This window comes from Aquirufa lenticrescens, assembly GCF_019916085.1.
Lineage (GTDB): Bacteria > Bacteroidota > Bacteroidia > Cytophagales > Spirosomataceae > Aquirufa > Aquirufa lenticrescens.
On the sequence record NZ_CP049834.1, the window covers coordinates 1,426,733 to 1,484,403 of the forward strand.

Sequence of the window (57,671 nt, forward strand, 5' to 3'; positions counted from 1 at the left end):
CGAATTAATGAAAATCGCACGTGAATATAACCTGATTGTGCTAGAAGATGCAGCACAAGGATTAGGGGCCAAATTTAAAGGCAATGGTGTTGGAACGTTTGATAAAGGTGGAACAATTAGTTTTTACCCTGCTAAGAATTTAGGTAGCTTTGGAGATGCAGGAGGTTTTGTGACTAACGATAAAGATATGTATGAAAAAGTCATGTTATATAGGGACCACGGAAGAAATGATGATGGTGTTTTTGTAATGTGGGGATTTAATTCAAGGTTAGATAATTTGCAAGCGGCAATACTTGATTTTAAGCTTACATTTTATTCAAAGGAGATTGAAAGAAGAAGGGAAATAGCACAAATGTATCAAGATAGATTAGGGCATTTACCACAACTCCAACTTCCGCCGGCTCCAAATTCAAGTTCGGATTATTATGATGTTTATCAAAACTATGAAATAGAAGCCCTAAAAAGGGATGAACTTAAGCAACATCTTAAAGATAATGGTATTGGTACTTTAATTCAATGGAGCGGACAGCCAGTACATTCAATAACGAGTTTAGGGTTCACTGGTGTTGGACTTCCATACACTGAAGAAATGTTTACTAAATGTTTGATGATCCCAATGAATACAGCATTGACAAATGATGACATAGAATATGTTTGTGAACAAATTGTAAAATTTTATAATTAATGAAACAAGAAGTAAATGAATTAATTGATCCATTAAAGTTTAGGGACAGGATTGACATTAAGGGTATCGAAAAGTCCATGCTTGTTGATATGCTCAGAAAAATGGTGCTAATTAGAAAAGCAGAAGAAAAACTTTCAGAGCATGTTGAATCTGGTAAAATAAAATGTCCCTGTCATTTAGGCATAGGTCAAGAAGCTATAGGGGTGGCAGTTTCATTAGTAATGAGAAAGTCTGACCGTGCTTTTGGAGCTCATAGATCTCATTCTCATTTTTTAGCGTTAAATGAAAATACATATTCTTTGTTTGCAGAAGTACTTGGCAAATATGATGGTTGTTCTCATGGTATGGGTGGATCTATGCACATTGTCGATAATGATAATGGATTTAAAGGGTCAGTTCCAATTGTTGGAGCAACAATTCCAATTGCAACGGGGGCTGCATTAGCTGCCAAAATGGATAAGGCTGGGGATATATCAATTAGCTATTTTGGAGATGGTGCTTGTGAAGAGGGTGTGTTGCACGAGTCTTTAAACATGGCATCAATAATGAATCTTCCAGTTCTATATGTTTGTGAAAACAATCTTTTTGCAAGCCATTTACACATTGATTTAAGACAGCCGTCTAACTCCACTTCTAGATTTGCGAGAGCTCATCATATTAATTACAGCACCGTGGATGGAAATGATGTTGTAGGTATGTATAAGTTGTTAAAATCTGAAATTGAATCAATGAGGAGTTCAAATACTCCATATTATCTTGAGGCTTATACATACAGATGGAAAGGCCATGTAGGGCATAGAGATGATATAGATGTAGGTGTTAAACGCGGCGCTCAATTAGACGCTTGGAAAAAAAGGGATCCTATAAAAAGATTAGCAGATTCTCTTATTCACGAAGGTATTTTAACTGAAAGTGAATGTCAGAATCTGAATAATGAAATTCAAAATAAAATTAATTCCGATTGGGAAAAGGCTGAACTTGCATCATTCCCCCAAAATGAATTTTTAATAACACAAGTTTATTCTTAGACGATGAAAACAACAACATATGCAGCGGGCATATTAGAGGCGTACGAGTACTTATTAACAAATCATCAAGACTTTTTTATAATTGGTCAAGGTTTGTGGAGTCCTTGGTATGTAGGTGCTACAATGACTGATCTAGATAAGAAATTTGGTAAAGATAGAGTTATTGATTGTCCTGTTTCAGAATTGGCAACAACCGGAGCAACTGTGGGAGCATCAATTTGTGGCTACAGACCAATGATTGTACATCCAAGAGTTGACTTTATGTTACTTGCGGTAGATCAAATTGTTACACAAGCGGCAAAATGGCGTCACATGTTTGGAGGGAATTCTACTGCACCTGCAACATTCAGAGCCATTATCAATAGAGGCGGAGAACAAGGTGCTCAACATTCACAATCTTTACATAGTTGGTTCGCTCATATACCAGGGCTAAAAGTAGTAATGCCATATACTGCTAAAGACGCAAGAAATCTAATGATATCAAGTGTGTTATCAAATGATCCAGTTGTATTCTTAGATGATCGTTGGCTATATGAAAAAGAAGAAGAATACACAGAAATTGAAATTATTGATCTGAACGATGTATTACCTCAAAAACTTAGAGAAGGAGATAATATAACTGTTGTTGGGGTCAGCTATACCTCACTGCTATGTGAAAAAGCTTGTGAATATCTCGAAAACACACAAGGGATAAAATCTGATTTTTTTGATTTAAGAGTTTTGAATCCTCTCAAGTTGGAAGAAATTATTAAATCAGTAAATAAAACGGGCAGACTTTTGGTTGTTGATGGAGATTGGAGTTCTTGTGGAATAGCCTCTGAAATAATTGCTTCAATTATGGAGAAAGTAAATTTGGATTCCTTGAAAAGCTCGCCAAAGAGAATCACTTTACCCGATGCTCCTGCTCCAACAAGTAAGGCATTAGAGCAATTATATTATATCAAAGAAGAACAAATTGTTGAAACAATTATTGAATTAGTTAAATAAAAATGAAAAGAATATTTGATTTTACATGCGCATTCTTAGGACTAGTATTGGCGTCGCCAATATTAATACCTGTTATGTTTTTAGTTTGGATTCAAGATTGGCATTCTCCATTTTATATTGCTCCTAGGGTAGGTAAGAAAGAAAGACTTTTTAAGATGTTCAAGCTTAGATCCATGATAGTTAATGCAGATAAATCAGGTGTAGATTCTACTTCTTCTAATGACAAACGTATTACAGGAGTAGGAAGATTTATAAGAAAATATAAACTTGATGAATTGACGCAACTTTGGAATGTTTTGTTAGGTGATATGAGTTTAGTGGGTCCAAGGCCTAATGTCAAAAGAGAAACAGATCTTTACACTCTAGAAGAAAAAAAATTATTATCTGTCAAGCCTGGAATAACTGATTTCTCTTCTATCGTTTTCTCAGATGAAGGTGATATATTAAAGGATCAAATTGATCCTGATATCGCATACAATCAATTAATACGCCCTGGTAAAAGTATGTTAGGGATATTTTATATCGAAAATAGAAGTTTTCTTTTAGATGTAAAATTGATTTTTTTAACGATCGTCGCAATTGTGTCTAAAGAAAAAGCATTAGTAAATCTTGTTGAAATATTAAGAAATTGTAAGGCTAATTCATTGATTTTACAAATTGCTTCTAGAAAGGAAAATTTAGTACCAATGCCTCCTCCCGGCGCAAATAATATTGTTACGAATAGGGAAGGTCGTGTCGAATAAAGGAAATTACATTTTCATAAATCAGTTATAAAATGCCTTGACACATTTATTAGAAAATCCCGCATCCTACTTTATTGCGAGTAAGTAGGGGCATTTCGGAAATTGAGTTTGGACGAATTACCAAACCTCATCAATATCATCAAAGTAGAAATGGCATTCGTGGGGCCCAGACCGGCCTTGTATAACCAAGACGATTTAATGGCCTTACGAGTCGCAGCAGGGGTAGACAAACTGAAGCTAGGGATCACGCTAGGCACAGATTAACGGGCGGACGAGATCTCTATTGGGGCTAAGGTGGCGTTGAAGAAAGAGTATTTGGAACGCATCAGATGGGTTTGATTTAATGATTATGTTTAAGACTTTTACTTCAGTGCTTTTTAGTAAGGGAATGGCTCATTGATCTGGAATTAGTTTTTCAAGAGAAGCTCGCTGATTGGCGGGCTTTTTTGTTTTAAATGCACTTACAGATTACCATTAAATAAAAATCGGTTGATCTTAGGGGCTAAATCATCTCTTCTCCTAAATTTTAGTTAAATTTGCTTAACTATACACGTATCATAATAATTTAGTATGAAATTATTCAGTCGAATTCTTTTGACCCTTTCTTTCCTAGTCCTGGTTCACGCTGCCTATTCACAGGTAAAACGTAAAGTCGAAGACCTGAGTGACGAAGAGATCTCTACTTTCTTCGAGCGTGCCCAATCTAGCGGTATGACCGAAGCACAACTAGAAAAAGCAGCCAAAGCGCAAGGATATACCTCAGCAGATATAGCAAAAATGCGTAGCCGTTTGACGCAGATAGGAGATACGAAAACAAAGGAGAAAACGTCCACATCGAAATCAAAAACTTCTTCAAAAAGAACGGTTTCGGGTAAATTGAGCACGAAAAAAGGGACTAAAAATGCCGATGCAGAAGACATAGAAGATGTTTCGATGGAGGAAGAGGAAATGATTGATTCTACCCTGTTGCCTAAGAAAAAGATCTACGGTGCTAACCTTTTCAATAACAAAAAATTAAACTTCGAACCCGATTTACGTATCGCGACTCCTTTGAACTATACGCTGGGACCAGATGATGAGTTGAATATCGACATCTTTGGCGAAGTAATGGATAACTACACCGTTACGGTGAGTCCAGAAGGGACAGTTAAGATTCTAAACTTGAGTCCTATTTATGTAAATGGATTAAACGTCGAGGCTGCATCTGCTCGTATCGTGAGTCGCTTGAGACAATTATACCAAGGATTGAATCGCCCTGGTAGCGGATCGTCGGCTATTATCACCTTAGGAAATGTACGCAGTATCAAAGTGACTCTAGTAGGGGAAGTGGAGAACCCGGGTTCATATACCATCTCTTCTTTGGCAACCGTATTCAACGCTTTATACCTAGCAGGAGGACCTAATGAAAATGGTTCATACAGAAGCATTCGTGTAATTAGAAACAACAAAGTTGTTCGCACGCTAGACTTATACGATTTCTTATTAAAAGCAGATCAAAAAGACAACATCCAATTAAAGGACCAAGATATCATCCGCGTAGGGGATTTTGACTCTCACGTCGAATTAGCCGGCGAAGTAAGACGCCCTATGGTTTTCGAGGCCGTAAAAGGAGAGACATTAAAAGACATCCTTCGCTATGCGGGAGGATTCACAGATAAAGCCTATACGTACTCTCTAAACGTACGCAGAAATACTTCGCGTGAGTTGAAATTATTAAACATTACACAAGATGAAGTGGTGACTTTCCAGCCTCAAAATGGAGATTCGATTTCGGTAGGAAAAATCATCGAACGCTACGAAAACCGCGTAACAGTGAGTGGCGCCGTATTTAGACCAGGTGTTTTCGCCATCGAAAACGGCTTAACAACGGTAAAAGAGTTAATTAAACGCGCTGAAGGTCCTCGCGAAAACGCCTTCTTAAATCGCGCAACCATTTCTCGTAGAAAAGAAAACTACGATCCGGAAATGATCTCCTTTGACTTAGGAAAAGTATTAAGAGGCGAGTTAGCTGATATCGCGCTGCACCGGGAGGATTCATTAAAGGTCTACTCACTCGATTCTTTACGTGAATACCAGAGGGTCAGCATTTTTGGTGAAGTGAATAAACCAGGTATTTTCGAATTCCGTACCGGAATGAAGGTGGCAGATATCATTCTGATGGCGAAAGGCTTTAAAGAAGCAGCTAGTTACTCTAAAATTGAATTATCTCGTCGTGTGATTACGCACGGAAATGACGATGCAACGAAGGAGAAAATCCAAGTGAAGACGTTCGATATCGATGGTAGCTTAAATATCAGCAACGAAGGAAGTCAATATGAACTGAAACCATTTGACATAATCTCCATACGTCGATCTCCTAATTATGAAGTGCAAAGAGGGGTTACCATCGAAGGTATGGTCAATTTCCCAGGTCGTTATGCGATTCCTAAGGATGATCAAAAAATAGCAGATTTGATTTTTGAGGCGGGAGGTCTAAAACCGGAAGGTTATTTAGATGGGGCCATTCTGTACCGCGATTCTACCGTAGTGGGGGTAAAACTTTCTGAAATTTTGAAGAACCCAGCTTCTAAAAACAACCTATTACTCATGGAAAATGACCGTTTAGTCATTCCTCGTGTGTTAGAAACAGTTAAACTATCCGGAGGTGTTCAAAATCCGATTGCGATTGCTTTCGTAGAAGGATATAGTCTGCAAGACTATTTAGATGGAGCGGGTGGATATACAGAATATGCGGATAAGAGAAACGTATATGTGAAAGCACCAAATGGTATTTCAACGAAAAGAAGACGATTCTTATTCTTTAGAATTAATCCGAAGGTTCTTCCAGGGTCGCAGATTGTAGTGCCTGAATTCCCCTCGACTAAAAAGGGGTTAACTACTGCTGAGGCCGTTGGCTTATCATCTGCCTTAGTTTCTGTTGCGCTTACTTTGACGACACTCATCAACAATTTGACTAAATAAGCGCCATGTCTACGATAGAAAATAATCAATTAGAAGATAACGGGGAAATTTCAATCAATTTTGGTGAGATTTTCCGTACGTTGAAGTCGTATCGGATTTTAATAGCTACTTGTGCTGTACTTTTTGCGGCATTAGGGGCAATTTATTCCCTAACGCAACCGAACGAGTATAGCTCTAACGCGAAACTATTACCGGAATTGGATTCTAAATCCGGTGGTGCGGGTGGAATGGGCGGTTTAAAATCTTTAGCAGGTTTAGCCGGTGTAGATTTAGGCGGAAGTTCAACGGGAGCCGAAGCTATCCGTCCGGATTTATACCCTAACATCGTTCAGAGTGCTCCTTTGTTGCAAGAAGTATTGAAAGCAAAAATCTACAGTACGAAGCACAAGAAATGGCAAACGGTTTTGGACTTTTTATCTGAGAAGCAGGATTCTGCTCCTTTAGATTTATTTGGCGATCCTGATGAAAATGAAATTGTTTATGATGTAAAACTAGACAAAGTCCCATCTAGCGCCCTTTCTGCGGATTTAATCAAATTAAATAAAAAGGAACAACTAGCTATTATGAGATTAAGAGCTTCAATTGTACTCGAAATTGATAAAAAATCTGGGGTCATTTCACTTACGACTAAATTAACGGATCCGGTTGCAGCAGCGAATATCACATCGCTAATACAACACTACTTAACGAAATATGTAACGGATTACCGCACACAGAAGGCGAGACAAGAATTGACCTTCTTAGAAAAGCGCTTGTCAGAATCCCGTGCGCGCTATGATCAAGCTCTTTTTACATTAAGTGCATACCGCGACCAAAACATGAACTTGTTTATGAATGTGGCGAAAGACCGCGAGAAGAAATTGCAATATGAGGTCGATATGGCCTATAATTTGTATACGACCATCAGCGGGCAATACGAAGAGTCTAAAGTAAAATTACACCGCGAGACACCTGTTTTCAAGGTCTTAGAACCGGCGCAGGTTGCGATTCAGAAGGATGGTCCAAAGCGTAGCTTGATTACGATCGGGTTTATGTTTGTGGGTATTTTCTTTTCGTTGATTTATGTGTTTTTTAAGACGATGAATTTGAAAGAATTACTAGGGTAATTCAGAGTAGAGATAAAATTCTATTCTTTTAGATTATTAATTAAAGAAGCTCGCTGGAAGGCGGGCTTTTTGTTTTTATCCTCCACTCAATAAATTAGTAAACATCTTATAAAATAAAATAGTAATTTTGTAGACTGGTTTTCTGTCTTCGGACTAGACCTAAATAAATTTGAGATGAAAGCATTCCGCATACTTATATTATTGATCTTGGCGATTCCCGTTTTTGCCCAGGAGATTCCGGTAGACATTAACAACATCAGCGATCAGCAATTAGCGCAGATTATGGTGCGCTACCAATTGCAGGGAAGAGCGCCGGAGGAGATTGAGCAGATTATGAAGGCCAAAGGTCTTCCAGCAGATCAAATCATCATTTTAAATCGCCGTATCGCGGAGATGGATCCCTTAACGGCGACCTCCATTAATGCCTATAAGACGAAGACAAAGGATGAAGTAACGGTCCCTCGCAAGAAGATTGAAATGTCAGGACCTTCTGCAGCACCTTCAGGCCTGCGGGTGTTTGGATCCGAAATTTTTGAAAACCAAAACCTAAGCTTTGAGCCTAATTTAACCATTTCGACACCGCGTAATTATTCGATTGGTGTGGGAGATGAGCTGATTGTGGATATTTATGGCTTAAGTGAAAGCACGAAAAAGCTTAAGGTTAGCACGGAGGGATACATTCGTTTCCCTAATCTAGGGCCTATTAAAGTAAGCGGCTTATCCATCGAAGAGGCGCAAGTTCGCATCCGTGAGTCCGCTTCTAAAATCTATACGACCATCGCTGGAGGTAGTACCAAGGTGATGGTTTCTTTAGGCCAATTACGTTCTATTCGAGTGACATTGGTGGGCGAAGTGAAAAAGCCAGGAAACTATTCTGTTTCTTCCCTTTCTACCTTGATGAATGCGCTTTATGCGTCAGGCGGGCCATCTGATCTAGGTTCTTTCCGCAAGATCGAATTAGTACGTAATGGCAAAACGATAACGACTTTAGACTTATATGACTTCTTGTTAAAGGGCGATTTATCTAAAAATAGAATCTTACAAGACGACGATGTGATCCGCGTAGGAACTTACGAGTCACGCGTGGCGGTGAGTGGAGCGGTGAAGAAGAAAGCATTATTCGACGTAAAGAAAGGCGAAAATGCAGCAGATATCTTACGTTATGCAGGAGGTTTCGCAGATGATGCATTCAAGGAGCGTATTCGCGTGAAGCGAATGGGAGCGACTGGTTTCGAGGTTTTCTCCGTGAAGTCTGATGGTCTTTTAGCGTTTCAATTACATTCTGGAGACACCTTGGTGGTGGATGCTTTGGCAAACACCTTCACGAATCGTGCCTTTATCGATGGAGCGGTGTATTATCCAGGGGAATATGGCTTGAACGAGTTCTCTAATTTGAAAGACTTATTAACGGCGGTTCGTGTGAAAGAAAATGCGTTTACAGATCGTGCGCTTTTGAGTCGTTTGAATCCAGATTTAACGCCAGCGGTATTGCCGTTCAATGTGAAAGACGTGCTTTCTGGAAAGACAGATATTCGCTTACAGCGCGAAGATAAAATACACATTTATCCGATTACAAGTTTACGTGAGGCTTATTCTGTAACGATTAATGGCGAGGTGAATCGTCCAGCAACGTTCACTTTTGCTGATAACATGCGCGTGCAAGATTTGATTCTGTTAGCGGATGGTTTTAAAGAAGGGGCATCGCGTTCTCGTATTGAGGTTTCGCGCCGCTTGCTATCTAATTCTGTATCTGATACGACAGCTTATTCAATCATTCATTCGATTGATTTAGGATCAGCTAAGGCGGAGGATTTGAACTTCGTGTTACAGCCTTTTGATATCGTATCCGTGCGTAAATCACCTTCTTATCGTTCGCAAATCACGGTTTCGGTAGAAGGAGAAGTATTGTATCCAGGTAATTATACCTTATCAGGAAATAAAGAGCGCCTTTCGGATATCATCGCTCGCTCAGGTGGTTTGAAGCAAACGGGATATGCTACGGGTGCCATTTTATTGCGGAAGACTCGAGTGAACCAAACGTCTGCGGATGAGGCGTTGTTCTCTTCAAAAATCAATACGATTTCAAATCAATCGAAGCGTAGTTCGGGCAATTCATTTGCGGCTACTGATACGGCGAAAATCGCATCGAATGTGAATGGTTTGTTGGTGGATCAAAAACCGGTAGGCATTCGTCTAGCCGAGGCAATGGAGAAGCCAGGGTCATTGTATGATATTATTTTAGAGGAAGGAGACGTAATCAAAGTGCCTAAGCTAACGCAGACGGTACAGACTTTTGGGGCAGTGAATGTTCCACGCCAAATCGCCTACCACAGTGGTTTAGGATTCCGTCGTTTAATCTCAGAGTCTGGTTGGTTCGCTCCTAATGCAGCCCGCCGTTACGCCTACATGGTGCGTCCTAATGGTGAGATTAAAACAACGAAACGTTTCCTATTATTCCGCTTTTATCCAAGCTTAGAGCCAGGCGCGGAGGTATATGTACCAGCGAAGAAGGATAAGCGTCCTATTTCTACGCCAGAATATATCGCGATGGGAACGGGTCTAGCTTCACTAGGAGGCTTAATTATCGCATTAATTAACACGGTGAAATAATGGCAGACAAGAAAACTATCGTGCTGGGAGATGTGATCGAATCAATCAAACGATTCTTTAGCTATTTGCGTTCACAATTTATGTTGATCGCTTTGTGCGCTGTTGTAGGTCTTGTTTTACCACTGATCTACCGTGCCATGCAAAAACCGGCTTACGCGGCGTCTACAACGTTTATCCTAGAAGAGAAATCTGCCGGTGGCGGAGGCCTTGCGGGGATTGCTTCGCAAGTGGGTTTGGATTTAGGGAGCCTAGGAAGTGGTTCAAGCTTGTTTACGGGCGATAATATTTTAGAGATCATCAAGTCCCGCGTCATTATTGAGAAGGTATTGTTGACGCCTATATCGGGTTCCGCAGGTAAGACCTTAGCGGATTTGTATTTGGAGTTTTCGGGTTTAGGTGAGCGTTTGCCGGCTCCGGTTTCGTTTACTATTCTATCTGATTCTGCTGCGGCACCTGCTCATTCCGTTTATCAGGATTCGGTACTGTATGTGATGTACGAACAAATCGCGAAGAAAAACGTGTCTGTAGATCGCTTGAACAAGAAGGGTTCCATCTTCAAAATCGTAACGGTTTCTCAAAATCAAGTCTTCTCGAAGAATTTCGCTGAGCGTTTATTGAAAGAGACTACTACCTATTACGTGAATGTGAAGACAAGCACTGCAGCGGCGAATGTGAAGCGTTTGCAGGCGCGAGGAGATTCTTTATTGCGCGTTTTAAATGCTAAGTCATACAATGCGGCTTCTTTCCAGATTCTAGATCCTAATGTGGCCTTTAAATCGATGTCAGTTCCAGCGGAAGTGAGTTCTCGTGATAAATCTATCGTTTTCAGTATCTATGCCGAAGTAACGAAAAACTTAGAGATGAGTCGCATCGCCTTGGTTTCTCAGACGCCAGTGATTCAATTATTGGATGTGCCTAAATTCCCTTTAATGGATGATCGCAAGTCTTATGTATTCTTAGGATTCGCTGGATTGTTTGCTGGATTATTGGTCGGATTCTTCCTTTGCCTCTACCTTTATACGGATAAATAATGCGTCGGGTGTTTCTATTGCGCGCTTACGGAGATTTTGCGATAGCGGTGCAAGCCCTTGCTGCGACCGATGTGATCATAGCTTCTCTGCATTTGAAACCCTTGTATGACGCGCTGATATCTCGTGGCTGCATTTCGCCTCTTTCGATTGGCTTCGTGGATTTTGGGATCACAGGATCGCAATTAAATCTGTTTACGAATAAGACTTTTTTCAGTAGTGACACATTTCGTCAATTATCGAAAATCAAGCAATATGTGCGCGCGAATCCAGGTTCAAGCGATTTTGTCGAACAAAGCGCTCGACTGGGTCTTTTGAATTTCTTTACGGGGCACTCGTTTAAGGCGATTTTCGAAACAGGGCAACCGGTGTATGCGGCCTATGGTTTGCCTGCGCAGGGATTGGTCAGGAATGGCGACAAGGTGTTGATCTTGCCAGATGCGCGGTTGCCTAAACGTGTCATTCCTTCCTCGATTTTGGCGCGAATCGATGGTCAAGTAGCGCAGTTCGGGTCTGATTATACTACGTTCGAGCAATTAATCGACTTGATTCAAGCGTCTGATTATGTGGTGACTTCAGATTCATTGCCCTTGCATTTGGCCTATCTATGCCGCAAGCCCCATTTCATTCTATACCCTGATGGGGGCAAGCAGGATTTCTTTACGCCGGACGCCTTAGCTTCTGGATCTTTCAGCACGTTCAGCCAATTCACTCATGTTTAAACGCGCATTTGTTCTTTTTGCGGAACACGAGACGGAACGAAAGGCCCATGTGGAGGCTATGCGATCTGCGCTTCCTGCGTTAGAAGTTGTGGAACCAGTATTTCCGTCACGAGTGCACGTTCCTTTTGTAGAAGCGCTGATAGAGAAATCTTACGAGCGGACTGGTAAGGGATTATTGCCCACCGAAATTGGGGTGATTTTGAGCCATCGGAAGGTGTGGTCGCTGATTGCGCGCGAAAGTTCAGAGGAGCATTTCTTGGTACTAGAATCCGACAGCCGAATCTTGAAGCCGGAACTTTTGCAATCAGAAACGGCAGAGAAATATGATTTATTTTTCTGGGGAGCTTGGAATGGTTATGCTAGTTTGAAGAAGTCAACGGCTCAACACGGTGTAGGGGAGCCCTTGATTAAGTCCGTTTATGGGGCTTACGGCTATTCATTGAACGCGAAAGCCGCGAAGTATTTGTTACAAAAAACAGCACGGATTGCCTATCCGGTAGACATGTACAAGCGTTTTGTGGATCCTACGGAGATTTCTTTGGGTGCCATTGTCCCGGAAGTGATTTCGACCTGGCGTACCTCTGATTCGTTGATTCGAAGCGAGAGTCGCAGACATCTGTTGACCGCTGAATTAATTCGGATGATTTTCTATTGCCGAAACACGATACAATCGTACTTTTGTTAAATATGCGTACACCTAAATCCATCGTTGCGATTACTTGGGACGGCAAGTCTAGCCCCATGGACCACATCCATTTCGATGTGGAGCCCGCTTTCGATTGGTTATTGTACGATTACAGTGGTGCGATTACGGAGGCTCCCATGCCCGTAGCGCATTATCTATCTATCAAATCAGAATGCAAGGGTGATGTGATGCAGCATATTTACGCATCTTTGGTTTCAACTCCGTTGAACTACATCGGATTTCTAGATGATGATCAAATCATCTCTGTTTCCGATCTGAACAAGCTCTTTTTCATTGCATCTTTAGAGAAATTAGATGTGTTTCAGCCTAGCTTGAACCACGATTCCTATTATAATTTACGCCAATTCATCCATAAGCCTGGTTATTTAGTTCAAGATACGTGGTGGGTGGAAATAATGTCGCCATTTTACAGCGAGGCAGTTTTTCAAGCCGCTGGACCTCATTTCAAGCATTCGATTTCTGGTACGGGACTCGATGTGTATTTGATCCCTACGATCCAACGCCTAATAGGAAAGACGAAAACGGCGGTAGTACATGGGGTGCAATTGAAACATGCACGTCCGATTCGTACGGATAACCGAGTGTTCTCGAACGGGAAGACGAACCTAGAAGAGATTCGCTATGTGCAGGGCGTTTGCCGCCAAATGGCCGCCGAAAATCCACAGCATTTCGACTCAGATTTTCATTTTCACGTGTTAGACCGTCGTTATGTGCACGGAGTGCCTTTGGCCTATAAAATCCAACGTATTCCCCGGATGATTCGAAACCTATATAAACTAATCGTGGACGCGAGTTACCGCTAATGGAGACCCGGAAAAATGTCTTTTATAATGTGATATTAGCGATTACGCAGGTTTTATTCCCGCTAATCACGTTTCCGTATTTGGCGCGAACGCTAGGTCCAGAGCACGTAGGCGTCTTAAATTTCGCGGAGAGTTTTGCCAAGTATTTTGTTTTATTAGCCGCCTTGGGAATTCCGATTTACGGGGTGCGCGAAGTGGCTAAGGCAGCCACAGATCGTACTTTATTAACAAAGACTTTTAGCGAAATTTTTATCATCAATGCGCTAGGAACGCTGTTACTAAGTCTGGTTTTCCTCTTTTTTATTATCGCTGTTCCACAATTAGCAGCAGAGAAATCCCTTTTCTCCTGGGCGCTGGGCTATTTTATCCTACAAGTATTCCAATTAGAATGGTTCTTCAGCGGAATGAACCAATTCAAATTCATTGCCATTCGTTCCCTCATGATTCGGCTTTGCTTCATCGCTGCCGTTTTCTTGTTCATCCGAAATACTTATGATTACGTGAATTATTTCCGGATGCAGGTGGGATTAGCGGTGATATTAGCAGCATTTAATGGAAAAAGGCTGTGGGATTTACTGGACTTCTCGAGTCTTTCTTTCGCGCGTTTAGAGTTAAAGAAACACATCAAACCGATGGCTTTGTTGTTTTTAACCATCTTCACAATTTCCGTTTATTTCTCGCTCGATACGATATTATTAGGTTTTCTAGCAGACAATGAAAGTGTGGGGTATTATTCCTCTGCCTTGAAACTCAACCGCCTTTTTATCGGCGTTTTAAGCGCCATTTCGGTGGCGATGTTCCCAGGACTCGTGAGTTTATACCACAAAGGGGAGAAAGAGGCTTTTGTGGTGATGGTAAAGCAGTGTTTTTATGTGCTCGTAAGCCTTTCGATGCCTTTGGTCTTAGGAATCGTTACCTGTGCGCCTGAGATCATCCATATCTTGCTAGGAACAGCCTTTGATCGGGCGATCTTACCGCTGCAAATCACCGCGCCGCTGATCTTGATCATCAGTATGTCGGGGATTTTTGGCTTCCAAATCCTCAGCGCGGTAGGCAAGGACAAATCCATTCTCATCTCTGCGTTAATCGGGATGTTTATCAGTATAATTTTGGCGTTCCTTTTAGTCCCTACGCTGAAAGAAGAAGGGGCGGCCATTACGATTCTGTTGACGGAATTAGCCGTTTGCATCGCCTTCGTTTTCTTTACGCGAAAAGAGATTTCGCTGTCGAATTACACGACGGTCTTCTTACAACAGTTACTGGGTCTGATTCCGTACTTGGGAATCGTGTTCTTGTTCAAACTTTTTGTTCCTACGCTATTATTGCGTTTGCTGGTGATAGGGGTGTTCTCGCTGGCTTGGTTTGTGGTATATCAATTAGTGATTCTGCCAGAAAACGTATTCAGCGCGCAAATCAAACGCTGGATTGATCATCTCCAAAAAGATTAATATGCTATCCATCGTTATCTGTTCAAAGAATAAGGAATTATGCGATCAATTGGTAGCTAATATCAACCAGACCATTGGTATACCGTTCGAACTTGATATTATAACAGGCGCGGAATCGATTTCGCAAGCCTATGAATCTGGCTTAAAAAAAAGTAGTGGGGAATTTTGCTTATTTCTGCACGAGGATGTGCTTTTTCACACTCAAGATTGGGGTAAAACGTTGTTAGATCATTTTAACAGTGATCCATTTCTTGGTTTAATTAGTGTGGCTGGGTCCAAAACCCACACGATTGTTCCATCTGCTTGGTGGGATTGTTTAGAAAACGATAAGTTGATCCGAATTTTACAACATAAGCCCGGCGGCCAAACCGAAGATCAAAATCAAGGATTTGAAGCGGGCAAATTAGTGGAAGTAGCAGTGATCGATGGCGTATTTATGGCTTTGAGAAAAAAGACAGAATCCCATTTTGATCAGACTTTAACAGGATTTCATGGATACGATTTGGACTTATCCCTAGCTGTTCAAGAAAAAGGCTACAAAGTTGCTGTCATTCAGGACGTGTTACTGGAGCATTTCTCCTTAGGTAATTTGCACCTAGGCTGGTTAACAGCCTTACTGCACGTACATAGAAAATACAAACATGTATTACCACTTGCTAGGGGAGGTGCTGAATCTAGCTTGCTTCAAGAGATTCGGAATATCAGTCAATTGTTCAAGCATTATGTAAACTTAGTAAGGAAGAATTCCTAACTTTGTTTATGAAGTTTTTGCTATCGCTTTGTTGCGTTTTGTGTTTGTTTTGGACTCCATTATGGGCCCAAAACTCCATCCCCGTAGGATTCTCCGATATTGATGAGCAAATGCGCAACCTGCAACTATTGGGTAAATTAGACGCGAATCAGTCGATGCTGGCTAGGCCCTTTTATTCTACGGGAAAGCAAAGCATGCAAGATTTGTATCGATTGATCGATCCTGCTGCTAAAGACTCTATGAAGAGCTATAAAAAAGGCCTTTTCCAGGCTATTTTATTGCCGGCTTCCCTTTCTCAAAAATTGAACACCTCTCGACCATACGGCTGGAACGATCAGGCGATGTCCGTTTCGAATGGTTACCAAATGCAAGCAAGTGCCGGAATTTATGCTCGATTTAGCATTTTACACGTACAGTTCAAACCAGAATTCGCGCATACAGGTTCCGCAGATTACGAAACTAGCGATGCCTGGGGACAGGTAAATCCATCCATTGATCGCTATAGTTTAGGTCAATCCTCGGTACGCTTAGAAGCAGGAGGAATTTCACTGGGAGTATCGAATCAGAACCTTTGGTGGGGGCCAGGACACTACTCTTCATTGCTGATGACGAATAATGCGCCAGGTTTCTTGCACTACAGTTTGAATACAACGCGTCCTCTGAAAACACCCATCGGATCCTTTGAATTTCAATTGATTTTAGGTCGAATGACGCGTGATTCCTTGCAGGGCTATGAGAATGCGGCATTAAAACAAAGAAATCTTTCGGATCGACCTAAAAATCGCCAATACAATGGAATCGTTTTGACCTACCAACCTCGGTTTATGAAGAACGTATTCTTCTCTGTCTCTCGAGCATTCCAAAACTACGATGTCGCTAAACCAGAGGCAAAGTTTATGAATACCTACTTGCCGGTATTAAATAACCTGTTTAAGAATGATTATAATGACGATACGCTGAGTAAAGACCAGATCTTAAGTCTTTCCACCCGCTGGTTAATGCCGAAAAATCACGCGGAAGTATACGCTGAATTTGGCTATAACGATGCCAAACAAAACCTCCGTGACTTGTGGTTAGATATGGCTCATTCGTCCGCTTGGGTGGTTGGATTCAAGAAACTACATCCACTTAACAACCGGACCTTTATTGAGGTTTTTGGAGAAGCGACTAAAATGGCGCAAAGCCCTTCCTATTTGATGCGGTCTGCTTATAATTGGTATGAACATTGGCAAGTATTAGATGGATATACGAATGACAACCAAATCATAGGCAATGGAGTAGGTCATGGTAACAATGTGCAGACGATAGGGGTAAGCTGGAATCAAGGCTGGAAGAAAATAGGGCTTACATTTCAGCATGTGGCCCAAAATCCGATGTTAGAGACCGGTCAATCTGCAGTAAGAACCCGTTTAGTCAAATGGGATGATTATGCCTACGGTTTACAAGGAGGATATCGCTACAAAAAGCTCTTATTTACGGCGGATGTGAAATGGGTTAATTCCAGCAATTATTTATGGGAAAAGGATCATTCGAAATCGAATGTTTACGCCTTCATTAATACGATTTTCTTATGGTAAAGTACGTTCTAGGCCTCTTATTGCTCTCTTGCTCGGTCTTCGCTCAGACGACTTTACTAGATGATATTAGTCTGCAGGATCTGCAACGCAACGCACAATTATTAAATGGGAAGGATTCGTCGAAATATGAGAATCAGTCCTTTATGATTCGTTCGACTTCTAATTTGCAAGAACTAGAATCAAATGCTAGTGAAAAGTTTAAAGTGCATGGCGTGTCTTTCCGTCATACCCTTCAAAATAACAATTTAATGCCTCTAGGCTTTAATCAGGGGACTTTGTATCCATCCATTGGTTTTCAGCGTCGCTGGAGTCTAGGAGTTCATTTCTCTTGGAAATTCTTGGATGTCAATTTACAGCCGGAGTGGGTCTTGGCGGAGAATTCTCCTTCGGTTCCGTTCGCGGGAAACCCACAAGATGGGAATTATTGGACAAGAATCTTTTTTCTAATCAACAACAACATCGACCAATACCGCTATTTTGGTTACGAGCCCTTGAAAACCTTTTTCCCTGGGCAATCGCGTATCGCTTTGAAGTTTGGTAATGTGTCTACTGGTGTTTCAACAGAAAATAATTGGTGGGGTCCAGGCTTCAGAAATAGCCTTATAATGACAAATGAGGCTTCAGGCTTTTTGCATTATTTCGTCCAAAATAGGAAGCCAGTCATCACTCCCATCGGATCCTTTGAAGGGAAAGGTTTAATCGGGATGTTGGAAAATCCGACTATGCTTTCGCCAGAGGACAAGAATTTTAGACCTATATGGCCGGGAGGTATTGAAAATAAAAATAATTCTGTGCGAATGCTGAAGGCATTTATCGTGAATTGGCAGCCCAAATGGGTGCCTAATTTTTATCTAGGCTACTCCTTTGCGCAGCAGAATTACTTCACGAATGAGGATCCACAACCTGGGAAGCCTTTTGTGGAGAACCCGAAAATGCAATTAGGTGCCTTCTTGTTCCGCTTCGCTTTACCTAAAGACCATGCCGAGTTCTATGCGGAATTAGGTCAGCCTGACAAGGTGGTGGGGCCTGCGAGTTTCTTTGGAGATTCCACAAAGACCGGTTTTGTGCTAGGGGGACGGAAGTTATTTCCTTTGGGGAAAAAGAAGAAATCTTACTTACAATTAGCCATCGAGTTTACGCAATTACAATTAATGGATCCCGGGTTAGTCATTGATAATGATAACCGTTTTGGAGGTCCGCTGCACAATAGCTGGTATACGAGTACGGAGGTTCGTCAAGGTTATACGCAAAATGGTAAATTGCTAGGAGCTTCTATCGGTCCTGGATCAAATAGCCAAACGGTTTACCTGAGTTACCACAGTGGGAGAAGTTTAATCCGCTTCAATTTCGAGCGTTTTGCTAGAAACAATGACTTCTATGTCTATGAATATTACGGGAGTGGACATGCAAACCGTTATTGGGTTAATCTAACGGCTGGAGTGGAAGCGCAAATCGGTCTGACGAAAAACCTACTTTTAGGAGCCTCATATCTAAATACCTCGGTGAACAATTACATGTGGGTACGGATTGAAGATAACATCGCGGATTGGTCAGATTCGTCTACGAAGTCAGATTATACGAACCAGCAGTGGCAGGTTTCGCTTAAATACGAGATCAATGGACGTCGTTAAAAAGCTCTATTTGCAGGCGTATTTCTTCGTGATGGCACTCTATGTGTTCTTTAACAAGGGGATTGCCTATAGTTTTTTAGCGGAGGCTTTGTGGGCGGGGGGATTTATCGTGTTGTTTTTAACGCGCAAGGACTATGCGTTTGGCTGGGATAAGCGGACGAAGATATTAGCCTTTTTGCTGGCGATCACGGTGGGCTATATTGGCTGGGGATTGCGCTCGTATGCGCTATTTGATGTGATTCGCGACTCTTTCGTGATCCAATATGCCTGGTTTGCCTTCTTCGTGTTTCTGTTCAAAGATTTGCGTGCGCAACTGTGGGGCTACATCATTTGGATCTATACCTGGTTCCCGTTTTTCGCCTTGTTGAATTTCTATTTCCAAAACTTCTCCGAGTTCTTCGAGAACTTCATCTTGTTCGGCTCTGTTCCTTTTGCGCTCTATAAATACGGCGACATGGGGGTGCATTTGTTGATTTCTTCTTTGGTCCTGATGCTCTATCTGAATCACAGATCCATCCGTTTTCAGGTGACTTTAGCGGTGGCGATCTTGCTAAATCTGTTGATTATTACGGCCTATTCTAGGTCTGGAATGTTGGCTTATTTGATTAGTTTGGGACTTTTTGTGTTCTATACGAAGCGCCAGGAGATGCGGGATTTGATCAAGCAATATGTGCGCTATTTGCCTATCGTTTTGTTGATTGTGTTGCCACTTTATGCGTCCATTAAGGTGAAGGAAAACTTCCAAGGGCGTAAGGTGGGGATGGAGCAGTTAGTGGAGAATGTGGGGTCGATTTTTGGGGTGAGTAAAGATGCGACGCTGGATGAAAATAAGTTTTGGCGTTTGGTCTGGTGGGCGAACATTATCGATTATAGTGTGACGCCGGAATATGTGTTGCAGGGGAAAGGATTGGGGATGAGTTTAGCGGAAAGTGATGAGGTGGTGACTGAAATCGACGATCTGCGTTCGCCGCATAATTTCAATTTGACGATTCTGGCACGCTTCGGCTGGCCATTGTTTTTACTCTGGTGTTATTGGCTGTTCTGTTTATTTAAACCGATGTTCAAAAGGCAACTGAATGACCAGCAATTGATGATTTCCTGCGTGCTGTTCACGTTTTGGTTGAACGGTAGCTTCGACGTGTTTTTAGAGGGTCCCATGGGAGCATTTCCCTTCTGGACCTGGGTGGGCTTGTATTTATTAGGGGATTTCTTTCCGGAACCAGAGACAAATGAAGCACCACAAGGTTAATATTCTAGGTACTCCTATTTCTTCGCTGACAATGGATGAATTGTTCAGTGATTGGGAGGCTGTGATTAAAGAAGGGAAAAAGGCGCAGGTGAGTATCACGCCGGTTAATTCGATATTGGCGGCGCGCGCGACAGCGCGCGTTCAAGAGATTTACAAACACGCGGAGTACGTTCTTTGCGACGGTGTTCCCGTGAAATGGGCTTCAGATTTCCTTGGGGATCCCATTAAAGAACGCATTACGGGCTTGGATGTGTTGCCGCGGATATTTCCGTTTGCTTCACGGCACGATTTCTCCATCTTTTTGCTCGGCGCCTCTCCCGGCGTGGCCGAAACACTAAAAGCGGTGATGGAGGCGAAGCACCCAGGAGTGAAGATCGTGGGGACATTCGTGCCGCCGTTCAGAGCAGTGTTTTCGAAGGAAGAGAATCAAGAAATGATAGATGCGATAAACGCGGTCAAACCGGATATCTTGTTGGTGAGTTTAACAGCGCCTAAGCAAGATATTTGGATTGCAGAAAATCTGGCGAAATTAGATACGCATATAGCCATCGGAATCGGAGGAGCCTTTGAAGTGGCCGCGGGAATGATTCAACGAGCACCGCTGTGGATGCAAAAGAGTGGTTTGGAATGGTTCTATCGCTTCTTGCAGGAGCCTAAGCGCATGTTTAGACGCTATTTCGTGGAGGCGCCGGTGTTCATTCCGCTGATACTAAAACAACGTTTTAGTAAGCGTTCTGGTCGCCTCTGAAGAAGTTAATGACGGTCTGGAGGATGATTTGGCAATCTAACCAAAACGACCAACGGTGAATATAACTCAAATCAAAGTCCACGCGTTCCTGCATATCCTCCGTCGTCCGCGTTTCCCCTCTACACCCATTTACCTGAGCCCAGCCGCTAATTCCTGGCAAAACAATATGGCGTAACATGTAATTATCCACCGTATTCATCGACTCGATATTCAAGGGAGTCGGGTGTGGACGCGGTCCTACCACAGACATATCGCCCATTAATACGTTCCAAAACTGCGGAATCTCATCCAAATTCGTCTTGCGCAAGAAGGCCCCAATACGCGTAATCCGCGGATCATCCTTATGCGCCTGTTGGTAATGTCCTTCCTCATCCACATCCTCACTTTCCTGCACCATCGTGCGGAACTTGTAACACATCAGGATTTCATTATTTAAGCCCCAGCGCTCTTGTTTGAAGATGACAGGCCCTTTGGACGTCAACTTAATCAATAGAGCGATCAGCGGGAAAAGTAGTAGGCCAAAAGTCAAGAAGAACACCAGCGAGAACGTCACATCAAAAATGCGCTTCAAAATCCGGTTCTCTAAACGATCCAGCGGAAGACGTCCCACGTTCATTACGGGCACTTGTCCGATCGTCTGAATGCTGACCGAGGAGGCAGCATATTGTTTGAAGTCAGGCAAAATACGGACTTTGGTCCGGTAATAATCACAAATGCTAATGCAGCGCTGAATGGTCGAATAATCCTCCGTAGGCAAGGCAATCACCACTTCGTCCACGTAGCGCGACTTCAAAATCAAGTCCAGCTGACTGATTTTGCCTAAATAATCACAGCCCGGAATATTGTTCAGTTCATCATCAATCAAACCCTCCACCTTATAACCGTAGTAATAATACTTCTGGACCGTATCGTAAAAATTCTTCGCCGCGGCAGTCGCCCCCACTAAAAGAACCACATCATTCATGCGCCCTTGGTAAAAGGCAGCGTGGCGATTCTTCCGTAAAATATACTTAGTAATGGCGGCTAGGATGAAATTAGCCCCAATAAAGTAGGCAAAGAAGACGAAATCATACGCCCCGGTCGGCTTCAAAAAGAAGAGACTCGAACTCAATAAAATCGTAAATAAAATTAGGTGGTAAACGATGAAAATGATCTCCTCCGCGAACTTATTCGAGCGTCTATCCGCATATAATTTCGAAAAAGAGGAGACAAAATACCACAAAACGAGCGAAAGCACCGCAAAAGCGGGATTCCACTGATCCAGATGGCCGGTATTCCAAAGCCCAAGCGCATACGCCGCGATCACCACAAGGGCATCGTTAACATAGCGAATCAGCACAAACCGGTTGGACTTTTTGTTCATCGAAATCTTTATTGCTCAAATTTACAACATTGCGCGCATTCCTCCCTAAATTTGTCCATGCTTAAAAGGATCTTTTTTTTCTTTCTGACAGCACAAATCTATGCCCAGACCATTCCCGTGGGTCGGCCGGATTTTTCTGAAGAGCGTTTCCGGAATCAGCAATTGATTTCTGGGGCTCATAATTCGTTTACTATTAGGCCCGTTTCCGATTCGACTGCAACCGGTCTGCTGCCCGCCTCTGTCCTGACCTCGTTGAATACCTTTGCTCCCACGGGCTGGAATGACGGCGCGATGATCCCGGCGAGAGGCTTGCAAACTTATGCAACGGCAGGTTTTTTTGCCAAATACAAAGCCCTCAGTCTCCAGCTCATGCCGGAATTCGTGTACGCAGAGAACCGCGACTTTGAAACCTTTTCCCTTCAAGGCCCCCTGCGTGCCCCCATGCTAGTCTTGTGGAATAGCACAGACATCCCGGAACGTTTTGGGACCTCTTCTTTTTCCCGTTTTCGTTTAGGCCAAAGTGCCCTCCGCCTCTCTTCCCGTTCCGTTTCTATCGGAGTTTCCACCGAAAACCTCTGGTGGGGGCCAGGTTTCCGCAACTCCCTCATCATGTCAAATAATGCCCCAGGCTTCTTGCACGGGACATTTAACAGCGTGAAACCGCTAAAAACCTTCCTCGGATCCTTCGAATTCCAGCTCATCGGCGGTCGCTTAGAAGGGTCTGATGTTCAGCCTTTGGCATCCGACTACATCGTCAATGGGATCAATTATTTAGAACCAAAATCCACGGATGCCCGCTACATTTCAGCCATCACCCTGAACTACCAACCACGCTGGATACCCGGATTATTCCTCGGTTTTTCTCGCGCATTCCACCTTTACACGTCTGATATGGGATCGGGTTTTTCAGATGTGTTCCCGTTCTTGCTTCCCTTTGAAAAAAAGAACCTTCCCTTTGAAGACGCGAAACGAAGAGATCAGTTAGCCTCCTTTAACCTGCGCTGGGTTTTTCCTGCTTCGAATGTCGAGGTCTACGGGGAATTAGGCTACAATGATTACAAGAACAGTTTTTGGGATTGGTTGACCTCCATGGAGCATTCGCGAGCCTATATCCTAGGTTTGCGTAAGGTGTTCAAACAATCTCCAGGCCGTTATATTCGCCTTGCCATCGAAAATACCACCATGGAAATGACCGCGGATCGCCTCGTTCGCAACAATGGTCCCTGGTACCGCCACGATTTTGTCCGCCATGGCTACACAAACGAGGGTCAAGTATTAGGCGCGGGCATAGGTCCCGGATCTAATCTCCAAACCTTCGACCTCGCCTTCGTTCGCCCTTCCTCCATCGCAGGCTTCAGCATCGAGCGTTATGCCCACAATATGGACTATTTCTACGATGCCTTTAAGAACTACGATTCCAAATGGGTCGACTTGATGTGGGGTGGATATTACCAAAAACGTGTCGGATCCTATGCCTTCACCGGCAAATTGAATTTCGCCTGGATGCGTAACTACGAATGGGTGTTAGATAAACATGTGCTAAACGCACAATTGCAATTATCAGCAACTAGATATTTTTAGCCCTCAGGATACCAATTCATTTATTTTTCGGTAGTTTTGAATTCTAAATTCGAAGCCTACATGAAAAATATTCTTATCGTTTTGCTAATCAGTGCCTTAAGTTCTTTCGTTGCTCCTGCTACGAAGACTATTTCTGTTAAATCGGATCCTGCGGGCGCGGAAGTTATATTAAACGGTTACTTCGTGGGGAAAACTCCCATCGAAATTAAGATCGACGAAAAGCAATACAATTTTATCTCCCTTTCGAAGTCTGGCTACAAACGCCAACGCATCGAATTGAAAGGAATTGATAAAGAAGTTGAGGTGAAATTAGAGAAGGATCTCTAAATCGTCGCTAGGGCTTGTTCTAAGTCCGCCCATAAATCATCCACATGTTCTAAGCCGATCGAGAAACGTAGCAAGTTTCCTGGCGTCGTACTTTGCGGTCCTTCAATGGACTTGCGGTGTTCCACCAGCGATTCTACACCACCTAAGCTCGTCGCCTGTTGGAATATTTGCAGTTTACCCGCCATCTCCCTCGTTTCTGTTTCCCCTGTTTTCACCTGCAAAGCAATCATTCCACTAAAGCCCTGAGGCATTTGGGCCTTTGCTAAAGCGTGCTGCGGATGTGATTCCAGGCCTGGATAATGCACTTTTTCTACTTTGGGGTGTTTTTCCAAACGCTTCGCCAGTTCCATCGCATTCGCACTGTGCTCTCTCATTCTCAAAGGCAAAGTCTTCAATCCCCTCGCTAATAAGTAGCAGTCCAACGGATTAGGTGTCGCCCCCATCAAAATCTGCACTCTTTCAATTCTTTTCGCCCACTCATCATCCTCTTTCAAGAGCACCGCTCCACCCATAATATCCGAATGTCCGCCGATATACTTTGTCGTCGCGTGCATCACGATGTCTGCGCCTTGATCGATGGGGTTTTGGAGAACGGGCGTCCCTAACGTATTATCCACCCCTAATTTAAGTCCGTGTTTTTTAGCAATTGTTGACAGACCTTTAATATCTGTGATGCTCAGCATCGGATTCGCCGGCGTCTCCGCCCAGATGAGTTTCGTATTTTTTTGTACCGCTTTTTCTACAGCTGCCAAATCCGTCATATCCACCTGCGTCACTTCGAGGCCCCAAGGACCCAAAATTTCTTCCGCTAGTTTATAAGAGGCGTAATACCCTACTTCCGGCATCAATATGTGGTCTCCGGATTGAAGGCATTGGAAGACCGCGTTGACGGCGGCGAGGCCTGAGCCGAAGGCGAAGCCTCGCGACGCCCCTTCTAAGGCCGCCAGGCCTTTTTCTAACGCAGTTCTATTCGGATTCGAGTTGCGAGAATACATGTGGCCTTTCGGATACGTGCCATCCAAAGCCCGTTCAAAAGTCGTCGTCAAAAACACCGGCGCCGCAATCGCCCCCGCCGTCTCATCCTTCAAATGACTCCCATGTACCGCAATCGTCTCCTTTTTCATCGCTGATTTTCTCTAAGCTTAAAGTTTTTACCTAAATACAAACGACGAACTTGTTCGTCATCCGCTAATTCTCGTGGCGTCCCCGCCTTCAAAATCTTTCCCTCAAAAAGCAAATAAGCCCTATCCGTAATCGACAACGTCTCATCCACATTATGATCTGTAATCAAAATCCCAATATTCCGGTATTTCAACTTCGACACGATCGTCTGAATCTCCTCCACCGCGATGGGATCGACCCCCGCAAACGGCTCATCTAACAGAATAAACTTGGGATCCACCGCCAGCGCCCTCGCAATCTCCGTTCTTCTCCTCTCACCCCCAGAAAGCACCTGGCCTAAACTCTTGCGCACATGCGTTAAAGAAAACTCCTCCAACAAACTCTCCACCTTCTCTTTCTGCGCCGCCTTCGACAAATCCGTCATCTCTAACACCGCCTGAATATTTTCCTCCACACTCAGCGTCCTAAAAACCGACGCCTCCTGCGCTAAATACCCGATTCCAAGCCTTGCCCTCTTATACATAGGCAAGTCTGTTACGTCCAAATCATCTAAGAACACTTTCCCCTCATTCGGCTTCACTAATCCCGTAGCGATGTAAAAAGACGTAGTTTTACCCGCACCATTTGGCCCCAATAAACCCACAATCTCCCCTTGCGCCACCTGATACGAAATGTGATCATTCACTAATCGTTGGCCGTATTTCTTGACTAAATTCTCTGTCCGTAAAATCATGCCTTAAAAATACGAATTATTTCGATGTTTTCCCTTGTTGCCCCCTCGCTCTCGTCTTTAAACCGTTTTAGCGCCCTGATTGTTCAGCATGGCCTAGCTGTTCAAGAGGGCTTGGTCGTTCAGAATTGCCTTGCTGTTCACAATGGTTTGGTTTTCTACATTGCCTTGCAGTTTAATGGTTTGGTTTTCTACATTACCTTACTGTTCAAAATGGCTCTGATTGCTCAGAATCGACTGATGGTGAAATAAATCGTCAGGCGTAAAAGTCGATTTTCAGGTATTGACACAATGTGTCAAAAGCGAGAGTATCAGGTGGGGAGCTTTATTAAATGCTCTTTTTGCGAATAAATAGACGAGTCATTAAACTCAAATTTCAGGTATTGACAGATTGTGTCAAAACCTGAAAACGCCTCTGAGTGCCTCGAAGATATTTTAACACTATGCCGTTTCAGGCATTTCAGTGGCAATATGAATACAGGTATTATGGGAATATTAATGCATTCTCTTTACTCTCCTCCGGACTAAGCGACTAAGTCGCGACTAAGTCACGTAGTGACGACTAAATTGCGCAGCAATGACTTCGCGAAGTGACCGCGACCAAATCACAAGGCGATGACTAAGTGACGCAGTCACGACTAGCGCGCCGCGCTACAATACCACCCCACTAACCGAATAGCGAGTAGGCGATGAAAACCAGCGCAAAGCTTGTGAACCTGAAATGGTGTAGGAAACCACGCGACCGGTGACTAGGTGCATGGAGAGTTTTTTGGAGGTAATGTAAATCAAATTCTCAGAAGAGATCTCAAAATCTACCGTAGATGGTCTGCCGGCTGAGTCTAAGGTGATTTGGAAGGAACGAACGGGTAGGTCTTCGCCCTTTTTTAATACGTAACTGATGACAGAGGCTGTGGAACGATCCTCATAACTAAGGGCGTAGGCAGGTTTGTTGAGGTCGGCTTCGCGGAAGAGGGCCCATTCTTTGGCCAAATCCACCTGAACCGAATCGATTACTTCTGCTGTGCCATCGAGGATGACAGTCTTTTTTACCGAAAGGGGGGAAGATGATAGGCGATTCAGCTCTTTATTCCAGTCATAGAAATGAGTGGCCGGCTCCGGGGAGGGGGTGCACGCAATGAATGTCAAAAAGAGTAAAATGCTGAGGCGAATCATCCCCCCAAAGGTAAGAAATTTTAAGTGGAGAACACATCCTCGATGGGAATCTTCAAGACTCGGATGAGGAGGTAAATTTTGGTGGCGTTGGGATAATGTTTGCCGGATTCCCAATAATTGTAGGCGCTTTGGGAAACTCCTACGGCGGAAGCAACTTCCTGTTGTGTCATCCGTAATGTCAAGCGGGACTTGATCAAAACGGTCGAAAAGACTAGTTTGGTTTTCATAATTTATTAGTGGTTACAGTGATATTTTTGATAATATTCAGAGAATAAATGCAAAAACAAAACTTAAGTCACAATATAACGGAACTTTATGAAAACACTGATAATGACGCGCAATGAGGGTATAAAAAAAGTCCTCAAAAGACAAAATCGGCTTTTGAGGACTTTCCAGACTAAACTTTAATTCAATTTATTTCACGTTGTACTTGTACTTATAACGCTCAAAAAGTTGGGAATGTTTGTTGTCTAAATTCAAGGCGCGGCCCTGAATAAAGGCATTCGTTAAAACGCTTGAACGCATATCTAACACATCGCCAGTGGAGATGATGATGTTCGCGTCTTTGCCTGCTTCGATACTGCCGGTGCGGTCAGCGATGCCTAGGATTTTAGCAGCGTTCAAGGTAATAGCTGAAAGTGCTTCCTCCTTCGTCATCCCATAAGCGGACATCGTTCCAGCGTGGAAAGGAAGGTCGCGTTGGCGCCAGTTTCCATCTCCGCCTTCGAAGCCCATGGAGAATAAAACACCTGCTTTTTGAAGCATTCCTGGTGTCTTATAAGGTTGATCTACGGCATCATCTTCTGCAGCGGGTAAGCTGTGGATTTCTCCCAAAATCACCGCTACTTTATTCTCCTTCAAAATATCCGCAATCATCCAGCTGTCTGTGGCTCCTACGAGGACAAGTTTGAAGTTGAATTCTTTGGCAAAATTAATGGCCGCAAGCATCTCCTTCACTAAATCGCAGTGCACGAAAAAGGGCTTGCTTCCGTCGAAAAGACCTCTCGTAGCTTCGAACTTCAAGTTCGTGCTTGTATGCGTTTTCTCATTCAGATATGCTTTTGCTTCCTTAAAAAAGGACCGCGCCTCTTCGAGGCGCGCCAACCCCGCCGCCACTGGATCCGCGTTCGCTCCTCTTCTTTGAAAAGCAGCTGGACGGTTAATCAAGGCCGGCATCTTAAAGTGAATGCCATTGTCCATCGCGTAAGCAGCATCTTGCCAGTTCCAAGCATCCAATTGCACGACGCTAGAAGAACCAGGGATCATCCCGCCTTGCGGCGTGATTTGCGCTAATAAAACGCCATTCGAACGCACCGTGTTAATGATTTTCGAATCGGTATTATACGCTACGATCGAACGGATGTTTGGGTTCATTTCGCCTAATTCCTCGATATCGATGGTCGACTTGGTGGAAGCGAATTCCACTAAACCTAAGCTCGAGTTAGGGGCGATTAAGCCTGGATAGACTTGCTTGCCGGTGGCATCGATGCGCTCAACGTCCCCTGAGATAGTCACAGGAGTGGCAGAAACGGTTTTGATTTTACCTTTTTCGAGAACGAGCGTGCCGTTTTCGATGATGGTTCCGTTGCCCACGTGGATGGTACCGCCGGTGATGACGATGGTCTTGCTTTGGGCAGGGGATGGGTGCATGGTTTCTTGTGCGAATGCAGAGATCCCGCTAAGCGCAAAGAAAAGAGTATATATGATCTGTTTTTTCATCTTGAATCTTAGTTTTCAGTGTTAGCCCAACGGTTCGAAATACGGTCCCAAATACTGTTTCCGTGGTGGTGATCCTCCTCGCATTCGTTCTCCGCCTTGTAGGATGGAGTCGCTGGACGAGTCGATGCGCCGCCTTTTTTCGCGCCGATCATCTTTTGCACTAAGCGTTGTTTTTCCGCTTTCAATTCCGCTTGGCGAATCAAATCTGCCGCGCGATCGAAAACTACGGCGCCATCTACGATCGTGTGCTCCGATTTCGCATAAATCGATAATGGATTGTCTGACCAAACCACGATATCGGCATCCTTACCTTCCTTGATAGAACCGACGCGGTCAGCGACGTGTAACATTTTGGCAGGATTCAACGTCACCATTTTCAAGGCTTCTTCCTCCGACATCCCCGCGTATTTCACTGATTTCGCTGCTTCTTGGTTCAAACGACGCGCCATTTCCGCATCATCCGAATTAATCGCCACATTCACGCCCGTCTTCTGCATCAGGTACGCATTTTGTGGAATCGCATCCGTTACCTCCATTTTATACGTCCACCAATCGGAGAAAGTAGAGGCATTCGCACCGTGTTTGGCCATAATATCAGCTACTTTATAACCTTCCAAAATGTGGGTAAACGTGTTCACCGTGAATCCAAAATGATCCGCTACCTTCATCATCGCGTTAATTTCGCTCTGTACATACGAGTGGCACGTGATGAAACGTTTGTGGTTCAAAATCTCCACCAAAGTCTCTAATTCCAAGTCAATGCGCTTGCCAGGACCTTGTTTTTCATAGTCTCTCGCACGTGTGAACGCATCCATCAACACCTGCTCCACACCCATACGCGTGTCTGGGAAACGCGGATTCGAAGTATTCCAAGAGCGTTTTACGTTCTCGCCCAATGCGAATTTGATAAATGGATCCCAGTTCGCAAACTTCATTCCCTCGGCGTTCGCACCCCAACGGAACTTCAATAATTGCGTTTGGCCACCAATCGTGTTACATGATCCGTGCAAAATGTGGCTAGACGTTACGCCACCACTCAATTGACGGTAGATATCCACATCATCTGGATCGATCACGTCTTGGATACGTACCTCAGCCGTTACTGATTGCGAACATTCGTTAATGCCGCCGGTTCCCGCTACGTGCGAGTGCTCGTCGATGATCCCCGCCGTTACGTGTTTGCCTGTTCCGTCGATCACGCGCGCCGTTGGATCTTTCAATCCTTTCCCGATCGCCGCGATTTTGCCGTTCTTTAAAAGTACATCGCTGTCCTTTAAAACGCCTGATTTTTCATTCGTCCAAACCGTCGCGTTCTTGATCAAGATCGTTTCGACCGTCGCTGGCTTAGGTGTTCCGTATCCCGCAAATGGGTAGATCACAGATCCTAATTCTAATTTATCTTCTTTCTTACCTGCTTTTTTCGTTACCGTATCTGCCGCCGCGGAAGCCTTTGCTTTCCAAGAAACCCAGTCGCCGTTCGCTAATTGGCCTGTTCCCGCGAAGCTCGCGTCTCCGAATGTTCCCGTTAAGCGTGTGCGCTTACCTTTGTCTGCTTTTGAAGAGAAGCTTAAGTTGATTAAGGATTCTTTTTGGGTGAAATCAACTGAAGTAGTGTCTTTGGCCAAAATCTGAACCTTATACCCTCCTGGCTCGCCTGAGATGCTCAAAGTCGCCTTGTTCGCACCTAATTGTAAATCATATTTTCCTGCCAACGAATTCCATTGTTCCTTCGCAATCGGATACGCATCGCCTTGCACCCAGTTCTCAATGATAGTCGTTTTTTCCGCGAAAACGGGACCATTTGTGATCACGAAGTTCGCTAGTTTGCCTGCATCCAGACTTCCGACCATGTCAGAAACACCTAAGATTGTTGCTGGGATTGAAGTCAACGCCTCAAGCGCCTTTTGCTCGCTCAAACCGTATTGAATCGCCTTACGGAGATTTGGCATAAAACTACTCACATCTTTTAATCCATTCGCCGTGATAGCAAATGAAAGACCCGCTTTCTCAAAAGTAGCTGGGTTCGTAGGCGCTAATTCCCAGTGCTTCATATCCGCCACATTCACGAAACGCGCGTCCGTCGGATCCTCTAAATCCATCACTTGCGGGAAGTCCAAAGGCAAAATGAATTTCGCATTCGACGCTTTCATCTCATCAATACGTTGGTATTCGTTACCACTCGCTTTGATAATGTATTGAACACCAAACTCATCACCGATTTTGTCCGCCCGTAAAGCAGACCACTTATCTGTTACCTCGAAGATTTGAGGAAGCGCTTGAATCTCGTTAAAAGAGGCCAAAGACAAATTTGTTCCCTCTTTCGCCGGCTTCGATTTGTACCAAGCGGCGTCTAAGAAGTTTTGGCGTAAAAGCGCAATCGAACCCATCAAAGAGCCCGGATAATCCTGCGTCGACGATCCCTTATTAAAGGAATAATGCGCCGAAGCTTTCTCTTTCAAGACCACCAAGTTTTCTCTTTGCTTCGCTAAGCTCACAAAAACGCCGGTTCCACGAGAGATACCGTCCATATGGTGGGTCAAAACCGTGCCAAAGCCCAGCTTGCGCAATTCCTTCGCCTTCGAATCATTCACTTCGAACAATTTCGCGTGCGAAACCTCCGATTTGATGGCCTGATTCCAAGAATAAGGGCCTTTTGTGTTCGAAATCATTTGAGAGGGTGAACGGAATCCGCCGCCACCAGGTGCTACGGGATTCATCCCGTAATCACTGTAAAGATCAATAAAAGAGGGGTAAATATACTTACCGCCACAATCGATCACCACCGCGTCTTTAGGGACTGCCACAGCTCCGACCGATTCGATCTTGCCGTTTTTAATCACCAAAGTCGCCTTGGTTAAAGTCGTTTTTGCATCTTTCACGATGGTCGCATTTGTGAAGGCATAATAGCCATTCGACGGACTTGCGACGTCATTAATCGGGAAAGTGACTTGAGAAAAGAGAGACGTGCTCACGAAGAGGAACAGGGCTCCCAGCCAAAAAGGTTGAAATTTTTTCATTCGTTGATTTTTGTTGGAGATTAAAGATAGAAAATTTTTGTCTTTGGCCTATCTTTGTCTACACATTTTGCCTAAGTCATCATGCATACCGCTAATACCATCGCCGCTCTTGTGGCGAATCCTGAATCCCATGCCCGTTTTTTGAACACGCTTTCCTTCATGGAAAATTCTGGCGCGCGAAAAATTTCCAAGTTTGAGCACAAAAAAGAGGTCAGCCTGATCATCCTAAAACACGCCGCGGAAGAACACCGCCACGCGTACTATTTGAAGAAGCAGATCAGTAAATTAGTTCCGTCCGGCTTCGAGACCTACGACGATTCCTTTTTGATCAACCCACGCTCTTCCCGCTTCTATTTAGACGTATTGGACCTGCGTGTCAGCCAATATGCCAAGAAAAAACTAGGCCTTACCGGCTACGACGTAAAATGGGCGGCCTATTTATTAGTGACCTACGCCATCGAATTACGAGCAGATGAATTGTATCCGATTTACCAGCAAATATTAACGGAAACAAAATCTAAAGTCCAAGTGAAATCCATCATCGTAGAAGAGGAGGGACACTTAGAAGAGATGATTTCGCAATTAAAAGCTACTTGGCCAGACTGGGAACAGCACGCCGCCGTGGCCGTTCAGATCGAAACGGAATTGTATCAGGATTGGGTGAGTTCGCTGGTGGCGTAGTTCACAAAACGTGAACTTCTCCCGTTTTTATCAACAAACTTTTAATCTCGCCATTCACCTTCACTTTCGCTGCGCTTCCTTTCAGTCCTTTCAGGTGTAGGGACGTCACTTTGCCGTCTTTCCAGCTCATGGAAATCTCGAATCCACCACGGGTTTTTAAGCCAGAAACCGATCCCTCAGAAGCCCAAGCCGCCGGTAAAGCCGGAAGAGTTTCAATTAATTCAGGTGTTGATTGAACGAGCATTTCTGCAACAGCCGCGGAACCACCAAAGTTTCCATCGATCTGGAATGGAGGGTGTGCGTCGAATAAGTTTGGATAAGTGCCACCGCCGCGAGCGTAGTTTACTTTTACGCCGTCCGGTTCTACGTATTTCAAGAGTTCACGGTACATTTTGTAGGCATGATCTCCGTCGCGCAGACGTGCCCAGAGGTTAATTCTCCAGCCTTTGGACCAGCCGGTTGTCTCATCGCCTTTGATCTCTAAGGTCTTTTTAGCCGCCGCTGCAATCGTTGGCGTTTCTGCCAATGTCACGTGCGTTCCCGGATATAAACCGTATAAATGCGATTGGTGGCGGTGCTTCGGATCCGTGTCCTCCCAGTCGAAATACCATTCTTGCAGATTCCCTTTCGCACCTACTTGATAAGGAAGCATTTTCGATAAAGCCTTTTCTAAAGTCGCCTGAAAGGCCGGGTCTTTTTGAAGGATCTTTTCAGCCGCGATTAAGTCCAAAAACAACTCGCGAATCATCGCTAAATCCGCCGTCGCCCCGTAGGCCGTCGCTCCTTGGTAGCCCGTAGGCGTGATGAATTTATTCTCTGGTGAAGTTGATGGAGACGTGATCAAGCGACCATTTTTGTCTTCAATTAACCAATACAGGCAGAATTCCGCCGCACCGCGCATCAATGGATAGGCCTTAGCCTCTAAGAATTTCTTGTCCTGTGTGAACAAATAATGTTCCCACAAATGGGTCGAAGCCCAGGTCGCGCCCATCGGCCAGTTCGCCCAACTGGGGTCACCGTTTCCGAAATCTCCCACTGGATTCGACATCGCCCAAATATCTGAATTGTGGTGAACCACCCAACCCGGCGCATCGTAAAACGTTTTTGCCGTAATGCGCCCCGTCTTTTCTAGGTTCTCTAGGAAGCCCAAAAACGGCGTATGCATCTCACTCAAATTCGTATTTTCTGCCAGCCAATAATTCTCTTCGGCATTAATATTCATCGTATAATTACTTGACCAAGGTGGTCGAATATGTGGATTCCACAGTCCTTGCAAGTTCGCTGGTACGCCCGGCGTCCGCGAGCTTGAGATCAATAAATACCGCCCAAACTGGAAGTATAAGGTTTCGAGGTAGTTGTCCTTTTCGCCTTTGGCATAACGACGTAAACGCTCATCCGTAGGCAATTCCGGTGCATTATCCGCTGGCAAACTCAAGTTCACGCGCTTGAAATACGGCTGGTAATCCGCTAAATGGCGCGCCAATAATTGCTCCGCACCCTTAAAGCTGGCCGCTTGCAAACGCTTTTCTGACAAGTCATCTTCATTCAAACCCTCCTTCGATGGGCTCTTATCAAAGCCATTAAAACTCGTCGCCATCGTCACTAAAATCGTCGCGTCCGTTCCGCCCACCATCTGCAAGGTCGAATCCGTGCGAACTACTTTTCCATCCGCCGACTGAATCAAAATATCGGATGCAAAACGTGTTCCTTTTGAATCATCGAACATAATGGGATTCCCTTGCTTGCGGACATAATTCGGATCCGCTCGAACCGGCGCCGTGCCCTTTGCATGTAGGTGATTAATGGTCGATTTCGTCGAATAACGCAACAAGGACTTGAATTGAACCGTAAAGTTCAACCCCTTTTTCTCCTTACTCGTTAAGTGAATCACGAACACATTGTCCGGATGCGAAAAGAAATATTCCTTGCGAATCTCGTTCGTACCCGCGTGGTAATGCACCGTCGAAACCGCCTTGTCTAAATTCAATTCGCGGCGGTATTCCGTCGGATTCTCATGGTTAAAGTCGACATATAAGGTTCCCAGAGGCGCATACGACTCCGAGAATTTACCTTGGATTTTACGGACCAAAGAATCCGCCGCCTTGTAATTTTCCTGACGCAATGCCTCGCGAACTGCCGGCAAATTTTTATACGCCTCCTTATTCATATATGGATCCATCGGCTCCCCAGACCACAAAGTCAGGTCATTCAAGAAGATTTTATCGCTCTTTGTTCCGCCAAAAACCGTCGCACCCTGCTTCCCATTTCCGAGCACAAGCGCCTCTTCAAAATAGGTCGCCGGCTTATCGTACCACAATCGCATGGGCTTCTGTTGTTTTTGCTGTGCGAAGGTGCTGAAGGCTAAAAGGGTTAAGAATAGTATGCGCATAGGTTTATTTTTTTATCGCCAAACGGCCCGTGTAGTCAATTCTCTGTAATAAAATCGAATTCTTTTGCTCTGCGAAATACTCGTCCACCGCTTTTCGGCAGCCCTCCCAGTGGCCATAATCGTCGATGATCATAACGCCGCTTTCGCTTAAAGAAGGATATAAATGAATCAATTCGTGTTTCGTAGAAGTGTACCAGTCCGTATCTAAACGTAACAGGGCGATGGCGCCTGTGGGAACTGTGACAGGAATCGTGTCTTCGACTTTACCCTCCACGTAATGGATATTTTCTGCAGGAAATGAACTGTTCGACATCGTTAATTTCACATCGTCTAAGTTTGCCAAACACCAAACCGAAGTCTCCTTCTGGTCTTGTGTTTGCTCGAGCATTTGGTCCGCTTTTTGGCCCCTAAAATCCACATCCTCCGCCGTAGGTTCAGACATCCCCTCGAAAGTATCGTATAAATAGAGGTGGCGATCGCTCACCCCGCGGTGCGCCAAAACCTGCGCCACCATCAGCGAAGATCCCCCGCGCCACACGCCACATTCCACAAAATCCCCCGGAATATGTTGATCAATCACATAATTCGTTGCTTGATATAAGGCAAACATCCGCTCCACCGAGGTCATCGTGTAGGGCTGGCATTTCTCATAAAAGCTCCAAAAGGTTTTGTCCAGAATATCCGCGTAAGGCCCAGCGGCCTTGCGATCGAATTTGGTGACTTTGTAACCGAATTGTTCAATAAGGTTTAGAAGGAATTTGCGCATAGGAGGTAATTTCTCCTAAAAATAGTAAAAATTTTGTGGTTTGGTATACCTGAATACCCTTAAAACAAAAGACCCTAACATCGCTGTTAGGGTCTTTATTCATTGAAGTGGTAGATCCCGGACTCGAACCGGGGACACACGGATTTTCAATCCGATGCTCTACCAACTGAGCTAATCCACCTCAATTCCCCGCGTTAATCGGGAGTGCAAAAATAAGTATAATTTTATTTAATCCCAATCTTGGCTTAAAAAAAACAAAGAAATCTCGCAATTCGGGGATTTATTCGCCGAAAAGGCCGCTCGATAAATAGCGATCTCCGCGGTCGCAAATGATGCACACGATCACACCTTCCTCTAACTCAGTCGCTAAGCGTAAGCTGGCCAAAACACTGCCGCCACTGCTCATGCCTCCGAACACGCCTTCGACTTTAGCGAGCGCACGCGTCATCGCGGTGGCATCTGCTTCTGAAATATCCATCACGCGGTCTACGCGAGACGGGTCATAGATTTTAGGCCGGTATTCAATAGGCCAGCGGCGGATGCCAGGGATTTTAGAGCCGTCTGTGGGCTGGCAGCCTACGATTTGGATGGCTGGATTTTGTTCTTTTAAGTACATCGAGGTGCCCATAATGGTACCCGTGGTGCCCATAGAACTCACGAAGTGCGTGATTGTGCCATTCGTGTCGCGGAAAATTTCGGGTCCTGTCGTTTTGTAATGGGCTAAATAATTATCTGGATTCTCGAACTGATTCAACATAAAGAACTCACCTGAGGCTGCCTTTTCAACGGCATAGTCACGGGCTGATTCGATGGTTTCTGTCAGCGTTACGGTAGCTCCGAAAGCTTCCATCGTCAACACGCGTTCGCGCGTAGAATTTGCCGGCATCGCTAATTCAATTTCGATGTCATATAAACGGGCAATCATCGCCAGCGCGATTCCCGTGTTGCCAGAGGTCGCTTCGATGAGCTTCATTCCCGCCTTTAATTCCCCGCGCTGGATGGCGCCTTCGATCATGTTTTTCGCGGCACGATCTTTCACGGATCCGCCTGGATTGTTCCCCTCTAATTTCCCGTAAATCTTGACCTTCGGGTTCGGGTTCAAGCGCGATAATTCGACTAAGGGAGTGTTTCCGACTAAATCTAATAGCTGGCTCATATTAATCTTGGATAACTTTGACGTTCTCTTGGTGGTAAATCTTTGTGTTCGCCGGCACACTGCGCGTCAACCAGACGTTTCCGCCTATAATCGAGTCTTTCCCTACAATCGTTTCGCCGCCTAAAATCGTGGCTCCGGAGTAAATCACTACGCCGTCTTCGATGGTAGGATGACGCTTCGTGGAGGCCATCGATTTGTCGACTGAAAGGGCTCCTAGGGTTACGCCTTGGTAGATTTTCACTCGTTCTCCAATGACGGTCGTTTCCCCAATCACAATTCCGGTGCCGTGATCCATAAAGAAATAGCGACCGATGCTGGCGCCGGGGTGGATGTCGATACCGGTTTTGGAATGCGCATATTCAGTCAAAATCCGCGGAATTAATGGCACTTTCTCCTGGTGTAATCCGTGCGCTAAGCGGTAAAAGGCCAAAGCATAAAAGCCCGGATAGGTACGAATCACCTCATAGGAAGTGGTCGCTGCCGGATCGCCCGCCACCATCGCTTCCACGTCCGTTTGCAAGAGGTCGTATATGACTGGGATTTGATCTAAAAAGCGGTGCGCAATGACCGCCGGATCTTCTGAAAGCTGGTCTTTCATCGAATACAACAGACTTTCAAGTCCATTTTCGATGCTTTCCCAAACGGCTTTCAATTCATCCGTTGTATTAAAATGCCTGCGCGTTTGCTCCGGGAAAAGTGTCAAAACGATTTTCGTGAACAACTTTTTGATGTCAGATGTCGCCGGGAAAGGTGGCGTCTGCTGGTGTTGCGCTACTATTTTATCTAAAAAGTCCTTAGGAAGCATGGCTTAAAAGTAATTCGGTTTGTTCGATCGGGTCCAGTGTGCGGACTTCGATGCGGGTGATTTGGGATTCGTCGCGTAATTCAAGGCCGTACATATAGGCCTTATCGTAGTAATGCAGGGTGATTTCCGCGACTAAACTGAAATCCCCGGCTTCTAACGCTTCCAGCGCGATGGCGTAGCGGTCCAGGCCTAAGCGTTTTTTTATTTTGCCCAAAGCCTTTTCTAAATCCTCCTTCGGATAAGATGCATACACGTTCACTAAATGCGGCAAACGGTAGACCGGTTCAATATCTAAAAAGACCACAGGAGCCGCACGAAGCTGATTATACAGCGGAGCACCCATAAATACCTGACCTATGTGGCGACTTTCATCCTCCACCCAGATCTCGCGGCTATAATCAAAACCGCACAAAACGCGGTGCACTTCATTCTCAAAATGCTCACTTGTAGGCTGCAACTCTAATCCTAAATGACCAAAAGCCGACCCCCGATGGTGCGCAATACCTTCTAAATCCAAGACCTGATGCCCTCTTTTCACTAATTCATGCAAGATTTCGGTCTTCCCTGATCCCGTCTTCCCGCCCAAAACGCGGAAGGGAATAGGTTGATCAAAAATGGCCAATACCTCATTGCGGTAGGCCTTGTAGCCTCCCACGAGGATCTTTACCTTGATTCCGGCCGTCTCAAAAAGCCAGGCCATACTGCCACTTCGCATTCCCCCGCGCCAGCAATGGACGAGGATGGTGTTGTCGACGGCTAGTTTTTTGGCCTTTTTCACCCATTTCGCCAGTTGTGGACCCACAAATTCCAAGCCTAATTCGATCGCTTGATCTTTGCCTTTTTGCTTATAGCAAGTCCCCACCGCGGCGCGTTGGGCATCGTCAAAAATAGGAAAGGAAATGGCTCCAGGAATCCGTGCCCGCGTATATTCGCCAGGCGATCGTACATCGAGCACCGGGTATGTTTTTGCGGCTTCGAGGAAGTCTGACGGACTCAGTTTTTCGGGCATTATAGGGTTATTTCGTAGAATTCGAAGTTCAGTGGATCGAATGTCTGTAGTAAATCGTGTATAAAGTCAGGGTGGTCGCTCGCGAATTCGAGGAAGTTCGTGTGGCGCTCCTGCCATTCTCCCGTAGGGAATAAGGCTTCTTTTAATGCCAAAACTTGTCTCACCTCATCTCCCTGATTACGCTCTTCCGCGCGCTTTAATTTCTTCGCTAATCGCTCTAGACCTTTGATCCAACGCGCCTGTTCAGCTAAAACGCTTGCTTCCAAGGTAGGATCGATGGCTTTTGCTCTGGCAGCTAATTCCGCTAAAATAGGCTGTAAGGCTTGCGCTTCACCGGCTGTATCCAGTTGATGCGTCGTGCGTCCCGCCACGAAATCACGTCGTAACGCTAATTCGTTTTTAAACAAATCAGCTAAACTTAAACCGAGTTTTTCTGCCTTCTCCGCCTGCTTCTGCGTCTTCACGATCGCAAAGTTACGCGGCAATAAAATAGGGAACGGAACCTGATGTAAATCGAAAATGCCTTTCAATTGCAACCAATACGCCACCTCCGCCGGGCCTCCTATGTAGGCCAGATTAGGTAAAATGACTTCTTGGTACAATGGTCGTAAGATCACATTCGGGCTGGCTTTGGTGATGTCCACCGAATCCCCCGTTTCCAAACGAACGCGATCATTTTCCGTTAATTCAAATAGGTTCACCGGACGCGCCGAAACCTGTGTCTTGTAGCCTAAGGCCTCTAATTTCTCTGTCGTCGCCCGTACGATAGGTTCGTGCACCTGTTGTTTCAAATCCGCCTCCATGATAGGTGCGAAAATCGACTTCAACCGTACATCATCTGCATCGAGACAGACTAAACCTTCAGCGCCAAAAAGCGCGTGCATATACATTCTCACTGCCTCAGAAAGGGTTTTTCCCTCGGAATAAGCCTTGTCGAAAATCTCGTTTCTAAACGGAATGTTGGGGAAATCGCTCAGGTTAAAACGACCCACAGCGCCTTTTTGGGAAGTATTCCACGTGTATTTCGTCCCAAATGCAATGAAGTGATTTATCTCCTCAAAATCGTGGTCCTCCGTCGCCATCCAATACACTGGCACAAATCGCTGTGCGGGATACGCTTTTTGAAGCGCACGCGCCAGATTAATCGTCGATACAAGCTTATAAATCACATACAGTGGACCTGTATAGATATTTAATTGATGTCCAGTCGTTACCGTAAAGGTATTTTCATCGCGAAGATCTACCGCCGGCATTTCAGCGCCTATAGCGGCATATTGCTCGGTTAGGACAGTCTGTAATATTGCGCGATTAGCCGCTGGGAATGTGCTTTTAGAAGCAATTTGCTCTTTGAAATTTTCCAGACGCGGACCATTGCCATAAAACGCTTTCAACTCAGGCTTCTCTGCCAAATAATCCAGTAGCAGTGTAGAGAAAGCGTTCAGCGAAGAAAAAGAATGCGTTTTATGATCCATTATTTAGAGGCGGAATGTTTTGTCCTGATGTTATCGTAAACGCTATCTGGGATCGGAATGTTCAATTTTTCGGCAGCCGTTTCTGGTTTCTCCCAGTTTAAATACCCTTTCACCCAAGCAAAGGCTAGGCCTAAAGCTAAGATTCCCACGAATATTAAAATCTCAATAACCGCATAAGTCGGGAACTCCGGCGCTGCAGTTGAAAGAGTCTTGTCCTTTAATAAGGTAGCCGTGGGAAATAAGAATACTAATTCGATTTCGAACAAAACGAAAAGCAGGGCAATCACGTAAAAGCGAGGATTGAAGCGGATGTTCGCGTTTCCTACCGGTGCTTCGCCGGATTCGTAGGTGGAGTTTTTCTCGACATTGGGGCGATTTGGACGAATAAAGCGGGCAAGGGTTAAAATCAAGCCCAGGAAAAGGATCCCTGCGCCTAAAAATGCCGCTACATAGCCAAATTGCTCGATCATTGTCTCAATTTCAAATAGCCCTTAATCACCGTAAAGGTGGTAATCGCGAGGAAGAATAAGATGATGTATTGTACGTAGTTGATGATGCCGGGGAAACTTTGGCCTAAATAAAAACCTCCCGTCACTAAAATGCCCACCCAAAGCGCGCCACCCACTAAATTCAGGAAAATAAATTTATACCAAGACAAGTGACTAATGCCCGCTAAAATGGGCGTAAAGGTCCGTACAATAGGCAAAAAGCGACTGATGACTAACGCCATAAAACCGTATTTGTCAAAAAACTCTCGGGTCGATTCCAGGTGTTTCTTCTTGAAAAACCAGCCATCGGGCCTATTCATCAGCGATTTGCCAAAAAACCGCCCCACTAAATAACCCACGAGGGAACCGATGACGGCAGCCAGAAAAATACTCAATAAGAGAGAGCTCAAAGGCTCTTTCAGCACACCCGTACCCCCAAAAACACCCGTCAAAAACAATAAATAATCTCCAGGAAGGAAAAAGGCGAAGAAAAGGCCATTCTCAGCGAAAACAATCAGGGTAATCACCATCAATCCAGAACGGATAATGGTTTCAGAATCAGTGAGCTGATGCCACAAAAGATTTATTTCATCCATGATTTAGGCCGTCATTCCATCTTAAATTAAAATGAAAACATAAATATGGGTGAAAAATTCGAATTTTTGTTACATTTGGGAGATGAAAAATGTCATTGCCTACCTTCTTTTCGTAATCCTATTTGCTGGCGGCTTATTGCCAAAGGTGGGTATGGAGCAGGCCATCAAGGCGAACGAATTGGTGAAGCATTTTCAAGATCACAAGAAACAGGCTCCGGCTGGTTTCAGTTTTGTGGACTTCCTTTGGATGCATTATGCGGCTGATTCGAAGCACGCAAAGACGACCAAACACCCGAGTTTACCTAGTTTCGATTTTACAGGTGCGATGGGTTACGTTTTACCCACAGTTGCCCTCTTTTTTATGAGTGCTGTCGCGCTCATCTTAGCGCGCCGCCGCTCAGAATTCTACGAAAACAACTACCATTTCTCGATGGAGCGTGTGCTAATCGCGCCTCCCCGGTTTTAAAATTACGCCTGCAGATCACGGCATGTGCCGTTTATGTAAATGCTTAATTTTAAAACCATGATTAATTCCATTATCAGTTTCAGTATACGTAATAAACTTGTTGTAGGCCTTTTTGTGCTAGGACTCGTTTTTTGGGGAGGTTATTCGCTGAGCAAATTGCCCATCGATGCCTTACCAGACATTACGTCGAACCAAGTGCAGGTGATCACGCAATCCCCCGCACTTGCGACCTCCGAGGTCGAAAAATTCATCACTTATCCGCTCGAGATTTCCTTGCGAACCATTCCCAATGTGAAGGATATTCGCTCCGTTTCCCGGATGGGTCTTTCCATTATTACCGTCGTTTTCGAGGATGAAGTCGCCACTGAGGTGACGCGGCAGCAAGTTGCAGAGAAATTAAAGGCAGCAGAACCTTACCTTTTACAAGGGGCGGGTGTGCCGGAAATGGCGCCCATCACGACAGGTTTAGGGGAGTTTTTCCAATACACCTTAGAGGTGGATCCCTCTTTCAAAGACCAATATTCACTCGCAGATTTACGTACCTACCAAGATTGGTTGATTAAGCGCCAGCTTTTGGGGATCAAAGGCGTGGTGGAGGTCAGCTCCTTCGGGGGGAACCTAAAACAATACGAGGTCGCGATCGATCCAGAGCGTTTGCGCGCGATGAATGTGAGCGTGAACGAGGTGTTTAAGGCGATTCAGATCAACAATTCGAACTCTGGAGGTAGTTATTTAGAGAAGGGGACGGATGCCTATTTCATTCGTTCGGAGGGGATGTTGACTTCGATAGAGGACATTGAGAATACCGTTGTTTCCCAAAGAGGTGAGGCCGGATTACCTATCCTAGTGAAGGATGTGGCCAAAGTAGGCTTCGGGAAAGCGGTCCGCTACGGAGCGATGACTCGAAACGGCGAGGGCGAAGCTGTGGGTGGCGTTATGTTGCTTTTGAAAGGGGCGAACGCAAACCAGGTCGTGCAGGACGTGAAAGTGCAGATGGAAATCATCGGCAAAACCCTGCCGCAAGGAATTAAAATTGTACCTTATTTAGATCGCAGCGTGTTGATCGGTCGTGCCATTAATACGGTGGAGAAGAACTTGATCGAGGGAGGATTGATTGTCGTGTTTATCCTGGTTTTATTGCTGGGAAATCTGCGCGCCGGTTTGATCGTGGCCTCGGTGATTCCGCTCTGTTTATTGTTTGCCTTTGCGCTGATGCACATTTTCGGGGTGTCTGCGAACCTGATGAGTTTAGGAGCGATTGACTTTGGCCTCATTGTAGATGGCGCCGTCATCATTGTGGAGTCCATTATTCACCGGCTCCACAGTCATCGAAAAGGCGAGGAATTGAGCCAGCACGCGATGGATGAGGAAGTGGGAATTTCTGCCAAAGCGATTTTTGGCTCCGCGGCCTTTGGCGTCATCATTATCCTCATTGTTTACCTACCCATTATGGCTTTAGGTGGAATCGAAGGCAAGATGTTTAGGCCAATGGCCCAAACGGTGAGTTTCGCCATCCTAGGTGCTTTGATTCTCTCGTTGACTTATGTTCCCATGATGTCAGCCTTGTTTTTAAGCAAGAAAATCAGTCATGAAATTACGATAGCGGATCGCATTATGGGCTTCCTGTATGGAAAGTACCAGCCCATCATTCACTGGGCGTTGAAGCAGCGTAAGTGGGTGGTGATCGGCGCTTTTGGTCTATTTTCTGCTAGCATTGCCTTATTTATGTCCTTAGGAGGAGAGTTCATTCCAGAATTAAACGAGGGAGATTTTGCCGTAGAAACCCTATTGCCTACGAATGCCTCTTTATCCCAAAGTATCAAAGTTAACACCGCCGCTCAAGCGATGTTACTGAAGAAATTCCCTACGGAGATCAAGCAAGTGGTTTCTCGTATAGGCGCTTCCGAAATCCCAACGGACCCCATGGGAATCAACTCCTGCGATTTAATTATCCAATTAAAGGATCCGTCCGAATGGAAAAATGCGGAGACGATGGAGGAATTAGAGGCCAAAATGGATGCGGCTTTAGACGTGTATCCAGAAGTGAATTTCGAGTTTACGCAACCGATTCAGATGCGTTTTAACGAGCTGATCGCGGGAGTGAAATCGGATATTGCGGTGAAGATTTTTGGGGAAGATCTCCAAGAATTGTTTGATCACGCGACCGAAGCCTCTCGTTATATCCGTCAAATCGACGGCGTAGGCGACATCAAAGTCCAGCAAATCGACGGTATTCCGCAATTAGTGGTGAAATACAACCGCGTAAAGATGGCGCAATACGGCTTGAATGTCAATGAGGTAAACTCGGCCATCAAGATGACCTTTGCAGGAGAAACAGCCGGAATCGTCATGGAAGGGGAGAAACGTTTTGACCTGGTGGTCAGAATGGATTCGGTTCACCGTCAAGACATTCAAAATCTGCGCGAACTCTACATCGACTTGCCATCAGGATCGCAAATCCCTTTGCAAGAGGTGGCAGATGTGAGTTATGAAAACGCGCCTTTGGAAATCTCACGTGATAACACGCACCGCCGAATCACGATCGGTATTAACGTTCGTGGCCGAGACGTCGAAAGCGTCGTGGCCGATATTCAAAAAGTCATGAAAGATAAAATTGTATTACCGGCGGGTTACTATGTGACCTACGGCGGAACGTTTGAGAATTTACAAGCGGCGAAATCGCGTTTGGCATTGGTAGTACCGATTGCCTTAGCGCTGATTTTCGTGCTCTTGTTTTTTACGTTCCAAAGCTTCTTAGAAGCAGCCATCATTTACCTAGCGATTCCTTTGTCGGCCATTGGTGGTGTGGTGGCGCTTTGGTTACGCGGGATGCCTTTCTCGGTTTCTGCCGGGATCGGATTTATCGCACTTTTCGGGGTGGCTGTATTGAACGGAATCGTGTTGCTTTCTTTCTTTAAGCAATTAGCGGACGAGGGTTTAAGCGTGGAAGAACGATTGAAGAAAGGATTAGAATTGCGGTTCAGACCGGTGATCATGACCGCGGCTGTGGCCTCTTTAGGTTTCTTACCCATGGCGTTGAGTCACTCGCCGGGCGCGGAGGTGCAGCGTCCATTAGCGACGGTGGTCATCGGTGGCTTGATCACGGCGACGTTCTTAACGCTAGTCGTTATCCCAGTCGTGTACTCGATTGTGATGGGCCGCAGAGAACAGAAGCTGAAGGCCAAAGGACTAGGGATGATTATGTTGTTCATCTTGATGTCATTTAGTTCGTTTGCAGAGACTAAGCCGGAGGCGACTAAGACGCAGTCGACTAAGTCACGAAGTGACGACCCATTGACTAAGTCGCGTAGCGACGACCCCCGCCTGTCGCTAAAAGCTTGCTTGTCCCAAGCCTCCACGCGCAACGCCCTCCTAGCAACAGGCCTAGCAGACGTAAAAACCGCGGAGGCCTTCATCCAATCCGGAAAGGAATTACCTAAAGGAACGGTGGATGCGCAGTACGGAAAGACGCAGACCTATTACAGCCAGGATTATACGGTGATGGCTTCCCAAAGTATTCCGTGGCCTACGCTTTTGAAAGCGCAGGTGAAGTCCTTGACTTCGGCAAAAGTGATGAGCGAAAAGCGCTTGAAGATCACGCAGAATTTAGTGGCCTCGAGTGTGAAATTCTATTATTACCAGATTTTAGCACAGCAGAAAAATCTAGCGTTTTTAGCTTCTCAGGACAGTTTATATACCCTGATGAAGCGTGCGGCAACGATTAAATTCCAGCAAGGTGAGACGAATCGCTTGGAATTGATGGCGGCGGAAACGCGCTTGCGGGAGTTTCAACAAAAACGAATTGCCCTAGAAGCGGATCAAAAGACGGCCTATCAAAATTTAGCTTACTGGATCAACGAACCAGGTGAATTTGAGATCGAGGGAAAGGAATCACTTGCCATGGAATCCGGTGTTGCTGGATTGGATTTGTCTAAAAATCCGACCATCGAACTTTTAGCTGAGCAGGTAGAGCACGGAAAATTATTGACGGCGGTCGAAAGAGAACGCTTGAAGCCAGATCTCAGAATCGGGGTGACCACGCAGAGTATTGAAAATGTAGGGGGCCAAAACTTCGTGCAGGCTGGTCTGGCCATTCCGATTTTTGGCAAAGGTCAAAAAGCGAAGATTGCCTCGGCGAAATTGCAAGAGGAGGCATTTGTCAGCCAAAAAATCCAAGCCGAATCCGCCTTGCAAACGGACTTCAAAAATGCGGAGGCAGCGGTCGCAAAATACCGAGCGAGTTTGGCTTATTATACCGCCACTGCCTTACCACAGGCTGCTTTGTTAGAGAAAACCGCGCTAAAATCGTACCAGCAAGGGGAAATCGAATACGTCGAAATGTTGCAAAATACGCAGCAGGCTTGGCAGATTCGAGAAAGTTATATTCAAGAAGTCAACGCCTACAACCAGGCGATTATCACACGTCAAACACTCATTGGAAATGAATAAGATATTCAAATTTGCAGCGCTATGCCTTGTATTTAGCGTAGTAGCTTGCTCGAAAAAAGAAGAGGCCACCACAGAAGCACCGGTGACCGAAATTAAATTAAGTGTAGAACAGAAGACGAACGCGGGTATTGAATTCGGGTCTTTGGAAGAGCGCGAAATGTCCACGGAAATTAAGTGCACGGGGGTGGTTGATGTGCCGCCGGTGTCTTTGGCATCCATCTCGATCCCGATCGCAGGTTACGTGAAAACAACGTATGAATTACTTCCGGGCAAGAAAGTATCGAAAGGCCAGGCCCTAGCGACTTTGACATCGCTTGATTTCATCCAAATGCAGCAAGAATATTTACAGGCCTTGTCATCCCAGACCTTTATGAGTTCCGAGAAATCGCGTCAACAAGTATTGACGAACGAAGAAGTGGGATCGAAGAAGAAATTGCAACAGTCGGAGGCGGATTTAGGGAATGTCAATGCGCAAGTGAAGGCTTTGGGACTAAAATTAGAGGTCTTAGGTTGTGACTTAAAATCGCTGGCAAAAGGGAATATTAGTTCTGTTTTGACCTTGCGTTCGCCGATTGATGGGTATATCCAAGATCAGTTTTTAGCGATCGGAAAATACGTAACGCCGTCCGACGTCTTGATTAAGGTCGTAGGAATGGCGGATAAGCACGTGGAATTGAAGGTGTTTGAGAAGGATTTGGCGAAATTAAACATCGGTCAAACCATCGAATTCGAATCAGAGGGCCAAAAAGCGAAAGCCAAAATCTTCCTCATCGCCCCACAAGTGGATTTAACCAACCGCACGACATCCGTTCACGGCCACTTCGCAAACAAGGCGGATGAGAAGCACTTCACGGTAGGTCAATTCGTGAGCGCGCGCATCGAAGTAGGCACCCAAAAAATCCCTAGCATTCCGCAAGCTGGTCTTGCACGCGTAGGAAAAGGGGGCTTCATTTACGTAGAAATGGCGAACGGTGCGATGGCACAAGTGCCCGTAGAGATTTTGAGCTCCACACCGGAATACGCGGGTATCAAATTATTGAAGGAATTACCGGCGGGTAAGGTGGTAACGAAAGGGGCTTCCGCTTTAGAAGCGATCTTCGCAAAAGACTAGTCCACTAGTCCTGACCAAACAGTATAATCGGCCCATCCTGCAGGTGGGTCGATTTTTTTGTCAAAAATCCCGAAAATAGTCGACCCCGATCCGCTCATGGCGGCATAAGTTGCACCCAAAGTGTACATCTCCTCTTTCAAGGAGGCTAATACAGGATGTGTAGGGAATATGCTCTTCTCGAAATCATTCGAGATCGTTTCTTTCCAATCAGCTTTCAAAATAGCCTTGCGCAGATCTACCGGAGCTTTTGCAGGCGTCACACCCGCATAGGCTTGCGCCGTTGAGATGCCCACTGCTGGGTATAAAAGCACGAGAAACTTCCCTTTCAAGCTCGCTTCGATAGGACTCAGTTGATCTCCTTTTCCTTTGCCAAAAGCCGCCTGATTCGACAAGAAAAATGCACAGTCGCTGCCTAATTTAGCCGCATAGGGTTGTAAATCTTCATTCGTTAAGGGCAATTGAAATAGGTCTCTCAAGCCCATCAAGGTAAATGCCGCGTCAGACGATCCGCCACCTAAACCAGCGCCCATCGGGATGATTTTATGTAGGTGAATGTGCACAGGGGGCATTTTATGGTCCTTGCTCAATAACTGGTACGCTTTGTAGCACAGGTTATCTTCGATGGCGCCCGCGATGTCTAAGCCAGAGGAGCTAAAGGTGAATTCCCCTTCAGAAGGCGTAATTTCTAGCACATCCGTCCAGGGCACCGGAAAGAAACACGTTTCTAAGTCGTGAAACCCATCCTTGCGCTTCTTCGTGATGTACAAGCCTATATTAATCTTCGCGTGCGGAAATAAAACCATATTAATCTTCTAAAGAGTTGCCTATCCAGCTGAAACGAACCCACAATCCAATGAAGAAAAAGATGAGCGCAATTTCTGCAAATAGGTAAGAAAGGGAGATGTGCTCTTCCCAAGTAACCGTTTTGACCACGGAGGCCTCCATTTTATCAATTTCCTGGAAAATTTGTTGCAAAGCCTGGCCGTTCGTCGCACGGAAGAATTTCCCTTTGGTGATGGTTGCGATCTCGCGCAGGGTGGTTTCATCGACGGGGTCAGCGCTCGGTTGAAGGCTTCCTACGGCGATGGTATAGACTTTGATGTTGAAATTTTTCGCTAGTTCTGCGGAGGTAACCGGGTCTAAATTCCCCGCCGTATTGTTTCCATCGGAAATCAGGATACTGATTTTCTTGGGGTTTTCGGAGTCCCGGATTTGGTTAATACACATCCCCAACGCATCGCCTAAAGCCGTTCCTTCTTCCACGATTTGGTTCGTCTGGAATTGCTGCAATTGATGCAATAAAAAGGCCGAATCTGTCGTAATGGGACTCGCTAAATAGGGAGCGCCCGCGAAGGCAATGAGCGAAATAGGATCGTGGCTCCGCTGGCGAATGAATTCCTTACCCATTGTTTTAGCGGTTTCTAGGCGACTGGGGCTAATATCCCGCGTCTGCATCGAAGAGGAGATGTCCAAAGCCAGCGCGATATCAATTCCTTCCACTTGCTTCTTCTGGTGCTTGATCACACGGTAGGGACCTGCCGCCACGATGATGACGGACGAGATGCACAAGATCTGAATGACCATAGGGACGTAACTCAATAAGAGAGATATCCGGTTTTGTTGCAAAGGCACCGAAAGCGATAATTCCAGTCTTGGTTTATTGCCGCGTTGGCGTAAATACTTGATGAAGTAGATGATGAAGGGCCAAATCAAACCATACAAAAACAAGCTATTCTCCCACTCGAAGGTGAAGAAAGCCTGGATTTGGTGCCAAGAATACAGCGGATTAAACTTCATTCTTCTGGATTTTTTCCTGTTCTATTTCGTATAAATTCGTCGCCAAAGCCTCTAAATACTGCACGGATTCCGTCGTATTTTGCGAGAAGTTTCCGCCATAAATGGCTGAATCCATCTCATTCAAGACCTTTTCCATCGCCTCGTCTGCTAAATTATCGAGCATTTCCTTTGAAGTAAACGTCGTAAAAGGCAATTGTGTTAATTGCTCCACGTATTTCTTCCATCCGGAAAAGGCGCGCTCTAAATTCAATAAGCCCACAGGGGTTCCTGCCACCTGCCGCGCATAACGCTGGAAAGTCCGCCTAAACTCGCGGTGACGACGCCATAATAAGTAGCGTTTGAAGAGTTTAGTAATGGATTTTCCAAAAATCCAGTAAATCAAACCCGCCAAAATTAACAAGCTAATTCCCGCCGCAAACACGTTTTTCAAATCTGTTTTAGGGCTGAGTGGCTGGATGGGAATGCTTTGGTACAAAGAATCCAAATCAATCTGTTCTGGATGCGGCAACAAGCGCTTTAAATGCACGCTGTCCACCACCGGATAAATGATCGTGCAATCGGGCTCCTGAAGCAGGTAGATGGGTATTTGGAGTTTTTGGACGGGAGCTAAATTAAATAATCGCAAGGTGTAAACAGCCGAATCCAAAGACCCAGAAGCCGTCGTCTTCGTCGCAAAAAACTCGCGTTTCACGGTCTCAAAGGCCCCAAAATTCTGGTTCGCATTCGGGAAAAACACCTCCTGGTCCTTCGGATGACGCACATACAACGAATAGTGGATGGGTTGGCCGATGACCACCGAATCCTCCTGAAACTTCCCTTTAATGATGAATGGCGTCTCTTGCATTAGCGTCTAGCATTAAAAAGTTTGACTAATGCCGGCACGAAATCCTCGCCCGAATGCAATTCCACGTAATCCGCGTGCCATTTCTTACACATTTCCTTCAATTCCCCGCCGCGGTTTTTCACCTGTTGCTGAAGCAATTGCTTGAATCCGCGTGTGGAAGTATTGATCCAAGTCGTCCGCTTTCTTTCCGGATCGTAAATGGGAATGATGCCCATGGAGGGCAATTGAATCTCTTGTTGATCGAGCGTATGCAGCACCACTAAATCGTGCTTCAAGGCCGCAGCGCGCAATAAATCTTCATAACCTTCATCGATAAAATCGGATAAAACGAACAAAAGACTTTTGCGTTTTAAGGTTTGCAATGCAAAGGTTAATCCCGCCTTTAGGTCCGTCGCCGTATTCTCTGGCTCGACTCTGAAAAGTTCTGAAATTACTTTATATCCGTGCTTTTTGCCCATTGCAGGCGGCATGTATTTCTCATTTTTGTCGCTGAAGCAAACAAAGCCGAGGTGACTCGCCTCTTGGATAGCGGCAAAGGCTAATACGCCAGCCACTTCCTTCAAAGTCTTGATTTTGCTATTTCCACGTCTTCCTACCGTGCCAGAGGCGCTGACGTCGATTAAAAAGAACACGGTTTGTTCTTTTTCCTCTTTGAAAAGCTTCACAAAAGTCCCGTGACCCTTCGATGAGGTGTTCCAGTCAATGTGCCTCACGTCGTCTCCATAATGGTACTGGCGTAGGTCACTAAACTCTAAGCCCGATCCCTTAAAGACGGAGGAGAAATTTCCATGCATTTGCGTGTTAATCGCTTTTCTAATGCGTATTTCCAGCTGAACGACATGGGTCAGGAAGGCTTTGATGTCCATATCCACGAGACTAAATTACCTAAATTTTACCCAATCTGAATGAAATGAGCTAAAAGCTTTCTAATTTACGGGTATATTTACAAGATGAAAAAGGTCTATTTATCGCTTTTCTTGGCCCTGGGTCTGTTTGGATTTTACTCGTGCACGAGTGAATCAGAGAGCAATCGATTAGAGCAGGAACAGATGGCTCAGGTTTTGGCAGATATCCACATCGATGAGGCTATCATCCAAAATATGCACCTGGGTAATTCCGATACGGCCTTAGTTCTTTACCACGAATTATCGAAACAGACCTTGAAAAAACGCGGTCTTGATTCTACTCAGGTGGCCAAAAGCCTAGGTTCCTATGTCAAAGATCCCGCCGCTTTTGTCAAATTATATACCCGTGTGAATGAAATTATCGAGGAGCGCCGAAAAAATACTGAAAATAAAAAAGCAGCGGCTAAAAAACCATGAGAAAGCTCCTTTGCTTATTATTGTGTATTAATCTACTTTCTATGGGGCAATCGCCTGTGATTCAAGGACATCGGGGCTGCAGAGGCTTATATCCGGAAAACTCCCTACCTGCTTTTCAACATGCGTTAGAGATGGGGGTGACTGTACTCGAAATGGACGTGTGTCTTTCTGCTGACGGCCAGGTCTACGTTTCCCATGAGCCGTATATGAACCCTTTGTATGCATCGTTTCCGGATGGTTCGCCCGTGAAAGATGCGTCGATTAATTTATACCAAAAACCCTACAGCGAAATTAAGTCCTTCGACGTAGGCTCTCGCGGGAATAAACTCTTTCCGGAGCAAACGCACGTCGCTACTTACAAGCCTTTGCTTTCCGAAGTCTTAGCCTTAGGGGAAGCTTTTACGCGCAAAACGGGTCGTACTATTTATTACAACATTGAGATCAAATCTGAGCCAACAGAATACGGCAAATCCCAACCGGCGACGGTAAAGGAATTCGCGGATCGGGTTTGGTCTGTGATTTCTAATCATATTTCACCTTCCTCGCTGATTTTACAAAGTTTTGATTTCGCGGTTTTGCACTACTGGAAAACATCCATCAATAAGGGACGCATTTCCGCTTTAGTGGAAAAAGAGACGCCAGAGCAGATGCTCGCATCGTTGGGTTTTGTGCCCGATATTTTCAGTTCTTCGCATAAGTTTTTAACGAAGGAGCAGATTGACTTTTGTCACGGGAAAGGCATGCAAGTCATTCCTTGGACGATCAATACGACGGCAGAGATGCAGAAATTTAGCGATTGGCAGGTGGACGGCATCATTACCGATTACCCTAATCGTGCACCTCAATTCCTAAAACCCTAAACATGTCGTTGTTTAATGAGACTTTGTTGTGGTTTATGAAGCGGAGAATGCCGCGGATTGAGGCGATGTACGAACGGCCTTTGGAACTACAAGAACAAATGTTGCAGGGCTTATTGTCTCATGGGCGCTCGACCGAATGGGGCGCGAAACACGGCTACGCCGACATTAGTAACTACGAGAGATTCAAACAGCAAGTTCCTATTTCCACCTATGAGGAAATTTTCTCGTACATCGACCGCATGATGCAGGGGGAACAAAATATCTTGTGGGATACGCCCATAAGCTGGTATTCGAAGTCTTCTGGTACCACGAATGCCCGCAGTAAATTTATTCCGGTCTCGAAAGAAGCGCTGGAAGAATGCCACATGATGGGCGGGAAAGATATGATTACGTTGCTGGCAGCGAATAAGCCAGATACCAAAGTGTTCGAGGGGAAAGGTTTGTCCATCGGCGGGAGTTTGACGGAGAATCCGGTGAATTCGAGCATGCTGATGGGCGATGTGTCGGCGGTGGTAATGAAGAATCTGCCTATTTGGGCGCAAATTATACGGACGCCTTCACTCGATGTGGCGCTGATGGGAGATTGGGATCAGAAGATCGAGAAGATGGCGATCGAGACGTCGAAAGAGAATGTGACGAGTATTTTGGGCGTGCCTACTTGGACACTGGTGTTGATTGAGAAGATTTTAGAGATTACGGGAAAGAAGTCGATTCTGGAGGTGTGGGAGAATTTCGAGTTTATGATTCATGGAGCGGTGGCTTTTGGGCCCTATCGCGAGTTGTTTAAGAACCAGATTTTTCCGTCTTCGCAGGTCGGATTTTTAGAGATATACAATGCGTCTGAAGGGTTCTTTGGGATTCAGGATGATCTGTCCAAACCCGATGAGATGCTCCTCATGCTCGATTACGGAATCTTCTATGAGTTCATTCCGATGAGTGATGAGGGGGAAGAGGCGAATACCATCGTTTCTTTAAGCCAGGTGGAAATAGGCGTAAATTATGCGATGGTCATTTCGACGAACGCAGGATTATGGCGCTACAAGATAGGTGATACCGTGAAATTCACGTCGGTGAGTCCGTATCGGATTAAGATTTCAGGGAGGACGAAGCATTTCATTAATGCCTTTGGGGAAGAGTTGATCATCGAGAATGCGGAGACAGCTGTCGCGCGCGCTTGCGCCGCGACCCAGGCAGAGATCAAGGATTATACGGCTGCTCCGGCCTTTATGAACGAGGGCAAAAATGGGCACCACGAATGGGTGATCGAATTTTCAAAAGCCCCAAAAGATTTTCGTACCTTTGCACAGATTTTAGACCAAACGCTTCGCGAGCAAAACTCGGATTACGATGCGAAAAGGTCTTATGATTTAGTGCTTGGCCCTCCTTTGGTCCATATCGCCCCAGCCGGAACTTTCCACAACTGGATGCGGGAACGAGGGAAATTAGGCGGCCAGCATAAAGTTCCGAGGTTAAGTAACCACCGGGAATTTTTAGAAGGAGTGAAGGCTCATTTTTAATCAAAACAAGCTATGTCGTTAAAATTAACTATCGAGAATGGTATCAAAGATGCCATGCGTGCGAAAGACGCAGACCGTTTACGTGCTTTACGCGCAATCAAATCCATGATTCTTTTGGAAGAAACTTCGGGTTCTAGCGCTGACGGTTTAAGCGCAGACGCAGAGATGAAAATCTTAATGAAAGCAGCGAAACAACGCCGTGATTCATTAGAAGTTTATGTTTCTCAAAACCGTCCCGACTTAGCGGAAAAAGAGCAAGCTGAATTAGCCATCATCGAAGAATTCTTGCCTAAGCAATTATCTGACGCAGAATTAACCGCTAAAATCACCGAAATCATCGCTGCTGTAGGCGCAACGAGCCCAGCCGATATGGGGAAAGTAATGGGCGTTGCATCGAAGCAATTAGCCGGATTAGCAGACGGTAAAGCTATCTCAGCGAAAGTGAGTGAATTATTAAAGAAATAAGATTGGAAAAGAAGGTCGCGATACGGAATCTAAGTTTTGAACAGCTGAAGGCAGAGATGCTCGCAGCCGGAGAACCCGCATTCCGTGCTAAGCAAGTGTATGAGTGGATTTGGAAGAAGGCTGCCCGCAGTTTCGATGCGATGGGAAATGTCCCTAAGACGACGCGCGAATGGCTTTCGGAGAAATTCTCTTTGCAAATTGTGACGACCGCAGAGGCGCAATACAGCTCCGATCGCACCATCAAATCCAGCTTTCAATTACACGATAATAACCTCGTGGAGGGAGTACTAATTCCTACCCGCGAACGCGTGACGGCCTGCGTTTCCTCCCAAGTGGGATGCTCGCTAACCTGCAGCTTCTGTGCGACGGGGTACATGGACCGCAAGCGTAATTTAGAGTCTTTCGAGATCTATGATCAGGTCGTTTTGATCCGCGATCAGGCACAGGAAAAATACGGTCAAGCGCTGACGAACATCGTTTACATGGGGATGGGCGAACCGCTGTTGAACTACGCGAACGTCCTAAAATCCATCGAGCAGATTACTTCGCCAGAGGGTTTAGGGATGTCGCCACGCCGTATTACGGTGTCTACGGCGGGTATCGCGAAGATGATCCAAAAACTGGGCGACGATCAGGTCAAATTCAATTTAGCCCTTTCGCTGCACGCGGCAAACGATACGAAGCGGAACCAGATTATGCCTATCAACGAGAGTAATACTTTGCAAGTCCTGAAGGCCGCGCTTTTGTATTTCTTCGAGAAGACGGGCAACGAAATCACGCTTGAATACATTGTCTTTAACAAGTTCAACGACACCCTAGAGGACGCACGTGAATTGTATGAGTTTGCCAAAGGCATCCCTTGCAAAATCAACCTTATCGAATACAATCCAATCGCTCAATCTTCTTTCGTGAATGCGGAGGCAGATGCAATCGCGAAGTTCTCAGCGTTCCTTGAAAGCAAACGTATGATTGTGAATATCCGCCGCTCCCGCGGACGTGATATTGACGCGGCTTGCGGCCAGCTTGCCGGCAAAAAAGCCCCCGTAGTCGATGCCTAACACGATGTTTCCCATCTTCTTGAAAATGGATCAAATCCAGACCTTGGTCGTGGGAGGAGGGAACGTAGCCTTAGAAAAGGCATCCGCGATTTTGCGCAATTCACCGGAGGCAAACTTGACCTTAGTGGCCCCCTTTTTTCGTCCGGAGACCATCGAATACTTGCAGGATTTCCCGCACGTGCGCATCTTAACACGCGGCTTTCAACCATCGGATTTAGAAGGTTTAGACTTGATCATCTGCGCCACGGATTCTCCCGCTTTGCACGCAGAAATCAAAGCCTTAGCCGCTGCCCAGCACTTGCTTTGCAATGTGGCGGATACGCCGCCTTTGTGTGATTTTTATTTAGGATCCATCGTCCAAAAAGGCGATTTGAAGATTGCGATATCCACGAATGGGAAATCACCAACTTTGGCCAAAAGAATCAGAGCCTTCCTTGAGGACGTCATCCCGGAAGACATCCAAACCTCTCTCGATCAACTAGAGGCTGCCCGAAAAACATTAAAGGGTGACTTTCAAGAGAAAATCACCCAATTAAATGAACTAACTAAGAATCTAATCTTTAAAAAGAAGGACTAGTCGTCGATCTTCGCTGTCTCCAGCGTGGGCACTAAAGTGTAAATAATCAACCAAGCTAATATATACGCACTTCCGCAAAGCAAGAAGATGATATTATAACCGTCGTTGATATTACCTAATAACTTATATTTATCTAAAAGGGAACCTACGATCATTGGGAAGAAAATACCCCCCACAGACCCAGCCATTCCCCCGATTCCAATCACAGAGCTCACCGCTTTCTTCGGGAACATATCCGTCGCAATCGAGTAGATATTCGCACTCCAAGCCTGGTGTGCAGCTGCCGCTAACGAAATCAAGCCTACCGCTTGCCAAATATTATCACAATAACGCGCTAACATAATAGGCACCACCGCAATGGCAAAGCTGAACATCGACCACTTGCGCGCCTTGAATGACGGCCAGCCTTTGTTGATTAAATAACCAGACAACCAACCACCGCCAATACTACCAATTGTCGTCGCCGTATACACGATGATTAATTCTAAACTCGGCTTCTTCAAGTCTAAGTGGAAACGTTCAGAGAAGTACGAGGGTAACCAGAAAAGGAAGAACCACCAGATAGGATCCGTGAACATTTTGCCAAAAAAGAAGGCCCATGTCTGCTTAAATCCAAACAATTTGCTCCAGCGAACCGGCGTTACATTATCATCCTTCTCCTCCATATCCGCGTGGATATAGTCGAATTCTGCTTTCGATAAAGACTTGTGTTTAGAAGGCACCTCATAGTAGAACCACCAGAAGATTAACCAGATGAATCCAATTGCCCCAGTCGCAATAAAGGCCATTTCCCAGCCATAAATTCCCAGGATCCAAGGCACTAAAATGGGTGCTGCCACCGCTCCAATATTTGCTCCTGAATTAAAGATCCCCGTCGCTAACGCACGTTCGTTTTTAGGGAACCATTCTGCTACGGTCTTAATCGCTGCAGGGAAGTTTCCCGCCTCGCCTAAACCTAACAAACCACGCATAAACGCAAAGCTCATCGTGCCAGTCGCTAAGGCATGCATCATCGCCGCGATACTCCAAACAACGATGGATATGGAATATCCTAATTTCGTTCCGATTCGGTCAATAATCCCGCCAAAACCCAATAAACTAATCGCATAGGCCGCTTGGAAAGTGATCACAATATTCGAATAATCCGTTTCAGACCAGTCAAATTCCTTTTCCAATACCGGTTTCAACAAACCGATAACCTGGCGGTCTAGGTAGTTAATCGTCGTCGCGAAAAAGAGCAATGCGCATATTTTCCAGCGGTACTTTCCAATTGTTTCCATATTATAGTTCGTGATAGGTTTTGATCAGGTTAGCGATCGTGTTTGATATAGAGGTATAGTCTTGTTTTTGAATTAAATCAGCTGGGAATAATTGAGAGCCCATGCCTACAGCCGCTGCGCCTGCCCCAAACCAGGTTTTTAAACTTTCGCGGTTTGGTTCCACACCACCCGTCACCATGATTTTGGTCTTCGGCATTGGTCCTTGAATCGCTTTTACGAAAGCGGGACCTACCACGTTGCCTGGGAAGATTTTCACATATTTCGCACCTAAAATCTCTGCGTTGCGAATCTCCGTCAAAGTCATCGTACCAGGCATCCAAGGGATATTGTGTTTCGCACAAACTTCTCCTACGGAAGCCGTCGTGAAGGGTTGTAACATAAAGTCAGCGCCCATTTCGATGAATTCACTCGCCTGTTTTGCATCGTAAATAGTACCGATTCCGAGTACTAAATCCGGGCATTCTTTCTCGCAAAAGTCAATTAGTTTCGCAAAGATGGCTGGTGCCGCTTCGCCGCGATTCGTGAATTCAAATACGCGAATTCCACCGTCGTAGCAGGCTTTCAAAACGTTTTGGGCAATCGTTTGATCGGCGTTGAAAAATAAAGGAACGATAGGCGTTTCCGCTAATCGAGAGTACACTACATCTGCTGAATTTCTAGCCATGATTATCTTTTTAATCGTCCGGTGATATCGCCACCCATGACGGTTTCAATTTCGTCTAAGTTGGATAAATTAATATCCCCTTCG

At 45.2% G+C, this 57,671-nt stretch carries 53 protein-coding genes and 1 tRNA gene (2 of these 54 running past the window's edge); 31 read left to right on the forward strand and 23 right to left on the reverse strand.

Annotated features, from left to right (window positions below; genetic code table 11):
* The 18 genes from G9X62_RS06480 to G9X62_RS06565 all read left to right on the forward strand — a co-directional run.
* Window positions 1–685, forward strand: partial view of a DegT/DnrJ/EryC1/StrS family aminotransferase gene (locus G9X62_RS06480; protein WP_223129929.1) — the 3' portion only. Its footprint begins 422 nt before the window's first position; only the last 685 of its 1,107 coding nucleotides appear in the window; its start codon lies beyond the left edge, outside the window; the stop codon is at window positions 683–685.
* On the forward strand, window positions 685–1,713 hold the full coding sequence (locus tag G9X62_RS06485; protein ID WP_223129930.1) for a thiamine pyrophosphate-dependent dehydrogenase E1 component subunit alpha: 1,029 nt from the start codon (window positions 685–687) through the stop codon (window positions 1,711–1,713). The genes G9X62_RS06480 and G9X62_RS06485 overlap by 1 nt, the downstream gene beginning before the upstream one ends.
* 3 nt (window positions 1,714–1,716) lie before the next feature.
* Entirely contained in the window at window positions 1,717–2,700 is a 984-nt protein-coding gene (locus tag G9X62_RS06490; RefSeq protein ID WP_223129931.1) for an alpha-ketoacid dehydrogenase subunit beta, read from the forward strand.
* A gap of 2 nt (window positions 2,701–2,702) precedes the next feature.
* Window positions 2,703–3,443, forward strand: a complete 741-nt coding sequence (locus G9X62_RS06495; RefSeq protein ID WP_223129932.1) for a sugar transferase — start codon at window positions 2,703–2,705, stop codon at window positions 3,441–3,443.
* Window positions 3,444–3,545: 102 nt separating this feature from the next.
* Complete coding sequence (locus G9X62_RS11270; RefSeq protein ID WP_223129933.1) at window positions 3,546–3,707, forward strand: sugar transferase; 162 nt, start codon at window positions 3,546–3,548, stop codon at window positions 3,705–3,707.
* A 306-nt stretch (window positions 3,708–4,013) separates the two neighbouring features.
* Window positions 4,014–6,404, forward strand: a complete 2,391-nt coding sequence (locus G9X62_RS06505; RefSeq protein ID WP_223129934.1) for an SLBB domain-containing protein — start codon at window positions 4,014–4,016, stop codon at window positions 6,402–6,404.
* A gap of 5 nt (window positions 6,405–6,409) precedes the next feature.
* Window positions 6,410–7,510 carry a Wzz/FepE/Etk N-terminal domain-containing protein gene (locus tag G9X62_RS06510; protein WP_223129935.1) on the forward strand — a complete coding sequence of 367 codons (1,101 nt, stop codon included), beginning with the start codon at window positions 6,410–6,412 and terminating at the stop codon, window positions 7,508–7,510.
* A gap of 174 nt (window positions 7,511–7,684) precedes the next feature.
* The gene (locus G9X62_RS06515; protein WP_223129936.1) at window positions 7,685–10,120 is read left to right on the forward strand and encodes an SLBB domain-containing protein; all 2,436 of its coding nucleotides are present in this window, start codon (window positions 7,685–7,687) and stop codon (window positions 10,118–10,120) included.
* The gene (locus G9X62_RS06520) at window positions 10,120–11,151 is read left to right on the forward strand and encodes a Wzz/FepE/Etk N-terminal domain-containing protein (RefSeq protein ID WP_223129937.1); all 1,032 of its coding nucleotides are present in this window, start codon (window positions 10,120–10,122) and stop codon (window positions 11,149–11,151) included. The genes G9X62_RS06515 and G9X62_RS06520 overlap by 1 nt, the downstream gene beginning before the upstream one ends.
* Complete coding sequence (locus tag G9X62_RS06525) at window positions 11,151–11,870, forward strand: hypothetical protein (protein WP_223129938.1); 720 nt, start codon at window positions 11,151–11,153, stop codon at window positions 11,868–11,870. Before G9X62_RS06520 ends, G9X62_RS06525 begins: the two co-directional genes overlap by 1 nt.
* Window positions 11,863–12,555, forward strand: a complete 693-nt coding sequence (locus G9X62_RS06530) for a glycosyltransferase family 25 protein (RefSeq protein WP_223129939.1) — start codon at window positions 11,863–11,865, stop codon at window positions 12,553–12,555. Before G9X62_RS06525 ends, G9X62_RS06530 begins: the two co-directional genes overlap by 8 nt.
* Window positions 12,556–12,557: 2 nt before the next feature.
* Complete coding sequence (locus G9X62_RS06535; protein ID WP_223129940.1) at window positions 12,558–13,379, forward strand: hypothetical protein; 822 nt, start codon at window positions 12,558–12,560, stop codon at window positions 13,377–13,379.
* Window positions 13,379–14,827: a flippase gene (locus G9X62_RS06540; RefSeq protein ID WP_223129941.1), complete on the forward strand. Its 1,449-nt coding sequence runs from the start codon at window positions 13,379–13,381 to the stop codon at window positions 14,825–14,827. Before G9X62_RS06535 ends, G9X62_RS06540 begins: the two co-directional genes overlap by 1 nt.
* A 1-nt stretch (window position 14,828) precedes the next feature.
* Window positions 14,829–15,578, forward strand: coding sequence for a glycosyltransferase (locus G9X62_RS06545; RefSeq protein WP_223129942.1), 750 nt, complete (start codon window positions 14,829–14,831; stop codon window positions 15,576–15,578).
* 8 nt (window positions 15,579–15,586) lie between these two features.
* Window positions 15,587–17,155, forward strand: a complete 1,569-nt coding sequence (locus G9X62_RS06550; protein WP_223129943.1) for a capsule assembly Wzi family protein — start codon at window positions 15,587–15,589, stop codon at window positions 17,153–17,155.
* Window positions 17,149–18,786 carry a capsule assembly Wzi family protein gene (locus G9X62_RS06555; protein WP_223129944.1) on the forward strand — a complete coding sequence of 546 codons (1,638 nt, stop codon included), beginning with the start codon at window positions 17,149–17,151 and terminating at the stop codon, window positions 18,784–18,786. The genes G9X62_RS06550 and G9X62_RS06555 overlap by 7 nt, the downstream gene beginning before the upstream one ends.
* Window positions 18,773–20,035 carry an O-antigen ligase family protein gene (locus G9X62_RS06560; RefSeq protein WP_223129945.1) on the forward strand — a complete coding sequence of 421 codons (1,263 nt, stop codon included), beginning with the start codon at window positions 18,773–18,775 and terminating at the stop codon, window positions 20,033–20,035. Before G9X62_RS06555 ends, G9X62_RS06560 begins: the two co-directional genes overlap by 14 nt.
* The gene (locus tag G9X62_RS06565) at window positions 20,016–20,783 is read left to right on the forward strand and encodes a WecB/TagA/CpsF family glycosyltransferase (protein WP_223129946.1); all 768 of its coding nucleotides are present in this window, start codon (window positions 20,016–20,018) and stop codon (window positions 20,781–20,783) included. The genes G9X62_RS06560 and G9X62_RS06565 overlap by 20 nt, the downstream gene beginning before the upstream one ends.
* Here G9X62_RS06565 and G9X62_RS06570 read toward each other — a convergent pair.
* Entirely contained in the window at window positions 20,758–22,146 is a 1,389-nt protein-coding gene (locus G9X62_RS06570) for an undecaprenyl-phosphate glucose phosphotransferase (RefSeq protein ID WP_223129947.1), read from the reverse strand. The genes G9X62_RS06565 and G9X62_RS06570 overlap by 26 nt on opposite strands.
* Window positions 22,147–22,203: 57 nt before the next feature.
* Here G9X62_RS06570 and G9X62_RS06575 point away from each other — a divergent pair, with 57 nt between their 5' ends.
* A complete protein-coding gene (locus tag G9X62_RS06575) occupies window positions 22,204–23,727 on the forward strand; it encodes a capsule assembly Wzi family protein (protein ID WP_223129948.1) in 1,524 nt (507 codons plus the stop codon).
* 60 nt (window positions 23,728–23,787) lie between these two features.
* A complete protein-coding gene (locus tag G9X62_RS06580; RefSeq protein WP_223129949.1) occupies window positions 23,788–24,054 on the forward strand; it encodes a PEGA domain-containing protein in 267 nt (88 codons plus the stop codon).
* Here G9X62_RS06580 and G9X62_RS06585 read toward each other — a convergent pair.
* Both G9X62_RS06585 and lptB read right to left on the reverse strand, forming a co-directional pair.
* The gene (locus tag G9X62_RS06585) at window positions 24,051–25,178 is read right to left on the reverse strand and encodes a trans-sulfuration enzyme family protein (protein WP_223129950.1); all 1,128 of its coding nucleotides are present in this window, start codon (window positions 25,176–25,178) and stop codon (window positions 24,051–24,053) included. The genes G9X62_RS06580 and G9X62_RS06585 overlap by 4 nt on opposite strands.
* Window positions 25,175–25,909 (reverse strand): LPS export ABC transporter ATP-binding protein, encoded by a 735-nt coding sequence (gene lptB / locus G9X62_RS06590; protein WP_130895829.1) that lies wholly within the window; start codon window positions 25,907–25,909, stop codon window positions 25,175–25,177. The genes G9X62_RS06585 and lptB overlap by 4 nt, the downstream gene beginning before the upstream one ends.
* A gap of 24 nt (window positions 25,910–25,933) precedes the next feature.
* Between lptB and G9X62_RS06595 the strand changes: the two genes are divergently transcribed.
* The gene (locus G9X62_RS06595) at window positions 25,934–26,158 is read left to right on the forward strand and encodes a hypothetical protein (RefSeq protein WP_223129951.1); all 225 of its coding nucleotides are present in this window, start codon (window positions 25,934–25,936) and stop codon (window positions 26,156–26,158) included.
* Between the two features lie 399 nt (window positions 26,159–26,557).
* Here G9X62_RS06595 and G9X62_RS06600 read toward each other — a convergent pair whose 3' ends face one another.
* The 4 genes from G9X62_RS06600 to G9X62_RS06615 all read right to left on the reverse strand — a co-directional run bounded on the left by G9X62_RS06600 (window position 26,558) and on the right by G9X62_RS06615 (window position 31,815).
* Window positions 26,558–27,079, reverse strand: coding sequence for a hypothetical protein (locus G9X62_RS06600; protein WP_223129952.1), 522 nt, complete (start codon window positions 27,077–27,079; stop codon window positions 26,558–26,560).
* A gap of 20 nt (window positions 27,080–27,099) precedes the next feature.
* Window positions 27,100–27,306: a helix-turn-helix transcriptional regulator gene (locus tag G9X62_RS06605; RefSeq protein ID WP_223129953.1), complete on the reverse strand. Its 207-nt coding sequence runs from the start codon at window positions 27,304–27,306 to the stop codon at window positions 27,100–27,102.
* A gap of 187 nt (window positions 27,307–27,493) precedes the next feature.
* Window positions 27,494–28,798 (reverse strand): amidohydrolase family protein, encoded by a 1,305-nt coding sequence (locus G9X62_RS06610; RefSeq protein ID WP_223129954.1) that lies wholly within the window; start codon window positions 28,796–28,798, stop codon window positions 27,494–27,496.
* A gap of 8 nt (window positions 28,799–28,806) precedes the next feature.
* A complete protein-coding gene (locus G9X62_RS06615) occupies window positions 28,807–31,815 on the reverse strand; it encodes an amidohydrolase family protein (protein ID WP_223129955.1) in 3,009 nt (1,002 codons plus the stop codon).
* An 81-nt stretch (window positions 31,816–31,896) separates the two neighbouring features.
* Here G9X62_RS06615 and G9X62_RS06620 point away from each other — a divergent pair, with 81 nt between their 5' ends.
* On the forward strand, window positions 31,897–32,496 hold the full coding sequence (locus tag G9X62_RS06620; protein WP_223129956.1) for a hypothetical protein: 600 nt from the start codon (window positions 31,897–31,899) through the stop codon (window positions 32,494–32,496).
* Window position 32,497: 1 nt separating this feature from the next.
* On the opposite strand, the gene G9X62_RS06625 is transcribed toward G9X62_RS06620, so the two are convergent.
* From G9X62_RS06625 to G9X62_RS06665, 9 genes are all read right to left on the reverse strand, one after another.
* Window positions 32,498–34,885 (reverse strand): glycoside hydrolase family 95 protein, encoded by a 2,388-nt coding sequence (locus G9X62_RS06625; protein ID WP_223129957.1) that lies wholly within the window; start codon window positions 34,883–34,885, stop codon window positions 32,498–32,500.
* A 4-nt stretch (window positions 34,886–34,889) separates the two neighbouring features.
* Window positions 34,890–35,651: a TylF/MycF/NovP-related O-methyltransferase gene (locus tag G9X62_RS06630; RefSeq protein WP_223129958.1), complete on the reverse strand. Its 762-nt coding sequence runs from the start codon at window positions 35,649–35,651 to the stop codon at window positions 34,890–34,892.
* 108 nt (window positions 35,652–35,759) lie between these two features.
* Window positions 35,760–35,832, reverse strand: a tRNA-Phe gene (locus tag G9X62_RS06635).
* 99 nt (window positions 35,833–35,931) lie between these two features.
* Window positions 35,932–36,807, reverse strand: a complete 876-nt coding sequence (gene cysM, locus G9X62_RS06640) for a cysteine synthase CysM (RefSeq protein WP_223129959.1) — start codon at window positions 36,805–36,807, stop codon at window positions 35,932–35,934.
* Between the two features lies 1 nt (window position 36,808).
* A complete protein-coding gene (locus tag G9X62_RS06645) occupies window positions 36,809–37,612 on the reverse strand; it encodes a serine O-acetyltransferase (RefSeq protein ID WP_223129960.1) in 804 nt (267 codons plus the stop codon).
* A complete protein-coding gene (gene mnmH, locus G9X62_RS06650) occupies window positions 37,602–38,621 on the reverse strand; it encodes a tRNA 2-selenouridine(34) synthase MnmH (RefSeq protein WP_223129961.1) in 1,020 nt (339 codons plus the stop codon). The genes G9X62_RS06645 and mnmH overlap by 11 nt, the downstream gene beginning before the upstream one ends.
* Window positions 38,621–40,093: a bacillithiol biosynthesis cysteine-adding enzyme BshC gene (locus tag G9X62_RS06655; RefSeq protein WP_223129962.1), complete on the reverse strand. Its 1,473-nt coding sequence runs from the start codon at window positions 40,091–40,093 to the stop codon at window positions 38,621–38,623. Before G9X62_RS06655 ends, mnmH begins: the two co-directional genes overlap by 1 nt.
* On the reverse strand, window positions 40,093–40,563 hold the full coding sequence (locus tag G9X62_RS06660; RefSeq protein ID WP_223129963.1) for an NADH-quinone oxidoreductase subunit A: 471 nt from the start codon (window positions 40,561–40,563) through the stop codon (window positions 40,093–40,095). Before G9X62_RS06660 ends, G9X62_RS06655 begins: the two co-directional genes overlap by 1 nt.
* Entirely contained in the window at window positions 40,560–41,177 is a 618-nt protein-coding gene (locus G9X62_RS06665) for a DedA family protein (RefSeq protein ID WP_223129964.1), read from the reverse strand. Before G9X62_RS06665 ends, G9X62_RS06660 begins: the two co-directional genes overlap by 4 nt.
* Before the next feature lie 82 nt (window positions 41,178–41,259).
* Between G9X62_RS06665 and G9X62_RS06670 the strand changes: the two genes are divergently transcribed.
* Genes G9X62_RS06670 through G9X62_RS06680 form a run of 3 tightly spaced genes read left to right on the forward strand, consistent with a single transcriptional unit; the run spans window position 41,260 to window position 47,203 of the window.
* Entirely contained in the window at window positions 41,260–41,643 is a 384-nt protein-coding gene (locus G9X62_RS06670) for a hypothetical protein (RefSeq protein ID WP_223129965.1), read from the forward strand.
* A 57-nt stretch (window positions 41,644–41,700) separates the two neighbouring features.
* On the forward strand, window positions 41,701–46,092 hold the full coding sequence (locus G9X62_RS06675; RefSeq protein WP_223129966.1) for a CusA/CzcA family heavy metal efflux RND transporter: 4,392 nt from the start codon (window positions 41,701–41,703) through the stop codon (window positions 46,090–46,092).
* On the forward strand, window positions 46,085–47,203 hold the full coding sequence (locus tag G9X62_RS06680; RefSeq protein WP_223129967.1) for an efflux RND transporter periplasmic adaptor subunit: 1,119 nt from the start codon (window positions 46,085–46,087) through the stop codon (window positions 47,201–47,203). Before G9X62_RS06675 ends, G9X62_RS06680 begins: the two co-directional genes overlap by 8 nt.
* Here the strand turns inward: G9X62_RS06680 and ispE are convergent.
* From ispE to G9X62_RS06700, 4 genes are read right to left on the reverse strand one after another with little or no spacing between them, the layout of a single operon-like run.
* Window positions 47,200–48,006 carry a 4-(cytidine 5'-diphospho)-2-C-methyl-D-erythritol kinase gene (gene ispE / locus G9X62_RS06685; protein WP_223129968.1) on the reverse strand — a complete coding sequence of 269 codons (807 nt, stop codon included), beginning with the start codon at window positions 48,004–48,006 and terminating at the stop codon, window positions 47,200–47,202. The genes G9X62_RS06680 and ispE overlap by 4 nt on opposite strands.
* A gap of 1 nt (window position 48,007) precedes the next feature.
* A complete protein-coding gene (locus tag G9X62_RS06690) occupies window positions 48,008–49,000 on the reverse strand; it encodes a VWA domain-containing protein (protein ID WP_223129969.1) in 993 nt (330 codons plus the stop codon).
* Entirely contained in the window at window positions 48,990–49,844 is an 855-nt protein-coding gene (locus G9X62_RS06695; protein ID WP_223129970.1) for a hypothetical protein, read from the reverse strand. The genes G9X62_RS06690 and G9X62_RS06695 overlap by 11 nt, the downstream gene beginning before the upstream one ends.
* A complete protein-coding gene (locus tag G9X62_RS06700; RefSeq protein ID WP_223129971.1) occupies window positions 49,844–50,710 on the reverse strand; it encodes a DUF58 domain-containing protein in 867 nt (288 codons plus the stop codon). Before G9X62_RS06700 ends, G9X62_RS06695 begins: the two co-directional genes overlap by 1 nt.
* An 84-nt stretch (window positions 50,711–50,794) precedes the next feature.
* Between G9X62_RS06700 and G9X62_RS06705 the strand changes: the two genes are divergently transcribed.
* The 6 genes from G9X62_RS06705 to G9X62_RS06730 are packed head-to-tail and all read left to right on the forward strand — an operon-like array spanning window position 50,795 to window position 55,643.
* Entirely contained in the window at window positions 50,795–51,166 is a 372-nt protein-coding gene (locus G9X62_RS06705) for a DUF4296 domain-containing protein (RefSeq protein WP_223129972.1), read from the forward strand.
* Window positions 51,167–51,207: 41 nt separating this feature from the next.
* On the forward strand, window positions 51,208–52,026 hold the full coding sequence (locus tag G9X62_RS06710) for a glycerophosphodiester phosphodiesterase family protein (RefSeq protein WP_223129973.1): 819 nt from the start codon (window positions 51,208–51,210) through the stop codon (window positions 52,024–52,026).
* 2 nt (window positions 52,027–52,028) lie between these two features.
* A complete protein-coding gene (locus G9X62_RS06715) occupies window positions 52,029–53,543 on the forward strand; it encodes a GH3 auxin-responsive promoter family protein (protein ID WP_223129974.1) in 1,515 nt (504 codons plus the stop codon).
* Between the two features lie 12 nt (window positions 53,544–53,555).
* Window positions 53,556–54,008, forward strand: coding sequence for a GatB/YqeY domain-containing protein (locus tag G9X62_RS06720; RefSeq protein ID WP_223129975.1), 453 nt, complete (start codon window positions 53,556–53,558; stop codon window positions 54,006–54,008).
* Between the two features lie 2 nt (window positions 54,009–54,010).
* Complete coding sequence (gene rlmN / locus G9X62_RS06725) at window positions 54,011–55,066, forward strand: 23S rRNA (adenine(2503)-C(2))-methyltransferase RlmN (protein WP_261345498.1); 1,056 nt, start codon at window positions 54,011–54,013, stop codon at window positions 55,064–55,066.
* A gap of 4 nt (window positions 55,067–55,070) precedes the next feature.
* Window positions 55,071–55,643, forward strand: coding sequence for a precorrin-2 dehydrogenase/sirohydrochlorin ferrochelatase family protein (locus G9X62_RS06730; protein ID WP_261345499.1), 573 nt, complete (start codon window positions 55,071–55,073; stop codon window positions 55,641–55,643).
* Here G9X62_RS06730 and G9X62_RS06735 read toward each other — a convergent pair.
* The 3 genes in view from G9X62_RS06735 to G9X62_RS06745 are tightly spaced (at most 2 nt apart) and all read right to left on the reverse strand, a layout consistent with a single transcriptional unit that may run on beyond the window.
* Window positions 55,640–56,923, reverse strand: coding sequence for an MFS transporter (locus tag G9X62_RS06735; protein WP_223129977.1), 1,284 nt, complete (start codon window positions 56,921–56,923; stop codon window positions 55,640–55,642). The genes G9X62_RS06730 and G9X62_RS06735 overlap by 4 nt on opposite strands.
* 1 nt (window position 56,924) lies before the next feature.
* A complete protein-coding gene (locus G9X62_RS06740; RefSeq protein WP_223129978.1) occupies window positions 56,925–57,587 on the reverse strand; it encodes a bifunctional 4-hydroxy-2-oxoglutarate aldolase/2-dehydro-3-deoxy-phosphogluconate aldolase in 663 nt (220 codons plus the stop codon).
* Window positions 57,588–57,589: 2 nt separating this feature from the next.
* Window positions 57,590–57,671, reverse strand: partial view of a sugar kinase gene (locus tag G9X62_RS06745; RefSeq protein ID WP_223129979.1) — the 3' portion only. 929 nt of this gene lie beyond the right edge of the window; only the last 82 of its 1,011 coding nucleotides appear in the window; its start codon lies beyond the right edge, outside the window; it ends in the stop codon at window positions 57,590–57,592.

Bases quoted from the DNA above. Each gene is read 5' to 3' on its own strand.
- G9X62_RS06675 (WP_223129966.1), top strand. From the start codon at position 41,701: ATGATTAATTCCATTATCAGTTTCAGTATACGTAATAAACTTGTTGTA.
- G9X62_RS06580 (WP_223129949.1), top strand. From the start codon at position 23,788: ATGAAAAATATTCTTATCGTTTTGCTAATCAGTGCCTTAAGTTCTTTC.
- G9X62_RS06495 (WP_223129932.1), top strand. From the start codon at position 2,703: ATGAAAAGAATATTTGATTTTACATGCGCATTCTTAGGACTAGTATTG.
- G9X62_RS06700 (WP_223129971.1), bottom strand. From the start codon at position 50,710: ATGGACATCAAAGCCTTCCTGACCCATGTCGTTCAGCTGGAAATACGC.
- G9X62_RS06740 (WP_223129978.1), bottom strand. From the start codon at position 57,587: ATGGCTAGAAATTCAGCAGATGTAGTGTACTCTCGATTAGCGGAAACG.
- G9X62_RS06660 (WP_223129963.1), bottom strand. From the start codon at position 40,563: ATGATCGAGCAATTTGGCTATGTAGCGGCATTTTTAGGCGCAGGGATC.
- G9X62_RS06695 (WP_223129970.1), bottom strand. From the start codon at position 49,844: ATGCAAGAGACGCCATTCATCATTAAAGGGAAGTTTCAGGAGGATTCG.
- G9X62_RS06730 (WP_261345499.1), top strand. From the start codon at position 55,071: ATGTTTCCCATCTTCTTGAAAATGGATCAAATCCAGACCTTGGTCGTG.
- mnmH (WP_223129961.1), bottom strand. From the start codon at position 38,621: ATGCCCGAAAAACTGAGTCCGTCAGACTTCCTCGAAGCCGCAAAAACA.
- cysM (WP_223129959.1), bottom strand. From the start codon at position 36,807: ATGAGCCAGCTATTAGATTTAGTCGGAAACACTCCCTTAGTCGAATTA.
- G9X62_RS06605 (WP_223129953.1), bottom strand. From the start codon at position 27,306: ATGAAAACCAAACTAGTCTTTTCGACCGTTTTGATCAAGTCCCGCTTG.
- G9X62_RS06570 (WP_223129947.1), bottom strand. From the start codon at position 22,146: ATGAACAAAAAGTCCAACCGGTTTGTGCTGATTCGCTATGTTAACGAT.
- lptB (WP_130895829.1), bottom strand. From the start codon at position 25,909: ATGATTTTACGGACAGAGAATTTAGTCAAGAAATACGGCCAACGATTA.
- G9X62_RS06535 (WP_223129940.1), top strand. From the start codon at position 12,558: ATGCGTACACCTAAATCCATCGTTGCGATTACTTGGGACGGCAAGTCT.
- G9X62_RS06585 (WP_223129950.1), bottom strand. From the start codon at position 25,178: ATGAAAAAGGAGACGATTGCGGTACATGGGAGTCATTTGAAGGATGAG.
- G9X62_RS06715 (WP_223129974.1), top strand. From the start codon at position 52,029: ATGTCGTTGTTTAATGAGACTTTGTTGTGGTTTATGAAGCGGAGAATG.
- G9X62_RS06690 (WP_223129969.1), bottom strand. From the start codon at position 49,000: ATGAAGTTTAATCCGCTGTATTCTTGGCACCAAATCCAGGCTTTCTTC.
- G9X62_RS06680 (WP_223129967.1), top strand. From the start codon at position 46,085: ATGAATAAGATATTCAAATTTGCAGCGCTATGCCTTGTATTTAGCGTA.
- G9X62_RS06490 (WP_223129931.1), top strand. From the start codon at position 1,717: ATGAAAACAACAACATATGCAGCGGGCATATTAGAGGCGTACGAGTAC.
- G9X62_RS06525 (WP_223129938.1), top strand. From the start codon at position 11,151: ATGCGTCGGGTGTTTCTATTGCGCGCTTACGGAGATTTTGCGATAGCG.
- G9X62_RS06645 (WP_223129960.1), bottom strand. From the start codon at position 37,612: ATGCTTCCTAAGGACTTTTTAGATAAAATAGTAGCGCAACACCAGCAG.
- G9X62_RS06665 (WP_223129964.1), bottom strand. From the start codon at position 41,177: ATGGATGAAATAAATCTTTTGTGGCATCAGCTCACTGATTCTGAAACC.
- G9X62_RS06510 (WP_223129935.1), top strand. From the start codon at position 6,410: ATGTCTACGATAGAAAATAATCAATTAGAAGATAACGGGGAAATTTCA.
- G9X62_RS06565 (WP_223129946.1), top strand. From the start codon at position 20,016: ATGAAGCACCACAAGGTTAATATTCTAGGTACTCCTATTTCTTCGCTG.
- G9X62_RS06735 (WP_223129977.1), bottom strand. From the start codon at position 56,923: ATGGAAACAATTGGAAAGTACCGCTGGAAAATATGCGCATTGCTCTTT.
- G9X62_RS06600 (WP_223129952.1), bottom strand. From the start codon at position 27,079: ATGATTCGCCTCAGCATTTTACTCTTTTTGACATTCATTGCGTGCACC.
- G9X62_RS06655 (WP_223129962.1), bottom strand. From the start codon at position 40,093: ATGGATCATAAAACGCATTCTTTTTCTTCGCTGAACGCTTTCTCTACA.
- G9X62_RS06505 (WP_223129934.1), top strand. From the start codon at position 4,014: ATGAAATTATTCAGTCGAATTCTTTTGACCCTTTCTTTCCTAGTCCTG.
- G9X62_RS06530 (WP_223129939.1), top strand. From the start codon at position 11,863: ATGTTTAAACGCGCATTTGTTCTTTTTGCGGAACACGAGACGGAACGA.
- G9X62_RS06555 (WP_223129944.1), top strand. From the start codon at position 17,149: ATGGTAAAGTACGTTCTAGGCCTCTTATTGCTCTCTTGCTCGGTCTTC.
- G9X62_RS06540 (WP_223129941.1), top strand. From the start codon at position 13,379: ATGGAGACCCGGAAAAATGTCTTTTATAATGTGATATTAGCGATTACG.
- G9X62_RS06545 (WP_223129942.1), top strand. From the start codon at position 14,829: ATGCTATCCATCGTTATCTGTTCAAAGAATAAGGAATTATGCGATCAA.
- G9X62_RS06670 (WP_223129965.1), top strand. From the start codon at position 41,260: ATGAAAAATGTCATTGCCTACCTTCTTTTCGTAATCCTATTTGCTGGC.
- ispE (WP_223129968.1), bottom strand. From the start codon at position 48,006: ATGGTTTTATTTCCGCACGCGAAGATTAATATAGGCTTGTACATCACG.
- G9X62_RS06720 (WP_223129975.1), top strand. From the start codon at position 53,556: ATGTCGTTAAAATTAACTATCGAGAATGGTATCAAAGATGCCATGCGT.
- G9X62_RS06705 (WP_223129972.1), top strand. From the start codon at position 50,795: ATGAAAAAGGTCTATTTATCGCTTTTCTTGGCCCTGGGTCTGTTTGGA.
- G9X62_RS06595 (WP_223129951.1), top strand. From the start codon at position 25,934: ATGTTTTCCCTTGTTGCCCCCTCGCTCTCGTCTTTAAACCGTTTTAGC.
- G9X62_RS06560 (WP_223129945.1), top strand. From the start codon at position 18,773: ATGGACGTCGTTAAAAAGCTCTATTTGCAGGCGTATTTCTTCGTGATG.
- G9X62_RS06485 (WP_223129930.1), top strand. From the start codon at position 685: ATGAAACAAGAAGTAAATGAATTAATTGATCCATTAAAGTTTAGGGAC.
- G9X62_RS06550 (WP_223129943.1), top strand. From the start codon at position 15,587: ATGAAGTTTTTGCTATCGCTTTGTTGCGTTTTGTGTTTGTTTTGGACT.
- G9X62_RS06575 (WP_223129948.1), top strand. From the start codon at position 22,204: ATGCTTAAAAGGATCTTTTTTTTCTTTCTGACAGCACAAATCTATGCC.
- G9X62_RS06630 (WP_223129958.1), bottom strand. From the start codon at position 35,651: ATGCGCAAATTCCTTCTAAACCTTATTGAACAATTCGGTTACAAAGTC.
- G9X62_RS06610 (WP_223129954.1), bottom strand. From the start codon at position 28,798: ATGAAAAAACAGATCATATATACTCTTTTCTTTGCGCTTAGCGGGATC.
- G9X62_RS06710 (WP_223129973.1), top strand. From the start codon at position 51,208: ATGGGGCAATCGCCTGTGATTCAAGGACATCGGGGCTGCAGAGGCTTA.
- G9X62_RS06615 (WP_223129955.1), bottom strand. From the start codon at position 31,815: ATGAAAAAATTTCAACCTTTTTGGCTGGGAGCCCTGTTCCTCTTCGTG.
- G9X62_RS06620 (WP_223129956.1), top strand. From the start codon at position 31,897: ATGCATACCGCTAATACCATCGCCGCTCTTGTGGCGAATCCTGAATCC.
- G9X62_RS06515 (WP_223129936.1), top strand. From the start codon at position 7,685: ATGAAAGCATTCCGCATACTTATATTATTGATCTTGGCGATTCCCGTT.
- G9X62_RS06520 (WP_223129937.1), top strand. From the start codon at position 10,120: ATGGCAGACAAGAAAACTATCGTGCTGGGAGATGTGATCGAATCAATC.
- G9X62_RS06625 (WP_223129957.1), bottom strand. From the start codon at position 34,885: ATGCGCATACTATTCTTAACCCTTTTAGCCTTCAGCACCTTCGCACAG.